This window comes from Roseateles subflavus (assembly GCF_030285365.1).
Taxonomy (GTDB): domain Bacteria; phylum Pseudomonadota; class Gammaproteobacteria; order Burkholderiales; family Burkholderiaceae_C; genus Roseateles_B; species Roseateles_B subflavus.
This window is the reverse complement of record NZ_JASVDS010000001.1, coordinates 832,682-889,188: the sequence shown is the minus strand read 5'-3', so window position 1 is coordinate 889,188 and position 56,507 is coordinate 832,682. Positions and strand designations below refer to the sequence as shown.

At 72.1% G+C, this 56,507-nt stretch carries 48 protein-coding genes (2 of these 48 running past the window's edge); 27 read left to right on the top strand and 21 right to left on the bottom strand.

Features of this window, described 5'->3' with window-relative positions:
- Nucleotides 1-183: the 3' end of a M14 family metallopeptidase gene (locus QRD43_RS04035; RefSeq protein WP_285981188.1), read on the top strand. 1,533 nt of this gene lie to the left of the window's left edge; the window shows 183 of its 1,716 coding nt (coding positions 1,534-1,716); the start codon falls outside the window, past its left edge; its stop codon occupies nt 181-183.
- A gap of 216 nt (nt 184-399) precedes the next feature.
- Entirely contained in the window at nt 400-1,278 is an 879-nt protein-coding gene (locus tag QRD43_RS04030) for a hypothetical protein (protein ID WP_285981187.1), read from the top strand.
- Nucleotides 1,279-1,294: 16 nt separating this feature from the next.
- Here the strand turns inward: QRD43_RS04030 and QRD43_RS04025 are convergent, their stop codons facing one another.
- The 4 genes from QRD43_RS04025 to QRD43_RS04010 form a co-directional block, all read right to left on the bottom strand.
- Nucleotides 1,295-2,053 carry a type 2 periplasmic-binding domain-containing protein gene (locus QRD43_RS04025; protein WP_285981186.1) on the bottom strand — a complete coding sequence of 253 codons (759 nt, stop codon included), beginning with the start codon at nt 2,051-2,053 and terminating at the stop codon, nt 1,295-1,297.
- Nucleotides 2,050-2,775: an esterase gene (gene ypfH / locus QRD43_RS04020; RefSeq protein WP_285981185.1), complete on the bottom strand. Its 726-nt coding sequence runs from the start codon at nt 2,773-2,775 to the stop codon at nt 2,050-2,052. The genes QRD43_RS04025 and ypfH overlap by 4 nt, the downstream gene beginning before the upstream one ends.
- Nucleotides 2,776-2,858: 83 nt before the next feature.
- A complete protein-coding gene (locus QRD43_RS04015; RefSeq protein WP_285981184.1) occupies nt 2,859-4,982 on the bottom strand; it encodes a sensor histidine kinase in 2,124 nt (707 codons plus the stop codon).
- Between the two features lie 7 nt (nt 4,983-4,989).
- The gene (locus QRD43_RS04010; protein ID WP_285981183.1) at nt 4,990-5,685 is read right to left on the bottom strand and encodes a response regulator transcription factor; all 696 of its coding nucleotides are present in this window, start codon (nt 5,683-5,685) and stop codon (nt 4,990-4,992) included.
- Nucleotides 5,686-5,851: 166 nt separating this feature from the next.
- Here QRD43_RS04010 and QRD43_RS04005 point away from each other — a divergent pair, with 166 nt between their 5' ends.
- Both QRD43_RS04005 and QRD43_RS04000 read left to right on the top strand, forming a co-directional pair.
- Nucleotides 5,852-7,135 (top strand): SPFH domain-containing protein, encoded by a 1,284-nt coding sequence (locus QRD43_RS04005; protein ID WP_285981182.1) that lies wholly within the window; start codon nt 5,852-5,854, stop codon nt 7,133-7,135.
- Nucleotides 7,136-7,179: 44 nt separating this feature from the next.
- Nucleotides 7,180-8,709, top strand: coding sequence for a hypothetical protein (locus QRD43_RS04000; protein ID WP_285981181.1), 1,530 nt, complete (start codon nt 7,180-7,182; stop codon nt 8,707-8,709).
- A 3-nt stretch (nt 8,710-8,712) separates the two neighbouring features.
- Here the strand turns inward: QRD43_RS04000 and QRD43_RS03995 are convergent, their stop codons facing one another.
- The 3 genes from QRD43_RS03995 to pyrF all read right to left on the bottom strand — a co-directional run bounded on the left by QRD43_RS03995 (nt 8,713) and on the right by pyrF (nt 13,528).
- Complete coding sequence (locus QRD43_RS03995) at nt 8,713-9,135, bottom strand: hypothetical protein (protein WP_285981180.1); 423 nt, start codon at nt 9,133-9,135, stop codon at nt 8,713-8,715.
- Nucleotides 9,136-9,225: 90 nt separating this feature from the next.
- Nucleotides 9,226-12,513 carry a PAS domain-containing hybrid sensor histidine kinase/response regulator gene (locus QRD43_RS03990; RefSeq protein WP_285981179.1) on the bottom strand — a complete coding sequence of 1,096 codons (3,288 nt, stop codon included), beginning with the start codon at nt 12,511-12,513 and terminating at the stop codon, nt 9,226-9,228.
- A 175-nt stretch (nt 12,514-12,688) separates the two neighbouring features.
- Nucleotides 12,689-13,528 (bottom strand): orotidine-5'-phosphate decarboxylase, encoded by an 840-nt coding sequence (gene pyrF / locus QRD43_RS03985; protein WP_285981178.1) that lies wholly within the window; start codon nt 13,526-13,528, stop codon nt 12,689-12,691.
- 105 nt (nt 13,529-13,633) lie between these two features.
- Between pyrF and QRD43_RS03980 the strand changes: the two genes are divergently transcribed.
- Complete coding sequence (locus QRD43_RS03980; RefSeq protein ID WP_285981177.1) at nt 13,634-14,560, top strand: GNAT family N-acetyltransferase; 927 nt, start codon at nt 13,634-13,636, stop codon at nt 14,558-14,560.
- A 10-nt stretch (nt 14,561-14,570) separates the two neighbouring features.
- On the opposite strand, the gene QRD43_RS03975 is transcribed toward QRD43_RS03980, so the two are convergent.
- Nucleotides 14,571-18,146: an AfsR/SARP family transcriptional regulator gene (locus tag QRD43_RS03975; protein WP_285981176.1), complete on the bottom strand. Its 3,576-nt coding sequence runs from the start codon at nt 18,144-18,146 to the stop codon at nt 14,571-14,573.
- Between the two features lie 169 nt (nt 18,147-18,315).
- Between QRD43_RS03975 and QRD43_RS03970 the strand changes: the two genes are divergently transcribed.
- The 12 genes from QRD43_RS03970 (at nt 18,316) to QRD43_RS03915 (ending at nt 30,229) form a co-directional block, all read left to right on the top strand.
- Nucleotides 18,316-18,987 carry a PEP-CTERM sorting domain-containing protein gene (locus QRD43_RS03970; RefSeq protein ID WP_285981175.1) on the top strand — a complete coding sequence of 224 codons (672 nt, stop codon included), beginning with the start codon at nt 18,316-18,318 and terminating at the stop codon, nt 18,985-18,987.
- Between the two features lie 90 nt (nt 18,988-19,077).
- A complete protein-coding gene (locus QRD43_RS03965) occupies nt 19,078-19,488 on the top strand; it encodes a hypothetical protein (protein ID WP_285981174.1) in 411 nt (136 codons plus the stop codon).
- Between the two features lie 236 nt (nt 19,489-19,724).
- Nucleotides 19,725-20,663, top strand: a complete 939-nt coding sequence (locus QRD43_RS03960; RefSeq protein ID WP_285981173.1) for a transporter substrate-binding domain-containing protein — start codon at nt 19,725-19,727, stop codon at nt 20,661-20,663.
- 38 nt (nt 20,664-20,701) lie between these two features.
- Nucleotides 20,702-21,616 carry an amino acid ABC transporter substrate-binding protein gene (locus tag QRD43_RS03955; protein ID WP_285981172.1) on the top strand — a complete coding sequence of 305 codons (915 nt, stop codon included), beginning with the start codon at nt 20,702-20,704 and terminating at the stop codon, nt 21,614-21,616.
- 49 nt (nt 21,617-21,665) lie between these two features.
- Nucleotides 21,666-22,412, top strand: coding sequence for an amino acid ABC transporter permease (locus tag QRD43_RS03950; protein ID WP_285981171.1), 747 nt, complete (start codon nt 21,666-21,668; stop codon nt 22,410-22,412).
- Nucleotides 22,409-23,071, top strand: coding sequence for an amino acid ABC transporter permease (locus tag QRD43_RS03945; RefSeq protein ID WP_285981170.1), 663 nt, complete (start codon nt 22,409-22,411; stop codon nt 23,069-23,071). Before QRD43_RS03950 ends, QRD43_RS03945 begins: the two co-directional genes overlap by 4 nt.
- A gap of 9 nt (nt 23,072-23,080) precedes the next feature.
- Nucleotides 23,081-23,815 (top strand): amino acid ABC transporter ATP-binding protein, encoded by a 735-nt coding sequence (locus QRD43_RS03940; RefSeq protein ID WP_285981169.1) that lies wholly within the window; start codon nt 23,081-23,083, stop codon nt 23,813-23,815.
- A gap of 165 nt (nt 23,816-23,980) precedes the next feature.
- Entirely contained in the window at nt 23,981-25,822 is a 1,842-nt protein-coding gene (locus QRD43_RS03935; protein WP_285981168.1) for a sensor histidine kinase, read from the top strand.
- Nucleotides 25,823-25,832: 10 nt separating this feature from the next.
- Nucleotides 25,833-27,209 (top strand): sigma-54-dependent transcriptional regulator, encoded by a 1,377-nt coding sequence (locus tag QRD43_RS03930; RefSeq protein WP_285981167.1) that lies wholly within the window; start codon nt 25,833-25,835, stop codon nt 27,207-27,209.
- Nucleotides 27,210-27,296: 87 nt separating this feature from the next.
- Nucleotides 27,297-28,001: a winged helix-turn-helix domain-containing protein gene (locus QRD43_RS03925; protein WP_285981166.1), complete on the top strand. Its 705-nt coding sequence runs from the start codon at nt 27,297-27,299 to the stop codon at nt 27,999-28,001.
- A gap of 133 nt (nt 28,002-28,134) precedes the next feature.
- On the top strand, nt 28,135-29,478 hold the full coding sequence (locus tag QRD43_RS03920) for an ATP-binding protein (RefSeq protein WP_285981165.1): 1,344 nt from the start codon (nt 28,135-28,137) through the stop codon (nt 29,476-29,478).
- 43 nt (nt 29,479-29,521) lie between these two features.
- A complete protein-coding gene (locus QRD43_RS03915; protein WP_285981164.1) occupies nt 29,522-30,229 on the top strand; it encodes a YciI family protein in 708 nt (235 codons plus the stop codon).
- Between the two features lie 4 nt (nt 30,230-30,233).
- Here the strand turns inward: QRD43_RS03915 and QRD43_RS03910 are convergent, their stop codons facing one another.
- Complete coding sequence (locus tag QRD43_RS03910; protein WP_285981163.1) at nt 30,234-31,433, bottom strand: MFS transporter; 1,200 nt, start codon at nt 31,431-31,433, stop codon at nt 30,234-30,236.
- Between the two features lie 31 nt (nt 31,434-31,464).
- Nucleotides 31,465-32,832: an adenylosuccinate lyase gene (gene purB, locus QRD43_RS03905; RefSeq protein ID WP_285981162.1), complete on the bottom strand. Its 1,368-nt coding sequence runs from the start codon at nt 32,830-32,832 to the stop codon at nt 31,465-31,467.
- Nucleotides 32,833-33,014: 182 nt separating this feature from the next.
- Between purB and QRD43_RS03900 the strand changes: the two genes are divergently transcribed.
- Nucleotides 33,015-35,738, top strand: coding sequence for a polysaccharide deacetylase family protein (locus QRD43_RS03900; protein ID WP_285981161.1), 2,724 nt, complete (start codon nt 33,015-33,017; stop codon nt 35,736-35,738).
- Between the two features lie 25 nt (nt 35,739-35,763).
- Here QRD43_RS03900 and QRD43_RS03895 read toward each other — a convergent pair whose 3' ends face one another.
- Nucleotides 35,764-37,683, bottom strand: a complete 1,920-nt coding sequence (locus QRD43_RS03895; RefSeq protein WP_285981160.1) for a serine hydrolase domain-containing protein — start codon at nt 37,681-37,683, stop codon at nt 35,764-35,766.
- 236 nt (nt 37,684-37,919) lie between these two features.
- On the opposite strand from QRD43_RS03895, the gene QRD43_RS03890 reads away from it, so the two are divergent.
- On the top strand, nt 37,920-38,429 hold the full coding sequence (locus QRD43_RS03890) for a hypothetical protein (RefSeq protein WP_285981159.1): 510 nt from the start codon (nt 37,920-37,922) through the stop codon (nt 38,427-38,429).
- A 28-nt stretch (nt 38,430-38,457) separates the two neighbouring features.
- Here the strand turns inward: QRD43_RS03890 and QRD43_RS03885 are convergent, their stop codons facing one another.
- From QRD43_RS03885 to QRD43_RS03870, 4 genes are all read right to left on the bottom strand, one after another.
- Nucleotides 38,458-39,348: an alpha/beta hydrolase gene (locus QRD43_RS03885; RefSeq protein ID WP_285981158.1), complete on the bottom strand. Its 891-nt coding sequence runs from the start codon at nt 39,346-39,348 to the stop codon at nt 38,458-38,460.
- 89 nt (nt 39,349-39,437) lie between these two features.
- Entirely contained in the window at nt 39,438-41,351 is a 1,914-nt protein-coding gene (locus tag QRD43_RS03880) for a M56 family metallopeptidase (protein ID WP_285981157.1), read from the bottom strand.
- 5 nt (nt 41,352-41,356) lie between these two features.
- Nucleotides 41,357-41,755 (bottom strand): BlaI/MecI/CopY family transcriptional regulator, encoded by a 399-nt coding sequence (locus QRD43_RS03875; protein WP_285981156.1) that lies wholly within the window; start codon nt 41,753-41,755, stop codon nt 41,357-41,359.
- Between the two features lie 99 nt (nt 41,756-41,854).
- Entirely contained in the window at nt 41,855-42,418 is a 564-nt protein-coding gene (locus QRD43_RS03870; protein WP_285981155.1) for a GNAT family N-acetyltransferase, read from the bottom strand.
- A gap of 242 nt (nt 42,419-42,660) precedes the next feature.
- Between QRD43_RS03870 and QRD43_RS03865 the strand changes: the two genes are divergently transcribed.
- The gene (locus tag QRD43_RS03865; protein ID WP_285981154.1) at nt 42,661-43,290 is read left to right on the top strand and encodes a glutathione S-transferase family protein; all 630 of its coding nucleotides are present in this window, start codon (nt 42,661-42,663) and stop codon (nt 43,288-43,290) included.
- A gap of 32 nt (nt 43,291-43,322) precedes the next feature.
- Here QRD43_RS03865 and QRD43_RS03860 read toward each other — a convergent pair whose 3' ends face one another.
- A complete protein-coding gene (locus QRD43_RS03860) occupies nt 43,323-44,012 on the bottom strand; it encodes a response regulator (protein WP_285981153.1) in 690 nt (229 codons plus the stop codon).
- A gap of 139 nt (nt 44,013-44,151) precedes the next feature.
- A complete protein-coding gene (locus QRD43_RS03855) occupies nt 44,152-45,804 on the bottom strand; it encodes an FMN-binding glutamate synthase family protein (RefSeq protein WP_285981152.1) in 1,653 nt (550 codons plus the stop codon).
- Between the two features lie 206 nt (nt 45,805-46,010).
- On the opposite strand from QRD43_RS03855, the gene sppA reads away from it, so the two are divergent.
- From sppA to metW, 5 genes are all read left to right on the top strand, one after another.
- Nucleotides 46,011-47,867 (top strand): signal peptide peptidase SppA, encoded by a 1,857-nt coding sequence (sppA, locus tag QRD43_RS03850; protein ID WP_285981151.1) that lies wholly within the window; start codon nt 46,011-46,013, stop codon nt 47,865-47,867.
- Nucleotides 47,868-47,885: 18 nt separating this feature from the next.
- Nucleotides 47,886-48,251, top strand: a complete 366-nt coding sequence (locus QRD43_RS03845; RefSeq protein WP_285981150.1) for a hypothetical protein — start codon at nt 47,886-47,888, stop codon at nt 48,249-48,251.
- Nucleotides 48,252-48,444: 193 nt separating this feature from the next.
- A complete protein-coding gene (locus QRD43_RS03840; RefSeq protein WP_285981149.1) occupies nt 48,445-49,248 on the top strand; it encodes a substrate-binding periplasmic protein in 804 nt (267 codons plus the stop codon).
- A 125-nt stretch (nt 49,249-49,373) separates the two neighbouring features.
- Nucleotides 49,374-50,510: a homoserine O-succinyltransferase MetX gene (gene metX / locus QRD43_RS03835; RefSeq protein WP_285981148.1), complete on the top strand. Its 1,137-nt coding sequence runs from the start codon at nt 49,374-49,376 to the stop codon at nt 50,508-50,510.
- Nucleotides 50,510-51,091, top strand: coding sequence for a methionine biosynthesis protein MetW (gene metW / locus QRD43_RS03830; protein WP_285981147.1), 582 nt, complete (start codon nt 50,510-50,512; stop codon nt 51,089-51,091). The genes metX and metW overlap by 1 nt, the downstream gene beginning before the upstream one ends.
- A gap of 69 nt (nt 51,092-51,160) precedes the next feature.
- On the opposite strand, the gene QRD43_RS03825 is transcribed toward metW, so the two are convergent.
- The 3 genes from QRD43_RS03825 to ppk2 form a co-directional block, all read right to left on the bottom strand.
- Nucleotides 51,161-52,207 carry a polysaccharide deacetylase family protein gene (locus QRD43_RS03825; protein ID WP_285981146.1) on the bottom strand — a complete coding sequence of 349 codons (1,047 nt, stop codon included), beginning with the start codon at nt 52,205-52,207 and terminating at the stop codon, nt 51,161-51,163.
- 46 nt (nt 52,208-52,253) lie between these two features.
- Nucleotides 52,254-53,189, bottom strand: coding sequence for a hypothetical protein (locus tag QRD43_RS03820; RefSeq protein WP_285981145.1), 936 nt, complete (start codon nt 53,187-53,189; stop codon nt 52,254-52,256).
- Between the two features lie 312 nt (nt 53,190-53,501).
- Entirely contained in the window at nt 53,502-54,698 is a 1,197-nt protein-coding gene (ppk2, locus tag QRD43_RS03815; RefSeq protein WP_285981144.1) for a polyphosphate kinase 2, read from the bottom strand.
- 152 nt (nt 54,699-54,850) lie between these two features.
- Here ppk2 and QRD43_RS03810 point away from each other — a divergent pair, with 152 nt between their 5' ends.
- Entirely contained in the window at nt 54,851-55,219 is a 369-nt protein-coding gene (locus tag QRD43_RS03810; protein WP_285981143.1) for a VOC family protein, read from the top strand.
- 21 nt (nt 55,220-55,240) lie between these two features.
- Here QRD43_RS03810 and QRD43_RS03805 read toward each other — a convergent pair whose 3' ends face one another.
- The gene (locus QRD43_RS03805) at nt 55,241-56,020 is read right to left on the bottom strand and encodes a DUF4184 family protein (RefSeq protein WP_285981142.1); all 780 of its coding nucleotides are present in this window, start codon (nt 56,018-56,020) and stop codon (nt 55,241-55,243) included.
- Nucleotides 56,021-56,161: 141 nt separating this feature from the next.
- Here QRD43_RS03805 and QRD43_RS03800 point away from each other — a divergent pair, with 141 nt between their 5' ends.
- Nucleotides 56,162-56,507: the 5' portion of a tetratricopeptide repeat protein gene (locus QRD43_RS03800; RefSeq protein ID WP_285981141.1), read on the top strand. 407 nt of this gene lie beyond the right edge of the window; 346 of the gene's 753 nt are visible here — the first part of the coding sequence; its start codon is at nt 56,162-56,164; its stop codon lies off the right edge, out of view.

Here is a 56,507-nt window from a genome sequence, read left to right as displayed (position 1 = left end):
GGCCCGCACCTGGCCGGCCACGCCCCGCAGGCGACGCAGCTGAGCTTCCTGCCGACCGACGAGATCACCGGCGACCGCGCCGTCGCGGAATGGATCGTCCGCGCGCCGCATGGCACGCGGCTCTCGCTGTCGGCCCGCACGGAGCGCGCGGGCGTGGTGCGGACCGAGGTGACGCTGGACTGAGCGGGCCTGGGGCGGGCTGCCATCCGGCCGGGCGGCCCGGCCGGCGCCGCACAGCGCACAAGACCTGTCAGAAGTGCCAGGCCAACCGGCTGAACGCAGGCGAAGCACCCTCCTAGAATCCGCGGCCTCCGTGATCCAGCGCCATGGAGAGATCACCGCGACATGGCTGCGCTCGGCCCTGTCGGTCCCTGCAATGTCCACCACCCAGGCCGGCTCATGGAACGCGTTCGACACGCCCTTGTCCGACATTCGCGACGCCTGACCGGCGTCCTGGGCATCGCGGGCCTGGTGCTGCTCGTCGGCATCGCCGGTCCGCGCCTTCTCGACCGCACACCGGCCCCGATCGCGCCCATGCCTCAGGCGCCAGAAGCCCCCGCGAAGCCGCCTGCCGTCCCAGCCCCTGCCCCTGTCCCGCAGGTCGAGCGCCGCGACGCGACACCGATGGCACCGCCAGCGGCCTCCTCGACGCCCGAGATCGGCGCCGAGGGCTATGCCCCGCGGATCCAGCACGCGCTGGACCAAGGCAGCGCCACCGACGCGTTCCAGGCCGCGCAGGACATCTCGCGCTGCCGGGACATCGATCGCCACGTGAAGGGCGTGTTCGCCGCCCGCGACGCCGACCAGGACCCCCGACGCGCGGCAGGCTGGCTCAAGACCATCGACTGGGTGCAGACGGAGCAGCGCCGCTGCCAGACAGTGACCCCCGCCGTCAGCGCGCTGAAGCGCCCCTTGCTCCTGAAGGCGGCGCAGAACGGCGCCCTGGGCGCGGCCGCCAGCTATGCCGCCGACCTGACGCTGCAGGAGCCGGTGCCCGCGGTGATCGTGGAGGCCCTGAAGCGCGATGCCGAGGCCGGCGACGCGCTGGCCCTGATGTCCTTGGCCGCGACGCCCGCACGCTGGGGCCTGGGTGAGGAGGACGCCGCCCTCTACCGCGAAGCCTGGCGGCAGACCGCCGCGAAGGACCCGCAGCGCCAGCAGGGCTTCGGGCAGATGCTGCAGGGCTTGCTCGGTTCGGAGCCTCCGATGAGCGCATCGCCGCGCGTGCAGGCCCTCGTGGAAGCGCAGCTGCGCCGCAAGCAGCAGGCCCCGCACTGAGCCCGGTCGGCCGCGCTCAGCGCAGCGCCGCGTTCAGCCGCTCGAGCCAGGCCGCCGGCACGGCCTTGTTGCAGTAGAGGTGCCGGGCCTGCGGCGGCGGGGCGTCGCTGAAGTGCAGCAGGTGCAGGGTCTGTGCCCGCTGGCCGTCCCGCTGCAGCTGGACCTGCACCTCCTCGGGGGAAGCCGGCATCCAGTCGGCATGGCCGGCCTGCAGCATGCGCAGGAGCTGGGTGACCTCGCCGGTGCCACGGGCCAGCTCGCCGGTGCGCATGGCGATCAGCGCGTCGAGCTCCGGGCCATAGGAATAGCCCTGCTTCACCAGCAGGCGGGCCGGGGATTCCATGGCCTCGCGCAGGCTCATGCCCTCGCGCAGGGGCGCATCGCGGCGAGCGAGCATGGCCAGGGGCTGACCGCGGTAGAGCGGCGCACTGAACTGGCCCTTGGCCTCACGCGCCGGGTTGCGGAACCAGCCGACGGCGCAGGCCAGATGCTGGCCGCTCTCCACCATCAGCAACTGGCGCACGGCGGGCGTCAGCACCCAGCGGTGCGGCACCCGGCTGTGCTCCAGCCCGCGCCGCAGCGGCTCGATCACCAGCCCCTCCGGCGGCTGCTTGCCGGGCTGGGGGGCGTAGTAGGGCGGGCGGTCCTGGAAGAGCACGTCGACGGGCGGCAGCGCGTCGCCGCTCGCGGCGGCGGACGCCGCGGGCTGGGCGGCACTCAGGCCCGCGCCGGCCAGCAGCGCGGCCGCCAGGACCAGGCGCCGCGCGACGCTCATTGCGGGGGCGCCTGGAGCCCCTGCTCCTCGGCGGCCTGCAGGGCGGCCCGCCAGATGCGCGCCGGCACGAAGGTGCGCAGCTGCTGCAGGGCTCGCTCAATGAGCTCGGGATGCAGCTCGTGGCCGATCTCGGGCAGCACGTCAGCCGTCACGTCGGCTCCGAGCGCCACCAGGCGCTTGGCGGCCTGGACCTGGTCCTGGTAGGGCAGCACGCCGTCCTGCTGGCCGTGCAGCAGGTGCACGGTGACCTCCTGCGGCGCATGCTCGGGCAGCGTGGCGTAGGCGCCGCCGAAGGCCATCACGCGGCCCGCCAGCTGCAGCTCGGCCTGCACCGCCTCCAGCGCCATCACGGCCCCTTGCGAGAAGCCGCCGAGCGCCACCTGCTGCCAGGGCAGCTCGAAGTGCTCGGTCCAGGCCCGCACCAGGGCGATGAAGTCCGGCAGGGCCTCGGCCACGCGGCGGGCGTGGTTCTCGTCATCGGCCCCTTCCAGCGAGTACCACTGCAGCCCGCTGCCACCGCCCGGCACGAGGTCATAGGGCTGCGGACCGGTCAGGGCCAGCACGGCCGCCTGCGGGTACTGGCCGCGCAGCGCGTGGGCCAGCGGCCGCATCTGCGTGGCGTCCGCCCCGGCGCCGTGGAAGAGCAGGAACAGCAGATTGGGCACGCCCTTGTCAGGCAGCAGGGCCAGGGCGTGGGAACGGTGGGGGGCGGTATCACTCATGCCCCGCATTGTGCGCGGCGGGGCCTGGGCCGCAAGTCCCCCGAATGAATCGCCCCATGACAGGCGCGACCTGAGACCCTGCCTCAGGCCCGGCGCAGGCGCAGCCAGAAGCGCACGCCGCCGTCCTCGTTGCGGGCCTCGATCTGGCCGTCCATCTTGGCCAGGTAGCTGCGGGCCACGAACAGGCCCTGGCCCCGGCGTTCGGGACCGGCATCGGGCGGCAGGTCGGAGACGCCGTACTCGAAGATGCGCGTGAGCCTGTCCGGCGCGATGGCCGGCCCGCGGTTGTGGATGCCCAGCCGCGCGAAGCCGTCCTCGGTCGCCAGCGTGAGCGTGATGGGCGTGCCCGCCTCGCGGTAGCGCTGGGCATTGCGCAGCACGTGCGTCACCACGTCCTCCAGCGCGTAGGCCTCGCCGCGCACCGGCAGCGGTGCCTCGGCCTCGCCCGCCAGCACGACCCCGTCGATGCCCGCATGCGGCGCGTTGGCCACCACCTCGCGGCAGAACTGCGCGAGGTCCAGCGTCTCCAGCTGCAGGTCCGCGGCCTCCAGCGCCTCGCTGGGGGACGCCGTGCCGTAGAGCACCCGCACGGCCTGCTGCATGCGCTGCACGTAGCGGTGGCTGGGGTCGTCCGCGCCGCCATGCAACACCATCAGGGACTGCAGCGGCGACATGATCTCGTGCCCCACCGCATGCCACATCTCGCGCTCGCGCTCGGCCCGCAGCTGCTCGCGGCGCAGGCCGTCCTTCACGCGCTCCAGCAGCGCCTGCAGCGTGCCGGCCAGGATGCCCAGCTCGTCGCGCCCCTTGAGGTCCGCCACGTCCAGCTCGCCGATGCGCTGCTCCGCCCGCGGGTCCTGCATGTTGTAGGACACCGCCGCCGCGCGCCGGGTGAGCACGGTGATGCGCCGGATCAGGCCCAGCTCCACCAGCAGCCACGCGAAGGCGATGGCCGCGAGCATGGCCGCCACCAGCCACAGCAGGCTGCGCGCCTCGCGGGCGAGCTGGCGGTCGAGGCTGCGCAGGTCGCCCTGCAGCGTGAGGCGGTAGCGCCCGGCGGCGGTGATCACCTCGTCCTGGGCCTGCAGGCGCAGGCGCGCGTCGCCCACCGGCACGTCGACGGGCAGGCGCCGGATGAGGCGGCTCAGCCAGGGCAGCGGCGCATCGCCGATCTCGGCCCCGCGCCGCTCGGCGATGACCTGCGCGCGCTCGCCCAGGCGCTCGATCTGCAGCGTCTCCCCGGCCTGCAGGCCCGCCCCCAGGCGGTCGAGGGACAGCGCCACGGCGGCGCCGGCCCGGGTGCTGTCGAAGAGCCGCGGCGTGGCGCCGGCCTCGTCGGCCGGGCCGAGCAATTGCACGCGCAGCCGCAGCTGCTCGAGGTCATGGGGCGGCCAGGCCTGGGCGCCGCGCTCGAACAGCGCCGTCTTGAAGGCCTCCACCGGCAGGCGGACGGAGAACACCGTGCGCCGCGCGCAGGGCCCCTCGGCGTCGCCCTCCTTCGCGCAGGGCCCCTCGCGCCACAGCCAGCCGCGGAACTCCCGCTGCGGGCGGGCCTGGCGCTCGAGCGAGTCGGTGTCGGCCAGGAAGCCGGTGAGGCGGCCCCGCTGCTGGGCCGGGCCCTCGTCGGCGCGCGCCGCCTCGTAGGGCGCCGTCCAGACCGTGTGCTGGCCGCGGTAGTCCAGGCTCACCCGCAGGCGGTGCACGCCGGCGAGCGCCCCCTGGCCGATCTGGCGGGACTGCAGCGGCCCGGCATCCAGGCTGCCCACGAGATAGACGAAGCCGCCCGCGTAGGCATTGCTGCCCACCGCCGCGCACAGGCTCGCGCCGCCGGGCCAGCGCAGGCCGCAGCCGGCCATTTCCACCGCGCGCAGGGCCTTGTACTGGTCGTCGAAGTCGATGGCCGAGAAGGGCAGCAGCACGGGGGCCAGGCCTTGCCCGTCGCCCGGCCCGAGGCCCGGGTTGAGCAGTGCCAGCTGGCCCGCCGGATGGCGCAGCTGCAGCGTGATCTCGGCCAGCGACTGCCGGAAGCCCTGCTCGTAGCGCTGGTAGCTGCGCTGCTTCTGGTCCTGCAGCACCGTGAGCGCGAGGCCCAGCGTGGCGGCCACCAGCAGCGCGAAGGCCAGGTGCACCACCAGGCGGCGGCGGAAGGCCGCGAGGCCCAGGCGCGGCACGGGCAGGGCCGGGAGTTCGACCGGGCCGAGCTTCATCGGCCGCTCACCGCGGGCCCGCCCAGCGGAAGCCGCGCATGGGCACGTTCTCGATCGCGTCGAAGGCCGGGTCGACCTCGCGCAGCGCCTCGCGCAGCGTGGAGACGTGCTTGCGGACGTTGTCCCGCGTGCGGCCGCTCTTCACCACATCGAACAGATCCTCGTAGCTCACGACCTCCGGCGCACGCTGGTGCAGCGTGGCCAGGATGCGCTGCGCGGTGAGCGGCAGGTTGATGCGCTGCCCCTTCCAGAGCGGGCTGCGCTGCCACAGCGGGTCCAGCTGCAGAGCCGTGGCGGTGTCCGGCACGGGGCTCGGCGCGCGGGCGCGGGCGGCGCGCAGGATGTCGAGGAAGGTCTCGGTGAACTCGGCCTCGTCGAAGCTCGTCTTCTGCAGGTAGTCCCAGGCATCGAGCGCCTTCATGATGCCGCGGTAGATGGCCGCCGGCATGGCCGAGACCACCAGCACCGGCGTGCCCTGGTGCAGCTTGTTGATCGCGTTGATGAGGGCGACGCCGGCATGGCGCTCGCGGCCCAGCTCGATGTCCAGCACCACCATGGCGTAGGACTCGCGGGCCAGCGCGGCCTCGGCGCTGTCGCGGTCGAACCACTGGTCCACCTGCAGCTCGGGGCGGGCGGCGCGGATCCAGCCGGCCAGCTGCTCGCTGGTCGGGCGGTCGTCCTCGATGACGGCGACTTTGTTCATGCGCCCGATTATCGGCAGGGCCCGGCGGCGCCCCCTGTGAAGCTTTCTTCCGCGCCGTGAGCACACTGCCCCGCCGCCGCCCTGGCGCCCTCCGCCCCCGTCGCCGAACACTGCAGACATCGATCCACACAGGGCCCCGACCCTGATCCGCACCAGGAGCTGCACCATGAACGAGCACACCCCCGGCACCGACCACCGCGCCGACGACGACGCGCTGAACACCCGTTTCGTCGAGGACTACGAGGCCGCCGCCGCCCATGAAGGCGCGAAGCCCGCCCTGGGCGCCCGCCTGCTGCGCCATGCCCCGCTGCTGCTGGCCCTGGGCGTGAGCATCGCCGCCGTGACGGCCCTGGCGCTGCACCCGCCCTTCTATCCCGTGCCTCGCGGCGAGGTCGCGCTGCGCACCAACACGCTCACCGGCGGCGTGACCCAGGCCCGCGACGGCAGCCTGTTTCGCCTGCCCGGCCTCCACGAGATCCGCACCCTGCCCCAGCAGGACCGCAGCTACCAGCCCACCGCCTTCGCCCGCGCCGACGGCCCGGCACCGCTGCAGTCGGTGGAAGGCCTCTCCCTCGGAATGGCGCTGACCCTGCGCTGGGGCGTCGACCAGACCCGCCTGCCGCAGCTGGCCCGCAGCCTGCCCGACCACATCGAGCGCGAGCTGATCGACCCCGTGCTGCAGGGCGTGATCTACCGCCAGATCGCCAGCCACACGGTGCGCGAGATCTTCTCCAGCCAGCGCGCCGAGATCCAGCAGGCTCTGGAAACCGAGCTGCGCAAGAAGCTGGCCGCCGACGGCATCGTGCTGCACAGCGTGCAGATCGGCAATGTGGACCTGCCGCAGGAATACCGTGCCGGCCTGGAGAACCTGCTGGCCGAAGGCCTGGCCACCGAGAAGATGCGCTACACGCTCGAGCAGCAGGAGAAGAAGGTCAAGCAGACCGAGCTGGAGGCCGCCGCCGACAAGATCCGCCGCGAGACCGCCGCCGAGGCCGCCGGCCGCGAGCAGGTCATCGCCGCCAAGGCCCAGGAGGAGGCGATGAAGCACGTGCTGCCCTTCAAGCAGCGCCAGGTCGAGCAGCGGCAGCTGGAGGCCGAGGCCGAGCGCGTGGCCCGCGTGCGCATGGCCGAGGGCTCGGCGCAGGCGCGCGGCATCGAGGCCGAAGGGGAAGCCAAGGCCCGCGAGAAGCTGGCCGACGCCGAGGCCTACCGCCAGGGCCGCCTGGGCAAGGTGAGCCTGGAGCAGATGTCCGCCGAGGGCGCGCTCCTGAGCCAGCACCCGCTGCTGATCCAGAAGGCCATGGCCGACAAGCTCTCGGACAAGGTGCAGGTCATCATCGCCCCGCCCCCGGCCGATGGCGGCTTCATCGGCAAGACCCTGCTCGGCGGCAAGGCCGAGACGCGGGCCCGCGTGAAGCGCGAGGACGCTCAGACCGAAGGCGGCGAATGAGCCGGCCCAGCGACTGAACACCCCCCACACAGGAACGATCGATCATGCGAACGACGCTCACCACCGCCGCCCTGGCCGCCGCCGCCGCCCTGCTGCAGCCCCCGCACGCCCACGCCGCCACGGCCCTGGTGCTGCAGGACCAGGCCGCCCTGCGCGCCGCCGCCCGCGACGCCGCCCCCTCGCAGGCCGCCCTGTGGCGCGGCGAGGCGGTGGAGATCCGCGGCGAGCGGCTCGACTACTACCAAGTCTACGACTACCGCCGCGAGCGCGGTGGCTTCGTCCGCAAGGGTCAGGTCTTGCCCCTGGACGGCCCGGCCGCCGAGCCCGCCGCGCTGCTGGCCGCCCTGCGCCTGGTGCGCCTGCAGCCGGGGGCGGAGTCCCTGGGCCTGGGCCTCGCCGCGGCCTATGTGCAGCAGGCCCGCGCCGAGCAGATGGCGGGCCCCGGTGGCGTCGAGGCGCTCGACGCGCTGGGCACGCTGGCCGAACGGCTGGCCGACCGCGCCTCGCGCAGCAATGCCGCCCGGCTCGACACCCCGCAAACCTCGACGGACACGCAGCTCGCCGCGCAGCTGGACGTGGCGGCGCGCTACGGCCTGAAGTTCCAGAGCTTCGAGCGGGAGGCCGGCAGCCTGCAGATCTGCTACGAGGGCGAGGTCTTCCGCCGCGTGCTGGCCCTGCCCGCCAGCACGCCCGAGCAGCAGGTGCGCGCCGCCCTGGCCCTGACGCGGGGCGACTGTCAGAACCCCGCCGCCACGCCTGCGCAGAAGCTGCAGCGGGACCTGTGGCGGGCCGACATCCTGGGGCGCGTGCAGGCCCCCGGCCTGGCGCCGATCTGGCGCAACCGCCTGGCGATGCGGCAGGCCGGCGTCTGGAGCAGCCTCGCCTACGCGCTGGCCCGCCAGCCCGATGCGGCGGCCGCCACGCCCTCACAGGCCGCGAGTGCGCGCGCCCTGCAGGCCCTCGCGCGCCTGCAAGCCGCCGAACTGGCCGATGAGGACCAGCCGCTGGCCAACGACGCCGCCATGCGCGTGAACGCCGTGCGCTGGCAGGCCCTGCCCGCCGGCAACGCGCCGATGAGCTGGCGCCGGGGCAACGACGAGTTGCAGTTGCGCGTGGTGCCTGGGGCCGACGGCGACCAGTGCCTGCTGCTGCAGTCCGCCAAGGCGAAGGAGGCCCTGCTGCGCCACTGCAGCTACGGCCTGATCCAGACGGCCTCCTTCAGCGTCAACCGCGAGGGCAACGCCGCCGTGCTGGCAGTGCAGCCGACCGAGTCCTGGCGCGAGCTGTGGGTGCTGCGCGCCACGCCGCAGGGCTGGCGCCTGGACGTCCTGCCCCCGGCCGCCGCCAATCCGGGCCTGGGCTATGCCGAGTTCGCCGGCTGGGTGCCCGGCGGCCAGCAGCTGCTGATGGTGCGCGAGTCCCGCGCCGAGGGCCGCTACAGCGCCCGCAGCTTCGAGGTCGTGGACCTGCCGACGCTCGCGGTGCAGCGCCGCAGCGGCGAGGCCCAGCAGCTGGGCCCCTTCCAACGCTGGGCGGACGCCGGGTGGAAGACGGGGAGCCTGAGCCTGCGCTGAGGGTCAGGGCAAGACCTGCCCCTCGCCCACCAGGCGCCCGCCCTGGAACATCTGGAACTGCCGGCGGTCGTCGCGCAGCTTCAGGGCGTCCAGGCAGCTGACGGAGGCCTCGGCGGTCTCGCCGGGCTTGAGCTCGCCGCCGACGCCGGGCGGGATGCTCAGCGCGCAGGTCGTGCCCGCGGGATGGTCGGGGAAGCGCAGCTGGGGCCGGTAGCCGGTGTAGACCGGCGTGTCGCGTCCCTGGCTGAACCCCATCGGCAGCAGGCGCACCTGCACGCGCAGCGGCGCCTGGGCCTCGACGTGGATCCAGGGGAGCGCGGCGGCGCTGGCGCCGTCGGCTGGCGCGGAGGCGGCGGGGGAGGCGTGGGCCAGGGACGGCGCGGCCATCGACAGGCCGCAGAGGCCGAGGAACAGGGACTTCAGCATGAGGTAGGCACACAGGGGAGGCGGGACACCGGCGCCCCGCAAGGCCGGGGCTGCCGCGCCGGGATTGTGGCAGCGCCCCGGGTCGGCCCCTCAGCGCCGCTGCCGGTCGTTCGGCTTGTGCCCGATCAGCTTCACCAGCACCTGGCGCAGGCGGTTGGCGTCGATGGGCTTGGTGAGGAACTCGTTCATGCCGGCCTCCAGCGCCTCGTCCCGCTCGGAGACGAGCGCCGCGGCGGTCAGGGCCACGATGGGCAGCTGGTCCGCGGGGAAGCGGCGACGGATCTCCCGGGTGGCCTCGTGGCCGCTCATCACGGGCATCTGCACATCCATCAGCACGACGTCGAAGGGCTTGCCCATGCTGGCCGCCGCGTGAATGGCCTCGATGGCCTGCTGGCCGTCGCTCGCCTGCGAGACCTCCAGGCCCCACTGCTCCAGCAGCGCCACGGCGATCATCATGTTGACGGGGTTGTCCTCGACCATCAGCACGCGCAGGCCGTCGAGGTCGGCGTTGTCACGGGCCTCGCGCGGCTGGGACGACAGCGTGCTCGCCGCCGCCACCAGCGGCAGCTCGGCCCAGAAGGTGGAGCCACGCCCGGTCTCGGACTGCACGCCGACCTCGCCGCCCATCAGGTGGGCCAGCTCGCGGCAGATGGACAGGCCGAGGCCGGTGCCGCCGTAGCGCCGCGTGGTGGACTCGTCCGCCTGCGTGAAGGGCTGGAAGAGGCGGGCCTGCACCTCGGGCGTGATGCCGGGGCCGGTGTCGGTGACCTCGATGCGCAGGCGCTCGTCGTCGACCTTCGCCACGCGGACCGAGACCGAGCCGCTCTCGGTGAACTTCAGCGCGTTGGTCAGGTAATTGGAGAGAATCTGGCGCGTGCGCACCGGGTCCCCCACCACCCAGCCCGGCACGTCCTCCTCGACGTCGATACGGAAGGCGAGGCCGCGGACCTGGGCCAGCGTGATGTAGGCCATGCGCATGGTGGCGAGCATGTCGCGCAGCGCGAAGGGCTGGGACTCCAGCGTGAGGCGGCCGGCCTCGATCTTGGAGAGGTCCAGGATGTCGGCGATCAGGCCGGAGAGGCTCTCGGCACTGTCCAGCATCTGGTCGAGGTAGTGGCGGCGGGTCTCGTCATCGAGGTCCGGCTGCTGCAGCAGGCGCGCGAGGCCCACCACGCCGTTGAGCGGCGTGCGGATCTCGTGGCTGGTGTTGGCGAGGAAGGCGCTCTTGGCGCGGCTCGCGGCCTGGGCCTCGTCCTTGGCCTGGGCCAGCGCGGCCTCGACGCGGCGCTTCTCGGTGACGTCCTCCAGGATCCAGATGGTGCCGCCGCGGCTCGGGTGGTCCGGGTCCACGGCGCGGGCCAGGAGGCGGCACAGGAAGGTGCTGCCGTCCTTGCGGGCCATCATGCGTTCCGTCTCGACCTGCTCGCCCGCGGCCAGGCGCGGGCCCATCTCGCGGCCGGCGCTGCGGTAGTCCTCGTCGGTGGCCCACACCACGCGGCCGGGCTGCCCGATGAGGCTGCCGTCGGGCCAGCCGAACATCTCCTCCACCGCGCGATTGACCTGCACGAAATGCTGGTCGCGCGTGAGCGTGATGCCGATGGAGGCGTTCTCGAGGATGGCCGCGTGGATGAGCCGCGTGCGCTCGGACTCCGACACGTCGCGCGCGTTGATCACGAGGTAGGCCTGCCCGTCCATCTGGAAGGGCGCGGCCGACATCACCATCGAGATCAGCTCGCCGCTCTTGCTCTTGAAGGCCGCCGGCATGTCGTTCACGCGGCCGTGCTGCTGCACGCCGTCGACCAGGCGCTGGCGGTCCTCGGGGTGGTGCCAGACCCCCAGCTCGTCGGCCGTGCGCCCGAGCACCTCCTCGGCCTTGTAGCCGGAGAGCTCCTCGAAGGTCTTGTTGACCATGGCATAGCGCCCGGTGGCGATCTCGGTCAGCGTGATCACGTCCGGGCTCGTGGCCACCAGGTGGGACAGCAGCCCCTCGGAGCGGCGCAGCGCCTCCTGCGCGCGCGAGGCCTCGGTCTGGTCGATGAAGAAGGACAGCGTGGCCGGGCCGCTGGCGGCGTCCACCCGCACGCTCGTGACCTGCACGAGGCGGCGGCGGCGCGAGAGCGTGCGCAGCTTGAATTCGGCCATGGGCAGGATGGCGCCCACGGGCATGGACTCGATCTTGGCGGCGCGCTCGCGGGCGCGCTCGTCCTCGCCGGATTCGTAGTGGGTGAAGAGGTCCTGGCCGATCATGCTCGAGCGCTGCGTGTAGCCGAACATGGCCATGGCCGCGGGGTTGGCGTCGAGCACGCGGCCCCAGCGGTGCAGCACCAGCGGCGAGGGCGAGCGGCGGAAGAGCTCGCGGTAGCGCGCCTCGGTGGCCACGATGGCCTGCTCGGCCTGGACCTCGTCGGTCACGTCGCGGCCCACGCCCCAGTAGCCGCGGAAGTTGCCCGCCGCATCGAAGCGCGGCTCGCCGCTGACCGAGACGTAGCGCAGCAGCCCGTCCTCGCCGCGGCGGCGCGCCACCATGCCGCGGAAGGGGCGGTGGGCTTCCAGATCGGCGCGGTGGGCGTCCATGTCCTCGTCGCCCAGCCCCTGGGCCTGGTCGACCTCCCAGGGCGTCTTGCCGATGCGCTGGTTCAGGTCCAGGCCCGACTGGCCGGGGATGTTCTCGGCCATGTGGGTGAAGCGGAAGTCGCGATCCATCTCCCAGTACCAGTCGGCCGCCATGGACAGCAGATGGCGGAAGCGGGCGTTGCGCTCGCTGGCCTCGCGCATGGAGCGGCGCACCAGGCGCAGCGTGCCCATGCCCACGACGAGACCGGTGCTCAGCAGCACGAGCTGCGTGATGAGCTGGGCCGAGACGCTGGAGCCCAGCGACACGGCGGGCAGCCGGCCGTTCGCCTCCAGCCAGGCCATGGCCAGCAGGCACAGGGTCCCGACACCAAAGAGCCAGAGCCCGGCGGTCAGGCCCGTCACCGCGGTGCCGAGCGCGACCATGAGCGCCAGCACGCCCAGGCCGGGGGAGCCCAGGCCCGCGCCGCGCGACCACGCGAGCGCCAGGCCCATGGTCATCACCAGGCTCATCAGCAGCATGACGCCCGGCTTGGCCTTCTCCCGCGGCAGGCGCAGGTAGAAGCCCGTGCCGACCAGGCACACGAGGCCGGCCAGCAGCGGCGGCAGCAGGCCGGCGCAGGGCTCGCCCTCGCGGACGGTGGCGGCCAGCAGCAGCGTGACGAGTCCGCCGATCAGTGCGGAGGCGCCCAGCAGCATGCGCACCGAGCGCCAGCGCAGGCCCCGCTCCAGGGCCAGGCGGCGCTCGTCCAGCGACATTTCCTGGCCGACCAGGCTGCTGAGATCGTCGAGGGCGTCCTTGCTCACTTTGACTAGACCGGCGTGCTCCAGGGGCGCCGGCCCCACCGCGGGGTCACGCCAGGGGGTGAGTCTCGGTCACGGCGAGCCGGCTGACCAGCGGATCGGGCCGGCAAATGCGGCCCGTGCCTCACGCGCGCCGGGGGAGCGAGAAGGAATGCGCAGGCGCAGGCCTGCGGCGGGCTCAGCCGCGGGCGGCGTTGAGCTGCTCGCGTGTCGCCAGCGCCACGCGGCGGGCGGCGGCGGCGAAGTCCTCGCCGCTGCTGGCATACAGCACGGCGCGGGAGGAGTTCACGATGATCGGCGCCGTGCTGCCCTCGGCCGTGCCGCGCCAGCCCGCGCGCACCGTGGCCACGGCGTCGCCGCCCTGGGCGCCCACGCCGGGAATCAGCAGCGGCAGCGTCGGGGCGATCTCGCGCACCCGGGCGATCTCCTCGGGGAAGGTCGCGCCCACCACGAGGCCCAGCTGGCCGGTCTTGTTCCACTCGGTCTGCGCCAGGTGGGCGAGGTGCTCGTACAGGCGCGGCTGGCCGGGGATGTCGGCCAGGCGCTGGTTCTGCCAGTCGCTGCCGCCGGGATTGGAGGTGCGGCACAGCACGATCACGCCCTTGTCGGCATAGCGCAGGAAGGGCTCGATCGTGTCGAAGCCCATGAAGGGCGACAGCGTCACGGCATCCGCCTGGTAGCGCACGAAGGCCTCGCGGGCGTACTGCTCGGCGGTGGAGCCGATGTCCCCGCGCTTGGCGTCCAGGATCACCGGCACCTGCGGCGCCACGCGCTTGATGTGGGCCATCAGGCGCTCCAGCTGGTCCTCGGCACGGTGGGCGGCGAAGTAGGCGATCTGGGGCTTGAAGGCGCTCACCAGGTCCTTGGTGGCGTCGACGATGGCGCTGCAGAAGTCGAAGATGCGACCGGCGTCGCCCTTCCAGGCGCCCGGGAACTTGGCCGGTTCCGGATCCAGCCCCACGCAGAGCATCGACTGGTTGAGGCGTTCGGCGGCGTGGAGTTGCTGGAGGAAGGTCATGGATCGCACCCCTGAGCGGGCTGGGCTGGTGAAGGTGCCGTATTGTCTCGCTTCTGGGCGGACATCCGCCGCCCTCGCCCGCTTGCCCACCCCGGAGCCCCGACGATGCAGATTCTGGAGACCGAACGCCTGCGCCTGCGCTGGTTCGACGACCGCGACGTGCCCTTCATCCTGGGCCTGATCAATGAGCCCTCGTGGAAGGCCAACATCGCCGACCCGGGCGTCAGCACGCCCGAGCAGGCCCGCCAGTGGATGCGGGACCGTCTGCTGAGCCGCTACTGGACGCAGGGGCACGGCTTCTGGTGCGTGGAGCGCAAGTCCGACGGCGAAGCGCTCGGCCTGTGCGGCCTGATCCATCGCGACGGGCTGCCGGAGCCGGACCTCGGCTACGGCCTCGCCGAACGCCACTGGGGCCGGGGCTACGCCCGCGAGGCCGCCGCCGCGTCCCTGCGCTATGCCCACGAGGTACTCGGCCTTCGCCACCTGCTGGCCACCACCGCGCCGCACAACGACAGCTCCGGCCGCGTGCTGATGGACATCGGCTTCCAGGACCTGGGCCTGCAGCAGACGGAGGCGCACGAGGGGCTCTCCCGCGTCTACGAATGGAAGGCTCCGGGCGAGGCCGGCACCGACGTGCAGCAGATCGAGGCCCTGGTGCGGCGCTTCCTCGGCGCCTTCGACAACCGCGCCGGGCGCATCCCCACCGTCGCGGCGCTGCCGCACTGGCTCCTACCGGACGCCCGCGTCGTGCTGCGCAGCGGCGACACCCTCACGAGCATGGACCCGCGCCAGTTCATCGAGCCGCGCGCCCAGTGGCTGGCCGACGGCACGCTGCGGGAGTTCCACGAAGAGGCCGAGGCCCTGCACATCGAGCAGGAAGGCGGGCTGGCGCAGGTCCGGCTGCACTACGCCAAGGCCGGCCTCCGCGAGGGCCAGGCCTTCGAGGGGCGCGGCCGCAAGCTGCTGTCCTGCGTGAAGACGGCCCGGGGCTGGAAGATCGCGGCCGTGCTGTGGGAGGACGCGCCCGCCTGAGCGCCGCCCTTCAGGCCGGGCTCGCCCGCCGCTCGCGGGCCAGCTCCTGCGCCAGGGCCGGCGCATGCCGCGTGAGCCACCCCACCGCGCCCTGCTCGCGCGCCAGCGCACAGGCCTCCGAGGCCAGCGCCTGCGCCCGGCTCCAGTCGCCCGCGCGGCGCTCGCAGTCGGACAGCAGCATCAGCAGGCCGGGGCGGCAGTAGTGGTCCTCGTCCTCGAGGGCATCGGGCAAGGCCTGGTGGAGCAGCTTGAGCGCCAGCTCGTGCTGCTTGAGCAGCTCCAGCGTGCTGGCCAGGATCCAGCGGGCCGTGCTGCGGCCGGCCTTGTAGGCCCGGTCGGCCTGCTCGGCGGCCTGGAGCACCTGGGCGGCCACCTCCGCATGGCCGGTGCGCACACGGGCCCAGGCCAGGAAGAGCCCGTTCATGCCCTGCCACAGCGGGTAGCCCAGGCGCGTGGCCAGCGCCAGCGCCTCGCCGGCATGGCGCAGCACCGGGTGCGGCCGGCCGCGCGTCCAGTTCATGGCCGCCGCGAAGGTCAGCATGAAGCACAGCCCGTGGTTGCGACCTTCCTGGCGGGCCAGCGCCAGGCCCTGCTCCACGGCGGCGTCGGCCCCGGCGCCATCGCCGCAGAACCACAGGGTCCAGCAGTGAAAGGCCAGCAGCAGCACGCCGGCGTCATCGCCCAGGTGCTGGCGGCGCGCCTCGGCGTCGAGGCCGGGCAGCAGTGCCAGGCCCTGCAGCTGGCAGTGGCGGGCCTCCTCGAAGCGGCCGCGCCAGAAGAGCGAATTGCCCAGCGCGAAGCAGGCGGTGAGGCGCTCGGCATCGGTCAGCGCCTCCTGCTCCAGCTGGCGCGCGACGCGCAGGCCGCCGCTCTCGCCCTGGGAGCCGGCACCCATGTAGAGCCGGCTCAGGGCCACGAAGCGCAGGCGCGCCGGTGCGGACTCGGCGGCGTCCTCGTCGGGTGCCGCGGCCAGCAGCTGCCGGCACAGGCGGTGCGCCTCGGCGGAGCCGTAGCCCTCATGCATCTGCAGGGCGCGGACGCGGTCCAGATCCAGGCGCCAGCGCGCGCGGGCATCGCCGCCCGGGTCGGCCACCGCGAGGCGCGACGCCTCCTCCAGCGAGGCCTGCGCATCGGCGGCGAACTCCTGTAGCAGGGCCTGCTGCCCGGCCTCCCACCACGCCTGGCAGGCCGCCTGCAGGTGCCCGGCTCCCGCCAGATGGCGGGCCAGCAGCCCCGGGGCATCGCCCCGCCGGGCGCGCAGCTCGGCCAGGCGTGCGTGCCAGGGCCGGGTCTGGGCCGGCAGGGCGCCCTGGGCCGCCGCCTCGTGCAGCAGGGCGTGGCGGAAGCGGTAGACCCCGTCCCCCAGGGCCCGGGACTCGTCCTCCTGCACCACCAGCCGGCACTCCGCCGCCCGCTGCAGCGCCTGCGCCACCGCCGCGGCGGGCAGGGTCTCGGCCAGCAGTTCCGCCAGCAGCGCCGCGTCGAAGCGCGGGCCGATCAGGGCGGCGGCCTGCAGCACCGGCTTGTTGATGCCGAGACGGTCCAGCTCCGCCTGCATGAGGGCGACGATGCCGCCCCCCGCGGACGGCCGGCCTTCCAGCTCGCCCTGCACCATCGCCTCGATCAGCAGCGGAATGCCGGCCGCCGCCTCCAGGATGGACGCGCGCCGGGCGCTGCTGAGGCGCCCCTGCGCATCGAGCGCCTGCAGCAGCTGCTGCGCGGCCGGTGCCGTCAGGGGCTGGACGTCCATGCACACGGGATCGGCACCCGCGGACTCGAGCACCACCTCCGGCCGGCTGCTGACGAGGATGAGCAGGCGCTGCCGGTCCATCCAGGCGGCGTAGCGGGCCAGCAGCTCGCGCGTGGCCAGGTCGGCCCAGTGCAGGTCGTCGACCCACAGCAGCACGGGCTGGCGGGCGGAGAGGCGGTCGAGCCAGGCGAAGCAGGCATCGAACAGCGCCGGGCCGGGCACGACCTGACCCTGCAGCAGCTGCTGCAGGCGGGCCGGCAGCAGGGCTTGCGCCGTCGCCGGCAGGCGCTGCAGGCATTCGCGCAGTGGCGCCAGCGGCTGGTGCTGCCATTCGAGGCGACAGGACCAGGACAGGCGCAGGGCCGAGCTGCCCTCCAGTGAGCGCGCAAAGCTCGCGGCCAGGGTGGTCTTGCCGATGCCCGCCTCGCCCCGCAGGATGACCCAGGCCGGCTGCCCGCGGCAGGCGGCGAGCCAGTGCAGGCGCAGGTCCTGCAGCGGCAGCTCGCGGCCCAGGCAGGTGCGCGAGGGCAGCGCGGCCGGGTCCAGCCCGCGCAGCCCCAGCCAGCGCCGGGCGCCGGGATGGCCGTCGATCGCCGACGCGTCGCAGCGCACGCGGTCCGCCAGGCGCTCCACCGCGCCGGCGCCGAGCAGCAGCTCGCCAGGCCCTGCCCGCCCGGCCAGCGTGCGCAGGACCTCGGGTTGGCGGCTCATCAGCTGCCAGTGGCTCGCCTGGAAGCGCAGGCGCTCCGCCCCGCAGTCCAGCGCCAGCCCCGGCACCCCTGCGACCGGCGCGCCCGGGTCCGCCGGCCAGTGGCCCAGCAGGTCCTGCGCGGCCAGCAGCGCACGCCACTCGGGGGCCTCGCCCTCCGCCCGCAGCCCGAAGACCGCCAGCAGGCCGGCATCCGCACCGCTCAGGCAGCGGGCGCCCCAGCGCTGCATCTGCGCGCGGACGGCGTCCAGCTGCGCCGCCAGCGCGTGCCAGGCTTCGTCGGTGTCGGGCCCCGGCGGGGGATGGATCCACAGCAGCGCGAGGTGGCGGCGCTCCCAGCGGCTGGCCACCGCGGAGGCCGGCGCCGTCCCGGCGGGCGCGGGGCGCTCCGTGTCCACAAGGCGGCGCAGCTCCGGGCTGGCGCGATGCCCCAGCTCGCGCACCAGCAGCTGGTCCGTCTGCGCGAGCACCTGCTCGGCGCCGCGGCGGTCCCCCAGCTGCAGCAGCAGCTGGATGAGGCGGGCGGCGCTCGCCTCATCCAGCGGGTCCAGCGCCAGGGCCTGCCGTGCCGACCCCACGGCCGCCTCCAGCTGCCCGGCCGCGCGCTGCGCGTCGTGCAGCTGGCGCAGCAGGCCGCGGTGGCGGTCCCGCAGGCTCGCCGCGGCCTCGGCGCGCCAGGTCTCGAAGTCGGGGCATTCGGGCAGGCACAGGTCGGCCAGGAAGGGCTGGCCGGCCTGCGGCAGGCGGGCCAGGAGCTGCTGCCGGACCGCCTCGTCGGTGAGGTCCGGCACCGGCGCTGTCAGCAGGCAGGCATCGATGACGAGGCCCGGGTGCGCCTGCAGCATCAGCCGGTCCCGCTCCGCCCGCAGGCCCAGCGCCCCGCCGTCCTGCCCGAGCACCCGCTGCAGCGGCGACAGCACCTGGCGCAGGTTCGTCAGCGCGCGGGACTCCTCCAGCGCGGGCCACAGCATCGCCGCCAGCGTGCGCCGAGCGACCCACTGGTCCCGGTGCAGCGCCAGGAAGGCCAGCAGGGCGCGCCCCTTGGCGTAGCGCAGGGCGCCTGCTCCCTCCGGCAGGTCCAGGCGCATGGGGCCGTACAGGGTCAGCATCACGGGGGCGGCGTTCATCAGCGCGGCACTCTATCAGCGCCGATGGGCCTGCGGGCCCCGGCCGGTGCGCTCAGCGCGCCGCCCCCACGATCGGGCGGGCCCGCGCTGATACCGACCCGCTCACGTCCGGCTTACGGGCCCTCGATACGCTGCGCGCCATCCATCACAACCACTCGAGGGAATCTCCATGACGCCACGCTTCCTGATCCCCGCCGTGCTGAGCCTTGCCGCCAGCCTGCCCGGCCTCGCGCACGCCGATGTGCTGCTGAGCTTCAACCACCACAATGGCTGCCAGATGAACAAGGCCTGCCAGCAGGACGCCAGCATCGCGTCCTCCACGATCGGCGGCAATCTGCCGGCCTGGGCCTGGGCCTATGACTTCATCCCGAACAATCCGTGGTCCAAGGGCTACTACGAGGGCAACCGCACCAACCCGGTCTTCACGCTGGGCCTGAAGGCCGCGCAGGGCCTGCAGCTGACGGACTTCCGCTTCAGCATCAAGAACAATGACTGCCAGTACGGCGCCCCGGCGTCCTGCCGCGGTGCCAACTGGAAGCTGGTGAAGGTCGTCAACGGCATCGAGTTCACCGAGCCGCTGCTGGCCTTCAACTCCGGCCCGAAGTTTGCCGATCTGGACTTCGACGTGAAGATCGACCAGTGGCTGAACGCCGGCGATGTCTTCGACCTGAAGATGATCTACACCGGCGGCTTCAAGGACCGCACGGGCCAGTACTTCTTCCACGACCTGGCCCTCGACGGCAAGGCCCAGGTGGACGAGCCCCAGACCCTGGCGCTGCTGGCCCTGGGCGCCGTGGGCGTGGGTGTGGCGCGCCGCCGTCGCGCCTCGACCGCCGCCTGAGCGATCGCGGCCTGCCCCCCCGGATTCGAGGGGGCGGGCCACGCGGGGCCCGGCGCCCCATCTCGTGCATCCAGCCCGAAAGGAACCGCCATGGCCTCGTCCCTCTCAACGCACGCCGCGGCCCGCCCGCAGGCCCGAGGCGCCGCCCATGCCAGCCCCCACAGCCGGGCGGCCACGGCCTCGGGGGCAATGCCGCGCTCCGGCGTCATGGACTCCGCACGCATGGTCGCCCAGCGCCAGCGCCTGGCCGATGTGTCCGGCGCAGGCAGCGCCGTGGGCGGCGGGACGATCCAGCGCATGACCCACCCGTCGGCAGGCGGGCAGACGCCGGGGCATCCGACGCCGCCGGCCTCGACCCAAGGCTCGACCCACGGCTCGTCGTCCACGGACGAAGACACCGGGCGGCGCACGGGCGTCATTCACTACACGGGGGCCGCCGCGATGCCCAGGCCGCAGAGCCGGGATCCCGGCGCTTTCCTGAGCCGCGATCCCGAGGACTGAGCGAGCGCGTGGCGGCCAGGCTCCGCAAGACCTGACCCCACCCGGCGGCGCCCCGGACGGAAATCCGTCCATCGCACCGCCTGGCCGACGGATATCCGTCCGGAAGACCGCCCCGCCTGGCCGGCCGCGCCCGGTGTTGCGCGACAAATCAAGCACTTGGCGCATCCCGCGACGCCCATCTGACGATGGACTCAGGGTTTTCACCAGATGGCACGACCCCTGCATGACAGGCGCTCATGCCTTGCCGCCTCGTCTCCCTGCTGATCCTTGCGCTGCCGCTGCTGGCCCTCCAGCCCGGCAGGGCGCAGGCCGCCGGCAGCCCGGAGCGCGCGGCCAGCCCGCTGCTCGATCAGAGCGAGACCCTGCGCCGCATCGCCGCCACCGGCACCATCAACCTGGGCCACCGCGAGTCCTCGGTGCCCTTCTCCTACTACGACGCACGCCGCCAGGTCGTGGGCTACTCCCAGGACCTGATGCTCAAGGTGGTCGACGGCATCCGCCAGGAGCTGAAGCTGCCAGCGATCACGCAGCGCCTGGTGCCCGTCACCTCGCAGAACCGCATGTCCCTGGTGCAGAACGGCACCGTCGATCTGGAATGCGGCTCCACGTCCAACACACTGGCGCGCCAGAAGCACGTCGCCTTCTCGGTCTCGATCTTCATCGTCAGCACGCGCATGCTGGTGCGCCGCGACGCGCCGCTGCAGGAGTTCGCCGACCTCGCCGGCCGCCGCGCGGTGGTCACGGCGGGCACCACCTCCGAGCGCCTGCTGCGCGCCTGGAACGAGACCCACGGCGGCCGCATCCAGCTGCTCTCGGCGCGGGACCACGGCGAGGCCTTCCAGTCCCTGGAGACGGGCAAGGTCGACGCGCTGATGCTTGACGATGCCCTGCTGCTGGGCGAGCGCGCCAAGGCCGCACAGCCCGAGGACTGGCGCCTCACGGGCACGCCGATGAGCTCGGAGGTCTACGGCTGCATGCTGCGGCGCGACGACCCCGGCTTCAAGGCGCTGGTGGACCGCGAGCTGAGCCGCCTCATGCACAGCGGCGAGGCGCTCAAGATCTACCAGCGCTGGTTCCAGCGCCCCATCCCGCCCAAGGGACTGAACCTCAACTGGCCGCCCACCGAGGCCCTGCTGCAGCTCTACCGCCAGCCCTCGGACCGCGCCCTGCAATGAATCCCACGCCTTCCAAATCCCAAGAGACAGGACGCCCCATGAAGACCCGCATCCGCACCACGACCCTGGCCGCGCTGGCCGCACTGGCCACGCTGGCCGCCACCCCGGCCCGCGCCGAGGACACGCTCAAGAAGATCAAGGACAGCGCCAGCGTCACGCTGGGCGTGCGCGAGTCCAGCGGCGCGCTCTCCTACACCCTGGGCGACGGCAAGTACGTGGGCTACCACGTCGAGATCTGCCAGCGCATCGTCGGCGCCCTGCAGAAGCAGCTGGGCCTGGCCAAGCTGGACGTGAAGTACCAGCCGGTGACCTCGCAGAACCGCATTCCCCTGGTGCAGAACGGCACGGTGGACCTCGAGTGCGGCTCCACCACCAACAACCTGACCCGCCAGAAGGACGTGGCCTTCGCCGTGACGACCTTCGTCGAGGAAGTGCGCATCGCGGTCAAGGCGAACGCGGGCATCCACGCCATCGACCAGCTCGCCAACCGGACCGTGGCCACGACCACCGGCACGACCTCCGTGCAGACGCTGCGCAAGCACGAGCGCGCCACGGGCGTGGACTTCAAGGAAGTCTTCGGCAAGGACCACGCCGACAGCTTCCTGCTGCTGGAAAGCGGCCGCGCCGACGCCTTCGTGATGGACGGCTCGCTGCTGGCCGGCCTCATCGCCAAGTCCAAGAACCCGGCGGACTACAAGATCGTCGGCGAGGTGCTGTCCGTCGAGCCCATCGCCATCATGTTCCGCAAGGACGACCCTGCCTTCAAGAAGGCCGTGGACGACACCCTCGTGGCGATGATGAAATCCGGCGACGTCGCCAAGCTCTACGACAAGTGGCTGATGCAGCCCATCCCCCCGACCAACAGCCGCGTGGGCCTGCCGATGAGCGAGAACCTCAAGGCCGCGCTGGCCGCGCCCAATGACAAGCCCATGGAAGCCTACGCCAAGAAGTAAGCCCCGCGGCGCGGGGTGCAGCAAGACCTGGCCCCGCTGAAAGGACACCATGACATTCGAATGGCAGGAACTCTGGTGCAAGGACACCGTCGAAGGGACGGTCGTCCAGGGCTGCTTCGGCGAGCCCGGCACGCAGACCTATCTGGACTGGCTGCTCTCGGCCTGGGGCTGGACCCTGGCCGTCTCGGCCATCGGCCTCGTGATCGCGCTCGTGCTGGGCTCGCTCATGGGGGTGCTGCGCACCGGCCCCGGCCGCAAGCTCGCCTTCCTGGGCGAGGCCTGGACCGAGCTGTTCCGCAACATCCCGCTGATCGTGCAGCTCTTCCTGTGGTTCTTCGTGATCCCGGAGTTCATCCCGGTGCTCAAGAGCCTGCCGAGCTTCCTGATCGCGGCACTGGGCCTGGGCTTCTTCACCTCGGCCCGGATCTCCGAGCAGGTGCGCGCCGGCATCCAGAGCCTGCCGCGCGGGCAGCGGGCCGCCGGCCTGGCGCTGGGCCTGACGCTGCCCCAGACCTACCGCTTCGTGCTGCTGCCCGTGGCCTTCCGCATCATCGTGCCGCCGCTCACCAGCGAGGCCATGAGCATCGTCAAGAACAGCTCGGTGGCCTTCGCGCTGTCGGTGCTGGAGCTGACGCAGTTCGCGCGCCAGGTCGGTGAGGAGACCTCCCGCCCCACCGAGGTCTACGCCATGGTGACGCTGCTCTACTTCGTGTCCGCCTTCGCGGTCTACCTGCTCGCCGCCCTGATCGAACGCTGGGTGCGGGTGCCGGGTCTTGCCGGAGCAGGCCACAAATGAATCTCGACTTCTCCTTCCTGACCTTCGAGTTCCTGCGCGCCTTCATCGCGAAGGGCTTCATCTTCTCGATCCAGCTGACCCTGGTGGCCATGGTGGGCGGCATCCTGCTGGGCACCGTGCTGGCGCTGATGCGGCTGTCCAGCAAGCGCTGGCTCTCGGCCCCGGCCGCGGCCTACGTGAACCTGCTGCGCTCCATCCCGCTGGTGATGGTGATCCTGTGGTTCTTCCTGCTGGTGCCCCTGCTCACGGGGCCCATCAGCGCGGAGCTCTCGGCCTTCATCACCTTCACGCTGTTCGAGGCGGCCTACTACGCCGAGATCATGCGCGCCGGGGTGCAGAGCGTGCCCAAGGGCCAGACCTACGCGGCCTACGCCCTGGGCATGAACTACCGCCAGGCCATGGCCCTCGTGGTGCTGCCGCAGGCCTTCCGCAACATGCTGCCGGTGCTGCTCACGCAGACCATCATCCTCTTCCAGGACACCTCGCTCGTCTACGCCATCGGCGCCTACGACCTGCTCAAGGGCTTCGAGGTGGCCGGCCGCAACTTCAACCGCCCGGTGGAAACCTATCTGCTGGCCGCGGGCCTCTACTTCGTGATCTGCTTCAGCCTCTCCATGCTCGTGCGCCGGCTGCAGCGACGTATCCAAATCATCCGCTGAGGTCGACCCATGATCCAGATCCAGAACGTTTCCAAGTGGTACGGCAGCTTCCAGGTGCTGACCGACTGCACGACCAGCATCCAGAAGGGCGAGGTCGTGGTGGTGTGCGGCCCCTCGGGCTCGGGCAAGTCCACCCTGATCAAGACCGTCAACGCGCTGGAGCCCTTCCAGCAGGGCGACATCGTGGTGGACGGCATCTCGCTGGCCGACCCGAAGACCGACCTGCCCAAGCTGCGCTCGCGCGTGGGCATGGTGTTCCAGCACTTCGAGCTGTTCCCGCACCTCTCGGTCACCGAGAACCTGACGCTCGCGCAGATCAAGGTGCTGGGCCGCAACGCCGATGACGCCAAGGTGCGCGGCCTGAAGATGCTGGACCGCGTGGGCCTCTCCGCCCACAAGGACAAGTTCCCCGGCCAGCTCTCCGGCGGCCAGCAGCAGCGCGTGGCCATCGCCCGGGCGCTGTCCATGGACCCCATCGTGATGCTCTTCGACGAGCCCACCTCCGCGCTGGACCCGGAGATGGTCGGCGAGGTGCTGGACGTGATGGTGCAGCTCGCCAACGAGGGCATGACCATGATGTGCGTCACGCACGAGATGGGCTTTGCCAAGAAGGTCAGCCACCGGGTGATCTTCATGGACGCCGGCAAGGTCGTCGAGGACTGCCGCAAGGAGGACTTCTTCGGCAAGCCGGAGGAGCGCTCGCCGCGTGCTCGGGATTTCCTGTCCAAAATCCTCAACCATTGACCCCCCCTACTCGCTTCGCGAGCCCCCCGAGGGGGCGCATGCGACGGCCCGGCAGAGCCGGATCCGCGCACGCCGTGCCTGAGGGACTCGACCGCTTCGCTGGCCTCGTCCCGCCTGCATCGGCGTCGGCGCAGGCCGGCTGCGCATGGCTGCACTAAGTCCAACATGACCCGAGGTCTGCGCATCCTGCTCGGCTCGCTGGCCGCGGCGCTGCTCGTCGGCGGCGCCGGCTGGCTGGCCTACACCGCCAGCCTGCGCCAGGGCACGGAGGCGCTGCGGCGCGAATCCAACCACCAGCTGGAGCTCTTCGCCACGGCGGCGGAGGGCGTGATCAAGCGGCAGGAATCCATCCCCGCCACGCTGCAGCTGAGCCCCGAGGTGCTGGCGCTGCTGCGCGAGCCGCAGTCGGCGGCCCGCGCCGAGGCCGCCAGCCTCTACCTGCGCCGCCTCAATGCCCACCTGGGCAGCCTGGAGCTCTTCGTCCAGAACCAGCAGGGGCTGGTGCTCGCCGCGAGCGACGCCTCGCTGACCGGCGAGGACTTCTCCTTCCGCCCCTACTTCCTCGAGGCCCTGGCCGGGCGCGTGGGGCGGCATTTCGCCATCGGCACGCGGGACGGGCGGCCGGGCTACTACGTCTCCCACCCCATCCACGACGGTGCCCGCGTGGTGGGCGTTGCGGCCATCAAGATCCGGCTCGACCCCATCGACGAGGCCTGGGCCACGCTGGAGTCGCCGGCCCTGCTGGCGGACTCCAACCAGGTGGTCATCCTCTCCTCCGAGCCCGCCTGGCGCTACACCAGCCTCACGGAGCTGAGCGTGGACCAGCGCGTGGATCTGCAGCTCTCGCGCCTCTATGCCGCGCAGCCGCTGCCGCGCTTCCCGCTGAAGGTGGACCTGCGGGTGGATGAGGACAGCCAGGTCGTGGAAGGCGTGCTGCCGCATGGCCTGGGGGAGGCCGCCCCCACGCCCCGGCTCGCCAGCCGCGCCATGCTGGTCCTGGGCCGGCCGCTCAACGGCATGGACTGGCGGCTGATGATGTTCAGCGATCTGCGCCCCGTGCGGCAGCAGGCCAGCACCCACGGCCTGCTGGCGGCGCTGGTGCTGGGCGTGGTGCTGCTGAGTGCCCTGATCCTGCTGCAGCGTCGCCGCATCCTGCGCCAGAAGCTGGAGGCGCACGCCGCGCTCGAGGACCAGGTCGCGCGGCGCACGCAGGCCCTGTCGGAGGCCAATGCGCAGCTTGCGCAGGAAGTGACCGAGCGCCAGCAGGCCGAGGCCACGCTGCGCCAGGCGCAGGACGAGCTCGTGCACGCCGGCAAGATGGCGGCGCTCGGGCAGCTGGCCACGGGCATCACGCACGAGCTGGCACAGCCGCTCGGCGCCATCCGCACGCTGGCCGGCAACGCGCTCGAGTTCATGCGGCGCGAGGACCTGCGCTCGGTGCAGGGCAATCTCGAGATCCTGACCCGCCTGGCGGACCAGATGGGCCAGATCATCCAGCCGCTCAAGGGCTTCGCGCGCAAGAGCCAGGCGCGGCCGCAGCGCTGCGATGTCGGGCTGGCCCTGGGCAATGCGCTCTTCCTGCACGACCAGCGCCTGCGCCAGCTGCAGGTGGCGCTGCACCGCGGCATCGAGCCCGGCCAGGTCTTCGCCTTCTTCGACCCCAACCGCCTCGAGCAGGTGCTGCTGAACCTCGTCGGCAACGCGCTGGACGCCGTGCAGGACCAGCCCTCGCGCCAGCTCTGGCTCCAGGCCTCGCACCGGGAGGGTCAGGTCTTGATCCATGTGCGGGACAGCGGGCCCGGTCTGGGAGACGAGGCGCTGGCCCGCCTGTTCGAGCCCTTCTTCACCACCAAGGCGCAGGGCGTGGGGCTGGGACTGGGGCTGGCCATCTCCCGCGACATCGCCCGCGAGGGCGGCGGCGAGCTGGAGGCCCGCAACCACGCCGAGGGCGGCGCGGAGTTCATCCTCACGCTGCCGGGCGTCGACGCCGGCCGGGCCCAGGCCTGACAATGCCGCCATGACCCTGCCCCCGAATCCCGAGCTGTCCGTCCTCCTCGTCGAGGACGACCTGCACATGCAGCTGGGCTGCGTCCAGGCCCTGCAGCTGGCGGGCCTGCCGGCACGCGCCGTGCTGTCCGTCGAGGAGGCCCGGCCGCTGCTGCACGCCGGCTTCGCGGGCGTCGTGATCACCGACATGCGCCTGCCCGGCGCCGACGGCCTGAGCCTCGTGCGCCACTGCCAGGAGCTGGACGCCGCGCTGCCCGTCATCATGATCACCGGCCATGGCGACGTGAGCCTGGCGGTGGAGGCCATGCGGGCCGGCGCCTACGACTTCATCCCCAAGCCCTTCTCGCCCGAGCACCTCGTCGAGGTGGTGCGCCGCGCGCTGGACAAGCGCCGCCTGACGCTGGAGGTCGCGCAGCTGCGCGAGGCCCTGGCCCGGCGTGACGGCGTGGCGGGGCAGCTGGTGGGGCGCTCGCCGCAGATCGAGGCCGTGCGCCAGCTGGTGGCGCGCGTGGCGGAATCGCGGGTGGATGTGCTGATCCGCGGCGAGACCGGCACCGGCAAGGAGCTGGTCGCGCAGGCCCTGCACGAGCTCTCGGCGCGCCGCGGCGGCCCCTTTGTGGCCCTGAACTGCGGCGGCCTGCCGGAGACGCTGCTGGACAGCGAGCTCTTCGGCCACGAGCCCGGCGCCTTCACCGGCGCGCAGAAGCGCCGCATCGGCAAGATCGAGCACGCCAGCGGCGGCACGCTGTTCCTGGACGAGGTCGAGAGCATGCCCATGGCCGCGCAGATCAAGCTGCTGCGCGTGCTGCAGGAGCGCCAGATCGAGCGCCTGGGCTCCAACCAGCCGCTGCCCGTGGACTGCCGCGTGGTGGCCGCCAGCAAGGACGATCTGCTGGAGAAGTCCCGCCAGGGCAGCTTCCGCAGCGATCTCTACTACCGTCTCAACGTGGTGACCATCGACCTCCCGCCGCTGCGCGAGCGGCGCGAGGACATCCCGCTGCTGATGGAGCACTTCCTGCTGCTGGCTGCGAGCCGCTACAGCCTCGCCGTGCCGACGGTCAGCGCCGCGCAGCTGCGCACGCTCACGGCCCACCACTGGCCGGGCAATGTGCGCGAGCTGCGCAATGTGGCGGACTGCCTCGTCCTGGGCGTGCGCAGCGACGTGCTGGGCGACGTGCAGGGCGACCCCGCCGCGCCGGCGCCCGCCCCGCAGGCGCTGTCGCTGGCCGAGACGGTCGAGGACTTCGAGAAGAGCCTCATCCGCGAGGCCCTGCAGCGCCACGGCGGCAACATCGCCCGCAGCGCCCTGGCCCTGCGCACACCGAAGACGACGCTGGCGGACAAGATCCGCAAGTACGGCCTGAACGCCGGGGACGCCCCGGGCTGAGGGCCCCGCCTCGCAGCCGCCGCGACGTGCCTTTCGACCCCGGGCAGCCGGCTTGCATACACTGCGCGTGGAATGAGCAACCCACCCATGGACCCCGCACGCATCCTCCTCGTTGAAGACGACGACCGCCTCGCCGCCCTGGTGGCCGAGGCGCTGCGCAAGGCCGGCTACGACGTCGAGGTCTGCGGCGATGGCGCCGAGGGCGAGGCCCGCCTGCGCGCCGAGGCCTTCGACGTCGTGCTGCTGGACGGCCATCTGCCGGGCAAGGACGGTTTCGATGTGCTGCGCGACGTGCGCCGCGACTTCAAGGGCCGCATCGTCATGCTGACCGCCCGCGACGACGACATCGACCAGGTGCTCGGTCTCGAGGGCGGCGCGGACGACTACATCACCAAGCCCGTCGCCCCCCGCGTGCTGCTGGCGCGGCTGAAGGCCCTGCTGCGCCGGGATGCGCCCCCGGCCGCCGCCGAGGCCGCGACGGCGGAACCAGCGGAGGCGATGGACTTCGGCCCGGTGCAGATCCGCCCCGCCGCCCGCGAGCTGCGCGTCCACGGCGAGCCCGTGGAGCTGACGACGGCCGAGTACGAGCTGCTGCTCTTCCTGGCGTGCCGCGCCGGGCAGGTGGTCTCGCGCGAGGACATCATGCAGGGCCTGCGCGGCCTGGAGTTCGACGGCCTGGACCGTGCCATCGACGCCCGCGTCTCACGCCTGCGCAAGAAGCTGGGCGACGACGCCCAGTCGCCCGAACGCATCAAGACCGTGCGCGGCAAGGGCTACCTCTTCGTACCATGACCTGGCGCCATCCACCTCCCCCGACCGGCTTCGCCAGCCCCTTTCACGGGGCGCCCCCGCAGGACCGGCAAAGCCGGATCCTCGGGCGCCGCTGAGCCGGAGGGGGCCTGGCCGGCCCATCCCATTGCGACCCATGCTTCGCCTGCCACGACTCCGCTTCAAGCCCTCGCCGCTCGCGCGCATCGCGCTGGGGCTCGGGCTGGCGGTGCTCACGCTGCTGCTGCTGGCGCAGGGGCTGGTGGCCGTCGCGGTCGACCAGTTCACGGCGGACTACGTCAAGCGCTTCATGCGCGGCACGGTGGACGTGCTGGTCAACGAGCTGCGGCCGCTGGACCCCAAGGCCCGCGAGGCGCGCATCCGGCAGCTGGACCAGACCTTCGCCTATCCGGTGAGCCTCGTGCGCATGCAGGATCTCAGCGGCTCGCGCCAGGAGCAACTGCTGCGCGGCGAGCTGGTGGTGGCCGGGCTGAACCGGCGCGTCTATGCCCGGCTCGATGCCCAGGGCGATGCCGTGCTGCAGCTGGGTCCGCTCAACGCGGACTGGCAGCCGGGCCAGTCCTGGCAGCTGCCGCGCGAGCTGTGGCTGCAGCTGCTCACCGGGCTGGCGCTGGCCTTCGCGGTGATGGGGCTTGCATGGTGGCTGCTGCGGCCGGCCTGGCGGGACCTGCGTGAGCTGCAGGCGGCGGCCGACCAGATCAGCGCCGGCCACTTCGACACCCCGCTGCCGCGACCGCGCAGCCGCCTCTTCTCGCCGCTGGCCCACGCCATCCGCTCCACGCTGCAACGCCTGGCCTCCGCCCTGGCCAGCCAGCGCGAGCTCACCGGCGCGGTCTCGCACGAGCTGCGCACCCCGCTGGCGCGCCTGCGCTTCGCCATCGACGCCCTGATCGACGAGGACGACGCCGCCCGGCGCGAGGCCCAGGTCCAGGCCTGCGAGCGCGACATCGAGGAGCTGGAGGGCCTGATCGACGCCAGCCTGATGCTCGCCCGCCTGGACACCGGCGCGCTGAGCGCCAAGCCTGAGCTGGGCGATCTGGCGGAGCTGCTGCACCGCGAATCCGAGAGCCTGCGACCGCTGCTGGACGACAAGGACCTGAGCCTGGCCGTGAGGCTGCCGGACACGCCCCTGCCCTTCGATGCGCAGATCCTGCCCTATGCCCTGCGCAACGGCCTGCGCAATGCCGCCCGCCACGCGCGCCGCCGCATCTGCCTGAGCGCCTGGCTGGAGCACGAGCAGATCTGGCTGGCCATCGACGACGACGGCGAGGGCGTGCCGGAGGCGCTGCGCGAGCTGGTCTTCACGCCCTTCAAGCGCCTCGAGCGCCACCGCCGCTCGCGCGGCTTCGGCCTGGGCCTGGCCATCGTGCGGCATGTGGCGGAGAGCCATGGCGGCCACGCGCTGATGCAGCGGGCGCCGGAGCTGGGCGGCGCGCGGCTGCTGATCCACTGGCCGCAGCAAACGCCGCCCGGGCGCTGACGCCCCCGCTATGCTTCCGGCATTGCGCCTTCAGGAGTTCGCCATGCAACGACGTGCCGTGCTGCACGGGGCCACGGCCCTGGCTTCCCTCGCCGCCCTGGCGGCCCTGCCCCCGGCCTGGGCGGACGAGGCGCCCGCGCCCGCGCCTGCCCCCGCGCCGGGCCGGGACTGGTTCGTGTTCCTGGAGCGCGGCATCCCCACGCCGCCGGACAAGGCGCGCGTGACGGCCATGCAGAAGGGCCACATCGACAACTTCGGGCGGCTCTTCGCGGCGGGCAAGCTCTTCGCGGCCGGCCCCATGCGCGACCCGACGCAGCTGAAGCGCGGCATCGTGGTCGTGCGGGCGCCGGACCTCGACACCCTGCGCCACTACTTCGACGAGGACGAGTACGTGGCCCTGGGCCACATGACGCTCAACGCCCAGCCCTGCATCGTCAGAAAGGCCTTGAACACCACTGGCCTGAACCTCCAGAAGATCGTCGAGAACCGCATCGTGATGCTCAGCGGTGCGGCGGCGCTGCGCCCCGAGGAGCGGCAGCAGCTCGAGGCCGCGCTGCAGGCGCTGGTCGACGACGGCACGCTGGGCGCCTGGTACGCGATGCAGGCCGGGCCCATCGACCACGTGCTGTTCCGCGCCGGCAATGACGAGGCCCCGCTGCAGGCCGCTCTGGCAGGCCTGCCCGGGCGCACGGACGAGCGCTTGCAGGCCGCCGTCTGGGGGCAGTGGTTCGCGGAAGGCGTGGTGCGCTGACGCGTCAGCCGCGCGGCCGCAGCCGCAGCGCCGCCAGCGCCAGCAGACTGCACAGGCCGCCCATCGCGAAAGTGCTGCCGGGGCCGAGGGCGTCCCACAGCCCGCCGGCCAGCCCGCCCGACACCAGCATGGCGAGGCCGCAGAAGAGGTTGAAGAAGCCGTAGGCCGTGCCGCGCAGCGAGGCCGGTGCCACCTCGGCCACCAGCGCCGCCAGCAGCCCCTGGCTCATACCCAGGTGCACGCCCCACAGAGCCACGCCGGCCAGCACCCACGGCCAGCCCTGGGCCCAGCCCAGCAGGGCCTGCGAGACCATCAGCACCAGCAGGCTGCCCGCCAGCAGGCGCGTCGCGGGCAGTCGGTCGGCCAGCTTGCCGAAGGGATAGGCACCGAGGGCATAGACCACGTTCATGGCCACCATCACCAGGGGTACCAGGGCCAGGGGGATGCCCTGCTGCTGCGCGCGCAGCACCAGGAAGGCCTCGCTGAAGCGGGCGAGCGTGAAGAGCGCGCCGAGGCAGGCCACCCACCAGAAGGCCGGGCCCAGCTGGCGCAGCTGCTTACGGCTGAGAGGATTGGGGCGCTGGTCCGCCGGCGCGGCCGCGGGCTCGCGCACCCCCACGGCCAGCAAGGCCACGCAGGCGACGGCCGGCACGCAGGCCACCCAGAACACGGCACGGAAATCCCCCGCCCACAGCACCATCAGCACCGTGGCCAGCAGCGGGCCGAGGAAGGCGCCCACCGTGTCCAGCGACTGCCGCAGGCCGAAGGCCGCGCCGCGCAGGGCGGGCGGTGCGATGTCCGCCACGAGGGCGTCGCGCGGGGCCCCGCGCAGGCCCTTGCCGATGCGGTCGCTGAGCCGCGCGGCGACCAGCAGACCCGCGCCCGGCGCCAGCGCGAACAGCGGCTTGCTGAGCGCGCCGAGGCCATAGCCCAGCAGCGCCAGCGGCTTGCGGCGGCCCCAGTGGTCGCTGAGCATGCCGGAGAAGATCTTGACGATGAGCGCCGTCGCCTCGGCCGCGCCCTCGATCAGGCCCACGGCCGTGGCGCTCATCCCCAGGCTGCCGACCATGAAGAGCGGCAGCAGGCTGTGGATCATCTCCGAGGAGATGTCCATCAGCAGGCTCACGAAGCCCAGCACCCAGATGGCGCCGGGGATGCGGCGCAGGGTGGCGAAGCGGGCGTTCTCGGCGGCGGGGCGGCTCATGAAGCGGACTTCAGCGCAGCCCCGTCCAGACTCAGAGGCGGCGGGCCAGGGACTCGGCCGTGCCGGTGTAGCCGCCCGGCGTCAGCGCGAGCAGGCGGGCCTTCTCGGGCTCGGGCAGTTCCAGGCCGCGGATGAAGTCCTGGATGGACTCGCGGGTGATGGCCTTGCCGCGGGTCAGCTCCTTCAGGCGCTCGTAGGGGTTGGGCAGGGCGTAGCGGCGCATCACGGTCTGGATGGGCTCGGCCAGCACTTCCCAGGCGGCGTCGAGGTCGGCGGCCAGCGCGGCCTCGTTGATCTCCAGCTTGTCCAGGCCCTTGAGCAGGGAGTCGTAGCCCAGCAGCGCGTAGCCCAGGCCCACGCCCATGTTGCGCAGCACCGTCGAGTCCGTCAGGTCCCGCTGCCAGCGGCTGATGGGCAGCTTCTGGCTCAGGTGGGTCAGCACGGCGTTGGCCAGGCCAAAATTGCCCTCGGCGTTCTCGAAGTCGATGGGGTTGACCTTGTGCGGCATCGTCGACGAGCCGATCTCGCCGGCCTTGGTGCGCTGCTTGAAGTAGCCGAGGCTCACATAGCCCCACACGTCACGCGACCAGTCGATCAGGATGGTGTTGGCGCGGGTCACGGCATCGAACAGCTCGGCCATGTAGTCGTGCGGCTCGATCTGGATGGTGTAGGGGTTGAAGGTCAGGCCCAGCTGCTGCTCGATCACGCGCTGGCTGAAGGCTTCCCAGTCGAAGTCGGGCCAGGCGCTGAGGTGGGCGTTGTAGTTGCCCACGGCGCCGTTCATCTTGGCCAGCAGCTTGACGTCGGCGATGCGGGTGCGGGCATTGCGCAGGCGGGCCACGACGTTGGCGATCTCCTTGCCCACGGTGGTGGGGCTGGCGGTCTGGCCGTGCGTGCGCGAGAGCATGGGCACGGCGGCCAGGGTGTGGGCCATGCCGGTGAGCTTGTCGATGATGCGGTCCAGCGTCGGCAGGATCACGTCCTGGCGGGCGGCCTTGAGCATCAGGCCGTGGCTGGTGTTGTTGATGTCCTCGCTGGTGCAGGCGAAGTGCACGAACTCGCCGGCGGCCTTCAGCTCGGCGTGGCTCTCGAAGCGGGACTTGATCCAGTACTCCACGGCCTTGACGTCGTGGTTGGTGGTCTTCTCGATGTCCTTGATGGCCTGGGCATCGGCCTCGCCGAAGTTCGTCACCAGGGCGCGCAGCAGCTCGCGGGCGCCGGCGGACAGGGGCTTGAACTCGTCAAAGCCGGCATCTGACAGGGCGATGAACCACTCGACCTCGACCTGCACGCGGCGGTGCATCAGGCCGAACTCGGACAGCAGCGGGCGCAGGCTGCCCATGCGCGAGGCATAGCGGCCGTCCAGGGGAGACAGGGCGGTGAGGGCGGAGAGGTTCATGGCGGGAGCCGGCCGCGAAGCCGGAAAAGAGCGAGGGCAAACCCGCGGATTTTAGCGTTGCGCCCAGCCGGACGTCCGTGCCATCCGTCGCACCTGGGCAGGCCCGTCTTCGCGCCGGGTCACAATCCGGGCCGCGCCCGGCATCGCTTCGGGCCGCCTGCATCATGACGAGGGAGTCCGATTTGTCATCTGTCACCACCCCCTGGCGCCGGCGCCTGCTCGCCGGCCTGCTGCTGACCGCGGGCCTCACGCTGAGCGCCTGCCAGCGCCCCGGCGCCCCGAACGCCGGCCCGGCGCTGTCAGCGTCCGCTGCGGCCTCCGCCGCGCAGACCTCGCCCAGCCTGACCGCGAAGGCGGACGCCCTGCTCGCCCTGCATCGCCAGATGGTCGTGCTGATGGACGGCGAGGCCGCGCTCAAGCCCGCCGAGCGCGAGGCCGTCAGCAGCGTCGGCCTGATGCTCTTCCACGACCTGCAGAAGGGCCAGAGAGCCCTGGTGGAGCAGGCCTTCGCCAAGGACGCCTCGCTGGACGCGCTGGCGCAGCTGCTGGACCGCATCGAGAGCGAGCCCAGCTGGTTCGACGCCGACCGCCTGGCCTTCAAGGACCTGCTGCTGCAGCTGCAGCAGCGCCTGGGCGCGAGCCAGAGCATCGCCGGATTGAAGCTGGCCAAGCGCGCGCAGGAGGACCTGGCCGTGCTGTCCGAGGTCGAGCAGGCCTACGAGCGCGAGCTGCGCGACACCTTCGGCCGCTTCGCCCAGCGCGGGATCGAGCTCAAGCGCGAGAAGTGGACGGACTACGTCGCCAAGCTCAAGACGATCTACCACCGCGAGCAGATCCTCAAGGACTACGCCACCATCCTGCCTTCGGTGCAGGCCAAGCCGAGCGCGGGCAAGAGCGAGCGCGAGCTCTTCGGCCAGCAGCTGCCCGAGAAGACGGTGCTGCTGAGCTTCGACGACGGCCCGCACGGGCGCTACACCGACGAGATCCTGGAGATCCTGCAGCGCTACCAGGCCCCGGCGATCTTCTTCGAGCTGGGGCAGAACCTCGGCAGCGTCGACGCCCAGGGCCAGGTGAAGCCGGGCCCCGGCAGCGACGTCGCCCGGCGCGTGCTGGCCGCCGGCCACCAGCTCGCCAACCACAGCTTCACCCATGGGCTGATGTCCAAGTTCGCGCAGGAGCAGGTGCGGGACGAGGCCGCGCACACCGAGGCCCTGCTCGACAAGGCCGGCCGCAGCGGCCAGGCGCTCTTCCGCTTTCCCTACGGCGCGCGCAACGACGAGGCCCTGAGCACCATCGAGTCCCTCAAGCTGCGCTCGATGATGTGGAACATCGACTCGCTGGACTGGTCCGACCCCATCCCCAAGTCCATCGCCGCCCGCGTGATCGGCGAGGTGCAGAAGCAGCAGCGCGGCATCGTGCTCTTCCATGACATCCATGCCCGCACCGTCCAGGCCCTGCCCCTGGTGCTGGACCAGCTCGTGGCCGAGGGCTACAAGTTCGCGAGCTGGAAGGACGGCCAGTTCCTGAGCGCCGACCGCAAGCCCCTCGACACGGGCGACACGCAGCTGGCCGGTGCCGCGCTCTACCGCGACAGCCACGCGCTGATCATCGGCATCGACCAGTACCAGCGCTGGCCCCGCCTGCAGCATGCCGGACGCGACGCGAAGGCCATGCAGGAGACGCTGCAGACGCGCTTCGGCTTTCGCCCCGAGAACGTCAAGCTGCTGCTGGACGGCGACGCCACGCGGTCCAACATCCTGCGCGCGCTCAACAAGCTCTCGGGCAAGGAGCTCAAGCGCGATGACCGCGTCTTCGTCTTCTTCGCCGGCCACGGCAGCACGCGCAAGCTGCCGAGCGGGCGCGAGGTGGGCTATGTGATCCCGGTGGACGCCGGCCTGGACGACCTGCAGACCGACGCCATCGCCATGCCGCAGCTGCAGGAGCTGGGCGAGGCGCTGCCGGCCAAGCATGCGCTGTTCGTGATCGATGCCTGCTACTCGGGCCTGGGTCTCACGCGCGGCGGCGGGGCCTCGAACAACAACAACTTCATCCGCGACAACGCCCGCCGCCTGGGCCGCCAGATGATGACGGCCGGCGGCACCGACCAGCAGGTGGCGGACGACGGCCCCGGCGGCCACTCGGTCTTCACCTGGACGCTGCTGCAGGCGCTGGCCGGCAAGGCGGACCTGAATGGCGACGGGCTCATCACCGCGACGGAGCTGGCCGCGTATGTGGCGCCGGCCGTCTCCGCCGTCGCGCACCAGACGCCGGCCTTCGGCAGCCTGCCGGGCTCGGAGGGTGGCGAATTCGTGTTCGAGCTGGCGGCCGCGCAGGAGCAGGCGCTGAGCAGCGACAGCGGCCAGCTCGACGCCCAGGCCTCCGCCCTGGCCAAGCGCCTGGACGAGGCCAAGACCGCCGCGCAGGCCCCCACGGCCAAGGCCGTGCAGGTGAAGCTGCAGGGGCTGGACGGCAAGGAGGTGGCCATCGCCGCGCCCACCGCCAAGGTGGATCCGGGCGCCCGCGTGGCGGCTCAGCGCGCCAATGACCGCGGACTGCAGCTCTACAAGGAACGCCGCTACGAGGAGGCCGAAGCCGCCTTCACCGAGGCGCTCAAGCTGCAGCCCCGCTTCGCGCTGGCCGCGAACAACCTCGGCTTCATCTACTACAAGCGCGGCAAGCCCGTGGAGGCGGCGCGCTGGTACCAGAAGGCCCTGGAGATGGACGGCAGCCGCTCGATGGCCTGGCTCAACCTGGGCGATGCGCAGCTGCAGGCCGGTGACGACATCGCCGCGCTGGTGGCCTACAAGAGCTTCGTGGAGCTGGCCCCCCAGCACCCGCGCACCGCCGAGCTGCGCGCGTGGATCGCCCAGCCCGACGCGGCCCACCGGCCCAAGCTGCCGGGCTGACCGCGCGTCGGGGCCGGGCCGCCGATCACAGGCGGCCGTTCCACAGCGGCAGCTGCATCTGCCACATCGCCAGCCCCTGGGCGACGAGGGCCAGCAGCAGCACGGCCAGGTGCACGCGGCGCGTCCAGGGCGCGTCACGCCAGGTCCGCAGCACCCAGAGGGCCAGCACCGGCACGCACGCCATCTGCACCCAGGCCCAGACCTGGGCCCAGCGCAGCGTGGCCAGCCCCGGTCCGCCCATCAGCGTCGCGAAGGTGCCGCCGCCGGCGATGGCCAGCCAGGCCAGTCCCGCGGCGGGCAACAGCAGCACGAGGGCGACCCCGCGCAGCGACCACCGGCCCGGCCAGTGCCGCAGCCGCTGCGGCCCCTGCAGGTGGCGTCGGGCCAGGCTGGCGATCGGCCAGGCCAGCAGGGCCAGGGCGGCCGCTGCCACGCTGAACCCACCCAGCCCCACCAGCCAGTAGGGCCGCTGCGTCCACCGCGCCGGCTGCCAGACCGAGACTCCGACCTGCGTGCCGACCGTCGTGGTGCCATCAGCGGCCTGCTGGACGTAGAGATGCCGGCGCGGCTCCTCCTCGGCCTGCCACACGCCCTCGCCCACGCGGACGAAATGCAGCGGGCGGCCGTCCCGTCCCTCGAAGTGGTTGCCGAGCAGCCGCCCCTGGGCATCCGCCTGCAGGTGCAACGCGGAGGCCAGCGCGGCGCCGTAGAAGGGATGGGACTCGCCACGGCGGCTGTCGATGTACCAGCCTGCCAGGCGCTCGGCGGCGCCGGCCTGCGGCTGCGCGGTCTGGAGCGCCGTGGTGCCCACATAGCGGGCCATGAGCCGGGCGATCAGGTCCGAGCGCAGGGTCTGCTCGCTCAGGCTGTTCTGCGCGATGAACACGCCCAGCCCGCGTGAGGGCATCAGGTACAGCCCGGCATGGAACCACTGCGTGTCCCCGCCGTGGCCGAGCACCTGCACCGGCCAGCCGCCTTCCTCGTAGAAGCCCAGGCCGACGAAGGGCGCCTCCGGCCGCAGGCGCGTCTGCGGGGAGAGCATCTGCCGCAGAGAGGCCGGCTGCAATACGGGTGCGCCGCCGGCCAGCATCGACTGCATGAAGCGCGCCATGTCGGTCGCCGTGGCCGAGAGCGATCCCGCCGGTGCAAGGTTGATGGTCTCGAAGGCCTGCGCCTTGCCGCTCGCGTTCTCGAAGCCCGCGGACATCTGCGGCGCCAGCGCGGGCGGCAGCGGCTGGGCGAAGCTGCTGTGCGCCATGCCCAGGGGCTGGAGCACGCGCTGCTGCACATAGGCGTCGAAGGACAGGCCGCTGACGCGCTGGACGATGTAGCCGGCCAGCGTCACGCCATAGTTGGAATAGGCCGGCGTCGTGCCCGCCGGATAGAGCCGGGCCGGCACGTTGCGCACCAGGTGCTCGCGCAGGGGCGCGGGCTGTGGCGACGAGGCCCAGGCGTCGCGGTAGCCGTCCTCGAAGCCGGCCGTGTGCGAGGCCAGGTGGCGCAGGGTGATGGCGGGCGTCCGACCGTCGGCCGTCGGCGGCGCCGGCGGCAGCGGGAAGTCCAGGTAGCGCTGCACGTCGGCGTCGAGGTCGAGCTGGCCCTGCTCCACGAGCTGCATCACGGCCACCCAGGTGAACAGTTTGGAGATGGAGCCCACGCGGAACAGCGTCCGGTCCGCCTGCACGGGCTGGCGGCGCTCCGCATCGGTGAAGCCGTAGCCGCGCGCCGTGAGCAGCTGCCCGTCCTTCACCACGGCCACCACGGCCCCCTGGATGCCGGCGCGCTGCAACTCGCGGGGCACATAGCCGTCGAGGAAGGCGTCGAGGTCGGCCGCCGTCAGGGCCTGCACAGGCGCGGCGGGCGGCGGCTCGGCCGCCTGCGCGGGGCCCCATGACCAGGCCATTGCCAGCACCAGGCCGCACAGGGCCCCTCTCATTCGTCGCATGGCCACGTCTTCTCCTTGCCAGCCTCCCCGGCCGGTTGGAGCGGCATGCTAGTGAGCAGCCGCCGCGGCGCCAGCGGCTTGCGACCAAGTGGCAGATTCGCCGACCAGACCGCCCGGATTCGCCGCCGGGCCGTCTGGGCGGCAGGGGCAAGGGAGGCGGCACACCGGGGCCCTGACTTCACGGCAAGGGCCGCCCGGCGCGGCAGAATCCGGCCTCCCCGATCCATCGCCTGGCCATGTCAGCTCCTTCCGACCCCTCCGCCCCCCGCCGCGGCGCCCGCTGGGCCACCATCCATGCGATCCGCACCCGGACCATGGTGGTGTCGATCTGCGCGCTCGCCGCCACGCTGTGGCAGGGCTATGCCCTCCAGAAGCACAACCGGCTGATGGTGCAGCCCATCCTGGATCACGAGATCAACACCGAGCTCGACGGCGGCTGGATGATCCTGGTCCAGAACAGCGGCCTCGGCCCGGCGCGCGTCACCGAGGCCGACATCCGGGTGGACGGCCGGCCCGTGCACAGCACGGTGGAGGCGGTCCAGGCCCTCGGGCTCGACGGCCGCTGCATGGGCACCGGCAGCCTGGTGCACTTCTACCGTGTCAACCAGCGCCAGCAGGTCCTGTCCTCCGCAGGCGAGGCCTGCAAGATGAACAGCACGCAGCTGCAGGCCCTGCTCAAGCGCCTGTCGATCACGCTGCGCTACGAGTCGCTCTACGGCGACACGGCCACGCACCGGGTGCTCTGAGCCCGCCAGGGCGGCACCCGCGGCAGGATCAGCGACCCGGAAACGCCCATCGCATCCCGCGCACCATCGCGCTGGGGAAGACGGAGAGGTGGTCCTCGTCCGGCACGATCTGCCGCTGCACCTGGAGACCCGGCAGCTGTCGCAGCGCGCGCTCGAAGCGGCGGGTGTTGCCGACGATGTCGCCGTCCGCCTCCACGCCCGGGCGCGGCCGGCGGCCCGGCGCGGACTGCTCCCGCTCGCCCGCCAGCAGCAGCACCTGCGCCTTCAGCGGCTGGCGGCGGGCCGCCCGCGCGTCGGCCTCGCGCAGCAGCCGCTCCTGGTCGAACCACAGCGAGGGGCTGCTGAGGATGTAGCGCTGGAAGAGATCCGTGTGATGCAGCAGCACATGCGCCCCGAAGAGGCCGCCGTAGGAGTGACCGGCGAAGTAGCGGCGCGCGGGATCGGCCTGCGGCACATGGGCGGCAAGGTAGGGCAGCACCTCCTCGCGCAGGAAACGCACATAGGCCTCGGCCTCGCCGTAGCGCACGCTGCTGTCCTCGGCGGCGGAGGCGCGCTGGCTGGGTGTGTAGTCCCGGTTGCGGCTCACCGTGGGGCTGTCGCCCACGGCATAGGACAGGCCGACCAGCACCATCTGCTGCGCCTGCAGGCCCTCATGCGAGAGGCGCCGCGCCATCGCATGGATCACCGGAAAGCCCACTGGCGCGTCGGTCACGAAGAGCAGGGGATGGCGAGCGCCGGCCGGCGTTGCGGGCGGCAGGCCGATGTAGAGCTCGTAGTCCCGCTGCAGCACGCGCGAGTGCAGGCGGTGGACCTCGGTGCGCTCGAGCGCATAGGGGGCGGGCTGGGCGCCGACGGGCGGCGTGCCCCACAGCGGCAGCAGGCAGATCAGGCCGAGGACCAGGTTCAGGAGACGGTGCATGGCGGAGCGAGGACAGGTGGGTCGGGCATGCGGCAGCCCGGGCCGGGCATGCCGGCCCGTCTGCACGGGCGGGGTGGGAAGGCGCCGGCTCAGCGGCCCAGGGAGCGGCGAATGGCGGCGGCGTCCTTGAGGCGCTGTGCCGAGCCGTCGGCGTCCAGCAGCACGACGGTGACGGCCTTGCCGGCCTCCTTCATGCGCATGGTCAGGCAGCGGCCCGCCTCCTCGGTGTAGCCGGTCTTGGACAGGAGGATGTCCCAGCCCTTGCGGCCCACGAGGCGGTTGGTGTTGTGGAACTCGCGCGCCTGGCCGTTGACCGGCAGCTTGGCGCGGGCGCTGCTGGTGATGGCGTTGATCTCCTGGTAGCGGCTCGCGGCCGCGGCAATGCGCGCCATCTCGCTGGCCGTCGAGACGTTCTCCGGCGAGAGTCCGGTGGGCTCCTGGATCACGGTGTGCTGCAGGCCCAGGCTCTGGAGCTTGCGCCGCACGGCCTGCCGGAAGCCCTCGAGCCCGCCCGGGTAGGCCCGCGCCAGCGCGGAGGCGGCGCGGTTCTCGGAGGACATCAGCGCCAGCTTGAGCGCCACCTCGCGCGGCAGCCGGGCGCCCACCTTGAGATAGGACGCGCTGTGCTTGAGGCGGTCGACATCCGCGTCCTCGATGCGCAGCTGCTCCTGCGGGTCCTGGCGGGCGTCCAGCACGACCATGGCCGTCACCAGCTTGGTCAGCGAGGCGATGGGCACGGTCTCGTCGGCGTTCTTGGCCATCAGCACGCGGCCGCTGCCCTCCTCGATCACCATGGCATGGCGCGCGTTGACGGGCAGGCGCCAGCCGGTGTTGACGCTGGCGGGCGGGGCCGCCAGTACGGCGGTGGCGGCGGTGGCGGCGGTGGCGTCGGGCAGCGGCAGGGAGGCCGGCGCGGAGACCGGCGCGGCGGGTGCCGAGGGCGCCGGCTGGGGCAGAGCGGCCACCACGGCCGGCTCGGCCTCGACCCGGGCGTTGACCTTGGCCTGTGCCTGGGCCAGCAGGCCGCCCAGCGCCACGAGCAGCGTCGGCAGGGCCAGCTTCCAGGCCGGCAGGCGCTCGCGCGGCTGCAGCAGGCCGCGCACCCGGCGCAGCAGCAGGCCGCCGCGGCTGCCCTGGGCCGCCTGGACCAGGGGCATGGACGGCAGCGGGTGCTGCAGCCAGGCCTCGTCATCCGGCCGGGCCGCCTGCAGCTGCCAGTCGTTCAACTGCTGGAGCGCGCGGGCCAGGTCGCGGGGCTGGGGCAGGGCCTGGGCCGCGAGAGCGTCGGCCACCTGCTCGCGCTCGATCCGCATGCGTTCGGACAGCCACCACACGACCGGGTGGAAGAACAGCAGCGCCTCCGCCAGGCTTTGCAGCAGGTTGATGCCGTAGTCCCAGCGGCGCACATGGGCCAGCTCGTGGGCCAGCAGCGCCTCCACGAGCGGCGGTGGCAGGTGGCTCAGCAGGCTGCACGGCAGGATCACCAGCGGCCGCCACAGGCCCAGAGCCACCGGGCCAGTGACGCGGTCCGAGAGCAGCAGCCGCACGGGACGGCGCAGGCCCAGGCGGCGGGCCAGCTGCTCCAGGCGGACCTGCCACGCGGCCGGCGCCGGGCAGGCCTCGCGGCGCAGCCCCCGCACCCACCACAGGCCACCTGCCAGGCGCAGGCTCATCAGCAGCACGCCCACGCCCCAGGCCAGCACCACCTGCGGCATGAGCTCGGTCATGGCCTGCATCCACAGCAGCTCACTGCTGAATTCGAGCGCCTGCTCCAGCTCGCCCGGCGCGGCCGCCCAGGCCTGCCAGCAGGCGCTCAGCGGCAGTGCCAGGCACCACAGCAGGCCCAGCCCGCAGACCAGGTAGCGGTGGCGTGCCGGCGCCTGGGCCAGCAGGCGCAGGGCCCCGGCGATCAGCAGGCCGATCAGCGCGCCCTGCCAGACGAAGTTCAGCAGCGCCCAGCCCAGCGCGGGCAGCCAGGGCAGGGAATCGAGAAGTTCCAGCATCGCGCTCACGCCTCGTCCCCCTGCAGCAGGCGACGGATCTCGTCACGCTCCTTGCGGCTGACATGGCCCTTGAGCGCGGCCATCACCAGCGCCTTGCCCGAGCCGGCGAAGGCCTTGGCGATGAGGTCCTTGAGCAGATGGGTCTGCAGCGTCTGCTGGGCCTGGGCGGCCGCGTACTGGTGCGGCCGGCAGGCTTCGTCGCGCTCGACGAGGCCCTTGGCATGCATCAGCTGCAGCTGGCGCAGCACGGTGGCGTAGCTGGCCTCGGGGCGCTCGGCGAGCAGGGCCTCGTGGACCTGCCGGGCATCGGCCGCACCGATGCGCCAGAGCACGCGCAGGAGATCCAGCTCGGCAGGCGTCGGCTTGGGAGCCGGCGCCGCGGAAAGGGGGGACGCTGTCTTCATGGCGGGCAGCATAGCCGCATCTAGAACAACCTGTCTAGAACTTTTCTTCTGAAACCGGATGCTTCAGGCCTCAAGCATCGGGCCGCCGGACTCGGGGCGTCAGTTGGCGCCCTGCCCGGCCAGGCGCCAGTCGTCCCGGGTCATGCCGTAGAACTCTCCGTCGAGGTACTCGCCGGCGCAGAACACCACGCCACGCATCAGGCCCTCGCAATGGAAGCCCGCCTTCTGCGCCACGCGGGCGGAGGCCAGGTTGTCGGGCGAGAGGCTGCAGCACAGGCGGTGGATGGGCAGGCTGCGGAAGAGATAGTCCACCAGCGCGCGGGCGCCGGCCGCGCCGTAGCCCTGGTTGCGGTCGGCGGGGTCGAACACCGTCCAGCCGATCTCCCGGGCCGTGGAGTAGCGGTGGGCCGGGAAGTGCACGACGTCGCCCACGACGCGCCCCTCGGCGTTGACGATCATCAGGCGCTCCATGTCCTCGCTGGAGAAGCCGTTCTCGCGGAAGCGCTGCCACAGCGTGGCGGGCGACGTGATCCGGCTGGGCAGGAAGGCGCCGCGCCAGGCGGGATCCGTCACGGCGCGGATCAGCAGCGGCATGTCGGACTCCGTGACATGCCGCAGGGTGACGGCAGGCGGGACGGCGGGGGCGGGGGATGTGGAGCTCATGAGGGCGTGCCGATCCGGCAGGAGGGGGTCAGGCGGCGCACCGCACCGAAATGAGGCGCGGGCGCGGGGCTTGCATTGCGGGCAGGAGTGTCGCCACGCGCCCCTGCGCTGACAAGCCGTGCTTTCCTGCCCTTCTTCAATCCCCCATGCGGGGCCCGGATTGGCCACACTCTGTCAGCGAGTGCCGGGGGCTCTGCCCCTAGAATCGCGCCGAAACGAGGACAGCAGTCCCCTGCCCACACATGAAACTCATCGGTTCCCTTACCAGTCCCTACGTCCGCAAGGTCCGCATCGTGATGGCGGAGAAGAAGCTCGACTACCAGTTCGTGCTGGAAGACGTCTGGGCGTCCGATGCCATCATGAAGATGAACCCGCTGGGCAAGGTGCCCTGCCTGGTCATGGAAGGGCAGGACTCCATCAGCGGTGCGGTCTTCGACTCGCGCGTGATCGTGGAGTATGTGGACACGCTGTCGCCCGTGGGCAAGCTCATTCCCGAGCGTGGCCGCGAGCGCACCGAGGTCCGCACCTGGGAGGCCCTGGCCGACGGCCTGCTGGACGCCGCCATCCTCGCCCGCATGGAACAGACCTGGTCCGGCCGCACCGAGGCCCAGCGCAGCGCCGCCTGGATCGATCGCCAGCTGGAAAAGATGGAAGCCGCCCTCAAGGCCATGAGCCTCGGCCTGGGCGAGAAGCCCTGGTGCTCGGGCAACCACTTCAGCCTCGCGGACATCGCCACCGGCTGCGCCCTGGCCTACCTGGACTTCCGCTTCCCCGCCATCACGTGGCGTGAGGACCACCCGAACCTGGCGCGTCACCTCGCCAAGCTGGGCACGCGCCAGAGCTTCATCGACACGGCACCGCCCAGCGCCTGAGCGCCGTGGGCGCGTGACGCGTCAGATCGGGGTCAGGCCGGGAGCAGGCAGCGGTCGCCGCCCGCCATCACATGGGCCGGCGGGCACAGCGCATGCAACTTGCGATAGAGGCGGGCGATGCGGCGCTCCACCTCCTCACGCAGCACGTACCACGCGTCGGCGATCTCCTCGACCAGCAGGCCGTGGGACAGCAGGCTCAGCAGGGCCTGCTCCGCGCGGCTGATGAGGCTCAGCATCGCCAGGGGCTGACGGTCCAGCCCGGCCTCGAGGCGGCGAGCCTCGCTCACGGGCCGGCGCGGGGCGCCGAAGCTGTGCAGCGCCTCCCGCGCGATCGCCGGGGACATGCGCGCCCGCCCCTGCTCCAGCGCCTGCAGGCTGTCCTGCAGGCTGGGGCCGCGGGGCTGGTCCAGGTGATAGGCATGGCCGCCGCTGCTGAGCGTGGGGAAGAGCGTCAGCTCATCGACCGCGTCGCTGATCAGCAGCACGCGCGGGCGCACGACGCCGGGTGGCAGGGCGCTCAGCTGCTGGAGCAGGCAGCTGGCATGGCCGTCGCTCAGGTGCAGATCGCTGACCAGATAGGCCGGCATGGCATGCCGCAGGCTGGCGGCCGCCTCCTGCCAGTGCTGGCTGGTGCCGAGGCACTGCCAGCCGGTGTCCGCCAAGTCCAGCGCCGCGCGCTGCAGGGAGCGCTGGCTGTGGCGAAGCAGGAAGACCGAGGACATGGGCGCGGACGGGAACGGCGACAGGGAAGGACGGGCCGGCACGACGGGCGTGCAATTCGTTACAAGCCGCGGATTCTCCCCAATCGGAGGGCCTTGACCACCCCGCAGGCGCGGGGCTCGGCACGGATGCTGATCCGCGTCAAAGCCCGTGGAAGCCGCGGCGCAACGGGCGCGCCGGCTCGAAGCTGGCCGCGCTGGCCATGGGCCAGTAGGTCTTGAACACGGCACCCGGCAGCTCGCCCTCCAGCAGGGCGCCGGGCCGCACGAAGGGCAGCAGCGTGGTCAGCAGCCGCACCTCGTGCGGGCTGATGCGGTGGACGATGTGGTTCGCGCTGATCTCGCCCGGATGCAGGAGCCCCGCCGCCTGCACCAGCTCCTGCAGCGCGTGCAGCGTGTTGCGGTGGAAGCGGTAGACACGCTCGGCCTTGTCCGGCACGACGAGCGCCTGCTGGCGCAGCGGGTCCTGCGTGGTGACCCCCGTGGGGCAGCTGCCGGTATGGCAGGCCTGCGCCTGGATGCAGCCCAGCGCAAACATGAAGCCCCGCGCCGAGTTGCACCAGTCGGCGCCGAGCGCCATCGCGCGGGCGATGTCGAAGGCACTGACGACCTTGCCCGCGCAGCCGATGCGCACCCGCTCGCGCAGCCCGAGGCCCTCCAGCGTGTTGTGCACCAGCAGCAGCCCTTCCTGCAGCGGCGCGCCGACGTGGTCCGTGAACTCCAGGGGCGCGGCGCCCGTGCCGCCCTCGGCGCCGTCCACCACGATGAAGTCCGGCACGATGCCGGTCTCCTGCATGGCCTTGGCCAGGGCGAACCACTCCCAGGGGTGGCCGATGCACAGCTTGAAGCCCACCGGCTTGTCGCCCGAGAGCCGGCGCAGCTCGGCGATGAAGTGCATCAGCTCCATCGGCGTCGAGAAGGCCGTGTGGGCAGCCGGCGAGTTGCAGTCCTCGCCCACGGGCACGCCGCGCGTGGCGGCGATCTCCGGCGTCACCTTCGCGCCGGGCAGCACCCCGCCGTGGCCCGGCTTCGCGCCCTGGCTGAGCTTGATCTCGATGAGCTTGACCTGCGGGTCGTTCGCGTTGGCCGCGAACTTCTCCGGGTCGAAGCGCCCCTCCGGCGTGCGGCAGCCGAAGTAGCCGGAGCCGATCTCCCAGATCAGGTCTCCGCCGTGCTGGCGGTGGTAGGGGCTGATGGAGCCCTCGCCCGTGTCATGCGCGAAGCCGCCCTGCCTCGCCCCGGCGTTGAGCGCGAGGATGGCGTTGGCCGACAGCGCGCCGAAGCTCATCGCGGAGATGTTGAACACGCTGGCCGAGTAGGGCTGCGCGCGTTCCTCGCCGATGGTGATGCGGAAGTCGTGGCCCGGCAGCACGGTGGGCTGCATGGAGTGGTTGATCCATTCGTAGCCCGCGGCGCCGACGTCCTTCTGCGTGCCGAAGGGGCGCTTGTCGGGCTCGCCCTTGGCGCGCTGGTAGACGAGCGATCGCTGCTGGCGGGAGAAGGGCGTGGCCTCGTTGTCGGCCTCGATGAAGTACTGCCGCATCTCCGGCCGGATGTACTCCAGCAGGAAGCGCAGGTGCCCGATCACTGGGTAGTTGCGCAGGACCGCCCGCTTGGTCTGGCGCACGTCGCGGAAGCCCAGCAGGCTCAGGCCCATGAAGAGGATGAACCATGGCCAGGCCGGCCAGAAGTACCAGGTGCCCACGGCGCTGAGCACCGCACCCAGGCCGCACAGCCACCAGCTGAGGTAACGCAGGGGGAAGAAGTCGTCGACGGTTCTGAGCCAGGGCAGCATGCGGGAGGTCTCCTCGGGCGCGGGGCGCCGTGGGGCCGCAAGACCCGACCCCACGGCGCCCGGCAAGCCTGCAGTGCAGCACCAAAGCGCGTCGCTGTCACGCTGCATCGCAATGGCTTTGCTCACACGCCACAGCCGGCGGCTTGCTGCACAATCGGCGCGCATCAAGAACTGCGCCGAGCGCGCGCCCAACCTGGAGGAATCGCATGGGCATCAAGACCCTCGTCTCACCTGTCTGGTGGCTGCTGAAGAAGATCTGGTGGGTGGTGGACGGCATGCGCCGTGCGCTGTTCAACCTCATCCTGCTGCTGTTGCTGATCGCCCTGATCTGGGGCCTCGTCAGCGGCGGCCCCAAGCCCCTGACCGACAAGAGCACCCTGGTGCTGGGCTTCGAGGGCCCGCTGGTGGAGCAGTTCTCCGGCTCGGCCCGCGACCAGGCGATGAACCAGCTGCAGGGCATCGAGCCCAAGCAGGTGCGCCTGCGCGACGTGCTGACCGCCCTGGATGCCGCCGGCAAGGACGCCCGGATCGGCCAGGTCCTGCTGGACCTCGACGGCTTCAGCGGCGCCGGCCTCGCCGGCCTGCACGAGGTCGCGGCGGCCCTGCAGCGCTTCAAGGCCAGCGGCAAGAAGGTGCTGGCCTACGGGGACAACTACAGCCAGCGCGCCTACTACCTGGCCGCCCAGGCCGACGAGATCTTCATCCACCCGATGGGCGGCGTGATGATGGAAGGCTTCGGCCGCCAGCGCCTGTACTACAAGGACGCCCTGGAGCGCGTGGGCGTCACGCCCAACCTGCTGCGCGTGGGCACCTACAAGAGCGCGGGCGAACCCTATATCGCCAACGCACCGTCCCCGGCGTCGTTGGAAGCGGAAAGCTACCTCTACAACGAGCTCTGGAACGGTTTCCTGGCCGATATCGAGAAGGCCCGCAAGCTGGAGGCCGGCAGCCTGGCCCGCAGCATCGAGCAGGCCGACAAGGACCTGGCCGCCGTGCGCGGTGACCTCGCCAAGCTGGCCCTGCAGCAGAAGCTGGTGGACGGCATCAAGACGCGCGACGAAGTCCGCGCCCTGCTGATGCAGCGCGGCGCCAAGGACGAGAAGGGCCACAGCTTCGCCCGCGTCAGCCTGGGTGACTACCTTGCCCGCCAGAAGCCCGCGCTGCCCGTCGGCCCCGCCGTGGGCGTGGTCGTGGCCCAGGGCGAGATCAAGGACGGCAGCGCCGCCCCCGGCACCATCGGCGGCGACTCCACCGCCGAGCTGATCCGCCAGGCCCGCGAGGACGAGCAGGTCAAGGCCGTCGTGCTGCGCGTGAACTCGCCCGGCGGCAGCGCCTTCGCCTCGGAGATCATCCGCCGCGAGCTGGAGCTGACCCAGAAGGCCGGCAAGCCCGTGGTCATCTCGATGGGTGACGTCGCGGCCTCGGGTGGCTACTGGATCTCCATGTCCTCCGACGAAGTGATCGCCGACGCCGGCACCATCACCGGCTCCATCGGCGTCTTCGCGCTGCTGCCCACGGGCGAGAAGCTCATGGACAAGCTCTCCCTGCACACCGGCGGCTACACCACGACCTGGCTGGGCAAGGGCTACGACTTCCGCACCGGCCTCGACGCACGCATGGCCTCGGCCGTCCAGAGCAGCATCCAGCACATCTACGACGAGTTCACCGGCAAGGCCGCACAGGCCCGCAAGAAGAAGGTCGAGGAGATCGATGCCGTGGCCCAGGGCCGCGTCTGGACCGGCAAGCAGGCGCTGGAGCGCGGTCTCGTCGACCGCCTGGGCAGCCTCGACGACGCCATCCAGGCCGCCGCCAAGCGCGCCAAGCTCGACGCCAAGCCGCGTGTGAGCTACATCGAGAAGGAACCCGGCAAGCTCGAGAAGCTGCTCGAGAGCCTGGGCAGCGCCCTGGCCCCGAACATTGCCGCCTCCGTGCGCGCGCAGCTGGGCTTCCAGGTGCCGGCCGGCGTGATGCAGTCGCAGCAGGAGCTGGCCATGGTCAGCGAGCTGCTGGAGGGCCGCAAGCCCTTCTCGACCACCGTGCACTGCCTGTGCACGGCCCCCTGATCCTCGGAGGAGCCTGACATGATGCGCATCGCCGCCGCCTTCCTGCTGCTGCTGGGCCTGTTCAGCGGGGCCGCCCTGCTGGCCGAGCCGCTGCACGTGGCCCCGATCACCGCGGGCATGGCCCTGTGGGTCTTCTTCCCGCTCTTCAGCCTGCTGGGCTATGTGCTCTTCGCCATGGCCGCCCGCAAGGACCAGAGCCTGCTGGTCACCCGCGCCGCCGGGGCCACCCTGCTGCTGCTGGCCGGCAGCGCGGCGGCCCTGCTGGTGCTGTCCAGCGCCGGCGTGCTGAAGCTCGAGGCCACGGCCTCGATCTGGTACGTGCTGATCGTCGCCGGCCTGCTGGGCCTCACGGCCGCCCTGCCCGGATCCAAGCAGGAAGACTGAGCGCCGGGGCGGCGCCCTGCCCTGCCCTGCCCTGCCCGGCCGCTGCCCCTGCCCCTGACCCACCCCTGCCCCGGTGGCGCCGCCCGGCGCCACCCCCCAAGGTGCCCCCCTTTGCGCTTGCCGGAGCGCTTGCCGGAGCGGGCGTCCCTGGGTTCCAATGCCCGGATCGCGGACTCGCACTGCAGATGCCGGCATGCCTTCCTCGCCTCCCCTTCCCCGCCCGCCCTGGTGTCGCGCCCGACCGGGGCACGGGCTGGCCCGCCGCCTGGCCGCGGGCTGCGCGCTCGCCTGGACGATGACGGCGGTGCCGGCCGGCGCCATGGAGCTCGTCACCGCGGACTTCCCGGCCGTGATCAGCCCGCAGGGCCGCGATGCCCCCGGACCGCTGGGCGACTTCCTCGTGCTGCTGTGCGAGCGCGCCGGATGGGACCTGCAGCCGCACTTCTATCCCTTCGCCCGCGCCACGCTGATGGCCCGCACCGGCCACCAGGTGCTCATGGCGCCGCTGGCCCGCACGCCCGAACGCGAGCTGCTCTACCGCTGGCTCGTGCCGCTGTACACCCACCGCTACGCCCTCATCGGCCCTCGCAGCCGCTGGCCCCAGGGCATCGACGAGGCCCGTGCGCGCAGCACCAAGGTGCTCACGCTGCGCGGGGCCCTCAGCAGCGACAGCCTGCACAAGCGGGGCTTCCGCCACGTCTCGCAGGAGGCCGGCTACGAGCACATCCTGCGCCGCATGGAGGAGGGCAGCGCCGGCCTGATCTACGGCGCCGTGCCCGTGGTGATGGCCGCACTGCAGGCGGCCGGCCAGGCGCCCCAGGACTGGGTGGTGGGCCCCAGCTACGACCAGAGCGAGATCTGGCTGGTGGGCAGCCCGGACCTCACCGACCGCGAGATCCAGCCGCTGCTCGAGGCCTTCGAGAAGCTCCGCCGCGACGGCGAGCACCAGCGCCTGCTGCAGCGCATGGGCGTGCTGCAGGGGTCCGGCGGCCTATAATCCGCCGCACAGCGCCGATTTGTTCCGAATTGCGGGCGCTCAATAAATTCCGCTAAAGAGGGGCGCTCCTGCAAACCGGCGTCCGCACCTTTCGCGGAGCCGGTTTTTGTTTTTGGAGAGTCCAGATGGCCACAGCATCGGTGGGCGATGTCCAGCCCCAGCGCATGCGCTTCGAGGCGCCCCTGCCCCTGCGCAGCGGCGCCCGGATCCGCGACTACGAGCTGGTCTACGAGACCTACGGCCAGCTCAACGCCGACAAGTCCAACGCCGTGCTCGTCTGCCACGCGCTGAACGCCAGCCACCACGTGGCGGGCACCTATGCCGGGCAGGAGAAGAGCGAGGGCTGGTGGGACAACCTCGTCGGCCCCGGCAAGCCGCTGGACACCGACCACTTCTTCGTCATCGGCATCAACAACCTCGGCTCCTGCTTCGGCTCCACGGGCCCGATGCACACGAACCCCGACACCGGCCGCATCTATGGTGCCGACTTCCCCGTGGTCACGGTGCACGACTGGGTGGACGCCCAGGCGCGCGTGCTCGACGCCCTCGGGATCACGCAGCTGGCCGCCGTGCTGGGCGGCTCTCTGGGCGGCATGCAGGCGCTTGACTGGTCCCTGCGCTACCCGGACCGCATGCGGCACTGCATCGCCATCGCCACGGCGCCCAGCCTCTCGGCCCAGAACATCGCCTTCAACGAGGTGGCGCGCCGCGCCATCGTCACCGACCCGGACTTCCATGGCGGCTTCTTCTACGAGCACGGCGCCATCCCCAAGCGCGGGCTGCGCGTAGCCCGCATGATCGGGCACATCACCTACCTCAGCGACGACGTGATGGAGCAGAAGTTCGGCCGGGAGCTCCGCGCCGCCGAGCTGGGCTACAGCACGCAGGACATCGAGTTCCAGATCGAGAGCTACCTGCGCCACCAGGGCGACAAGTTCAGCGAGTACTTCGACGCCAACACCTACCTGCTCATCACCCGCGCCCTGGACTACTTCGACCCGGCCCGCGAGCACGGCGGGGACCTCTCCCGCACCTTCGCCAGCAGCCGCTGCAAGTACCTGCTGGCCAGCTTCACGACCGACTGGCGTTTCTCGCCGGCCCGTTCGCGCGAGATCGTCAAGGCCCTCGTGGACAACCGGCGCGACGTCTCCTACGCCGAGATCGACGCCCCGCACGGCCACGACGCCTTCCTGCTGGAGGATCCCCGCTACCACGGCGTGCTGCGCGCCTACTTCGAGCGCATCGCCAAGGAGTTCCGCTGATGAGCACCCCCCTGATCGAGACCATCGCCGCCCTGGTGCCCGAAGGCTCCCGCGTGCTGGACCTGGGCTGCGGCACGGGCGAGCTGCTGGCCTGGCTGCAGGAAAAGCGCGGCTGCACGGGCTACGGCGTGGAGCTGTCCGATGCGAATGTGCTGGCCTGCGCACGCCGCGGCGTCAACGTGATCCAGCTGAACCTGGAGGAGGGCCTGTCCGTCTTCGAGGACCAGAGCTTCGACGTCGTGCTGCAGCTCGAGACCCTGCAGCACCTGCGCAATGCCGAGGCCATGCTGCGCGAGACGGCGCGCGTGGGCCGCGTGGGCATCGTGAGCTTTCCCAACTTCGCGCACTGGCCCAACCGCCTGCAGGTGCTGGCCGGCCGCATGCCGGTCACGCGGACCCTGCCCTACGAGTGGTATGACACGCCCAACATCCGCGTGGGCACCTACGCCGACTTCGAGATCCTGGCGCGCAAGAACCGGCTGCGTCTCCTCGACAGCTTCGGCGTGCAGGACGGCCAGGTCGTGCGGCGCTGGCCGAACCTGATGGCCAGCATGGCCGTCTTCAAGTTCGACCGCGGCTGAGTCTCGACCGCGCCGGGCGGGGCGGGCGGGCGCTCAGGTGTCGGCTCAGGTGTCGGCTCAGGTGTCGGCTCAGCCGCGCCGGCCCAGGCGGGCCAGCCAGCGCACGCCGTCGGCGAAGCCGCTCATCTCCGCCTCGAAGACCAGCGGCGGGATGTTCGCGCCGTCCAGGAAGCGCGGCAGGTAGTGCAGCGCACGGGCATCACCCTCGGGGCACAGGCCGGGCAGGCAGGTGGTGGCGGTCTCCACGCCATGCTGCGTCATGAGCTCGTGCGCCGCGGCGTCGTGATTGCCGCTGGGGTAGCAGTAGTGCCGCCCGGGGGGCAGCGACTGCGAGGCGAAGACCGCCTGGCAGCGCTGCAGGTCCTGCGCCAGCGCGGCCGGGTCGCCGGCGGGATAGCGGTGCTCATGGCCATGCAGCTCGATGGACCAGCCCTGGGCCCGCAGGGCCTGGAGCTCGTGGCCGTCCAGATAGCTGAAGCGGCGGCTGGCCAGGTCGAGCGACCTGGGACTCTGGCCCAGCGCGCCGGCCAGCAGGTCCAGCCGCGCGCTGACATCGCCCGCGCCCGCCTCGCGGACCCAGCGGATGGCGCGGGCGAGGAAGTCCTTGCGCGACGGCGGATCGGCCAGGTCGTAGCGGCCATCCAGCGCCGGATCGACGCCGTCCAGGTGCACGACACGCGCGCCGGCCTGCCAGACCAGGTAGGCCATGCTGACGTCGGGAACGGGCTCGCCGCGCTGGAAGTGGCTCGTGCACAGGTAGAGCACAGCCGGCACCTGATGGCGCGCCACCACGGGGCCGAGGACCTGGGCGGTGGAATACCAGCCATCGTCGAAGGTCAGCACCACCGGCAGGCGCGGGCGTGCAGCGGCGCCCTTGAGCATGTCCGTGGCCGAGTCCAGGCTCACCCAGCTGAAGCCGTGGGCGTCCATCCAGGCCAGGCGGCGGGCCAGGTGCTCGCCCGTGCAGAACAGCAGGGGGTTGAACCGGTGCTCGTCACCGAGGCTGCCGCCGTGGAAGCAGAGGATGCGCACCCGGTGCCGCGTGAGATGGCGTGCGAGCGCAAACAGCCCGAGCGCGCGGGCGGCACCATAGACAAGGCGCTTGGCAGGATTCATGGGCGTGACGGGAGATGGATGTCGGGCCGGCAGGGGCCGCAGGCCCTCAAGGCGCCGCCGGTGCGGCAGCAGCGTCGAGGCGCGCCCACTCGATGAGAGCCTCGCGCCCCCACACCATCATGTAGGACTTGGGAACGTAGCGGCCTTCCTCGTACAGCTTGCGCCGGCTCGGTGACGTGGCCGTGGCATTGCCGATGGAATCGCCGCCGGTGGCGAAATACCAGAGGTGCGCGCCCCCCTGGCGCGGGACGGACTGGAGATAGGACAGGCGCGGGCTGATCTCCATGACCACGGGGTCGTAGAACCAGCTGCTGCCGAACATGCCCCGCAGCTCGGGATGCGCCGTGCACAGCTCGGCGCAGCAGCGGTAGCACTCCGCCCAGCCGTCCTCGTTGAATTCATCGAGGTAGGACTTGTGCGTGTGGATCTGCATGTAGGGCTTGAAGCCGCCGAGCTGCACAAAGGTGAGCAGGCCCCTCGCGGCGGTGCCCCAGTCCTGGCGCGTCAGCAGCGAGCGGGGCACACCGCAGCGCATGTCGATCAGCTGGGCGGCGGCGGCCATCAGCCGCAGGGTCGCCAGGCCCATGTCCTTGCGGAACACGTCCTGGTCGGTGTTGAGCGCAGGGCCGTCGGGCACCAGCTCCCGGAGGATGCGCTGGAACTGCCGGAGCTGGTGGCCACGGACTCTCGGCGGCAGCGCTGCCACGGCGCCGCTGTCGAGGCTGCGCGCGATGGCCCCGGCGAGCGCCGCCTGCAGGAAGGGCGTGACGGCCGGTTCACCGCCGGTCTGGCGCACTGCCGCGAGCGTGGCCTCGGCCGCCGCCGGGACGTGGCCGTAGTGGTCCAGCGGGCCGACCACGGCGAACTGCTCGATGAATGCGGCCACCTGCGCCGTCCAGTCGCCCGGGCCGAGACTGCCGAGCACGCGTTCGCGGACGCGAAGCGCATCGGCGCGGACCTCTTGCGGCAAGACGGTTTCCATGGTGCAGGGCAACGGGAGTGGGGGCGTCTGATCATACCCGTCGACATACCCATGCACCGGAGCGGGCGATCCACCATTCCCCTCCGACGGGCTTCGCCAGCCCGCCACCGGCGGGGCAGGCGTGATGGGCCGGCGCGGCCGGATCCGCACGCTCCGCGGGGGCGCGGGGGCCCCGCGCGTGGGGCCCTCCTGCGGGGCGGATGGGGCGTCTCACGAGGCGCTGGCGGGGTGCGCCGGCCTCTCGTCAGAAGGCGCCCTCACACGCCGCGCAGTGGCGCAGCGTGTTGACACTAACGTTACGACTGATTTCCTTCAGGCCTTGTCCGGGCCGGGGGCGGACTGGTTCTCGCCACGCTCGTAGACCACGTTCGCACGGCCGACCAGCAGCGGGTCGAGCTGGCCAATCTTCTCGAGGTCCTTGTTGGCATAGGGCAGCTGGTGCAGGACGTGGCGCATGGCGTTGAGGCGCGCGCGCTTCTTGCAGTCGGACTTCACGACGGTCCAGGGTGCCTCGGCGATATCGGTGTGGAAGAACATCGCCTCCTTCGCCCGCGTGTAGTCGTCCCACTTGTCGAGCGAGGCGAGGTCGATGGGCGAGAGCTTCCACTGCTTGAGCGGATGGGCCCGGCGCTCCTTGAAACGGCGGCGCTGTTCCTCGCGACTGACGGAGAACCAGAACTTGATCACGTGCATGCCGGAGCGGGCCAGGTTGCGCTCGAACTCGGGCGCCTGACGCATGAATTCCTGGTACTCGGCATCGGAGCAGAAGCCCATCACGCGCTCGACGCCGGCGCGGTTGTACCAGCTGCGGTCGAAGAGGACGATCTCGCCGGCCGTCGGCAGGTGCTGCACGTAGCGCTGGAAGTACCACTGGCCGCGTTCGACCTCGCTTGGCTTCTCCAGCGCCACGACGCGGGCGCCGCGAGGATTCAGGTGCTCCATGAAGCGCTTGATCGTGCCGCCCTTGCCTGCCGCATCCCGCCCTTCGAACAGGATCACCACCTTCGCGCCCGTGGCCTTCACCCACGCCTGCAACTTCAGCAGTTCGACCTGCAGGCGGTACTTCTGCTTCTCGTAGGCCTTGCGGGACATCAGGTTCTTGTACGGATAGCCGCCGCGGCGCCAGGTGGGCGAGAGCTCATCGTCGGGATGGCGTCCCGTGCCGGGCAGCTCCTGCAGCTCGGCCAGCAGCGCCTGGCGCAGCGCCAGGGCGTCATCCGGCGAGGCCCCCGCCAGCAGGCTCTTCACCGAGCTGGCCAGACCGCCGGTCGCCCCCGTCTGCGCGATGTCCTTGAGCGCCTCCAGCTCCCGGGCCTGCGCGGCCTCGACCCGGTCGGCAGCGACGCGGCGGGCGATGCGCTCGGGCTGGCCGCTGCCGCTGGTGTCGCCCGCACCCGCCCGGCGCGGCTGGGGCGCCTGCACGCCGTTCAGCGCAGACGTCGACGCCGGCTTCGGCGCAACCTTGCGCGCAGGGGTGGCCGTGGTGGGCGGGGTTCGGCGGGTAGGCATCCTGGACTCCGGGGGCTGTCATCAAACCCTCACGTTCGCACCGTTGGCGGCCCTCGTCCTTGATTCGGGTCAAGCCTCCTCCGCCCGGCGGCCGCAAACGTGTAGGCTTCACGGACTGCTTCTTTCCCATTCACGACGACGAGGAGCCCCCCATGATCGGCTACACCACCCTGGGCACCAATGACCTGCCGCGCGCCGCGGCCTTCTACGACGAGCTGTTCGCCGTCATCGGCGGCAAGCGCCTGATGGAGTTCGACCGCGGCTACGCCTGGGGCGTCAGTCACGACACGCCGGGCTTCGGCGTCCTGCGCCCCTTCGACGGCCAGCCCGCCACGGTGGGCAATGGGGTGATGGTGGCCCTGGTGGTCGACAGCCAGGAGAAGGTCCAGGCCCTGCATGCCAAGGCGCTCGCCCTGGGCGGCAAGGACGAAGGCGCGCCGGGGCTGCGCGGCGGCGGCTTCTATGCGGGCTACTTCCGCGATCTCGACGGCAACAAGCTCAACGCCTTCTGCATGGGCTGAGCCCCTGCGGCGGGCGGCCCCTCAGCGCGCCCGCCACCACACGGCCAGCAGGGCATAGCCCAGTGCCGCCAGCCCGGTCGCAAGGACGACGCTGCGGACCACCCAGGCATGAAGCTCCCCCTGCCAGCCGCCATCCGGCCGGGCGAGCAGCGCACCGAGGACGCCGGCGATCGCCAGCAGGCCCAGCAGGGCGGCCCGGCGCAGGCGTTCCGCCGCGGGCTCGGCGCCGTCCGCTTCCGGAGGGCCCAGGCGACGGCGCCATGCGGCCAGCATCCGCCACAGCACGGCCAGCCCCACGAGCGTGCTGAGATGCTGCAGGACGTTGAACAGCTGCCAGGGTCGCCCATCGAGCAGGCCCAGTTCCGTGCGCAGCCAGGCCAGGTGCTGCACGAAGAAGCCGGGCGCATGGGTGAAGCCGTCCCACAGCAGATGCGTGGCCGCACCGGCCGCACTGGCCGGGAGCAGCTGCGCCAGGCAGCGCAGGTCGGCGTCGCGCAGGCCAGGCAGCGCCTGCAGGCCGCCGCGCCAGGGCTGGGGCAGCGGCGCGGCGATCCACGACCGCCCCGCCAGGAACAGGCCCGCCATCAGGCCGCCCAGCGGGGTATCGACCAGCAGCCATCCACCCGGCGCATGGGCCCAGCGGCCCCAGCGCCCGGCGTCGACCGGCCCGAGCAGCCCGCCCAGGTAATACGCCAGATCCGGCACGAGGGCACCCGCGATCAGCGCCGCGAGCAGGCGGGGGTCGGGAAACTGGCGGCGCAGCGGCAGCACCGCGGCGGGATGGGCGAAGGTCCAGGGCATGGTGTCGATCCAGGCAGCTGACGCATGCTACGGGCGCGGCGTCGGCCTGCCGTTCGGGATGGCGAGGGGGCGCGGCGGCGCCTCGCTCGATATAGTGCCGGCCAAACGCCCGCTCCGAGGCCGTCCTTCCAGGGAGATCCCATGCCATTCCTCGCCCTCCTGCACGTCGCCATCGCGATCTTCTTTGCCGTGCACGCCGTGCGCACCGGCCGCAACACCGTGTGGCTCTTCGTGCTGCTGTCCTTCCCCTTCCTGGGCAGCCTGGTCTACCTCTTTGCCGAGTTCCTGCCCGAGCAGCGTCACAGCCGCCTGGGCCGGCGGGCCGGCGCCGCGCTGCGCCAGATCATCGACCCGCAGCGCGAGCTGCGCGAGGCCCGCCTGGCGCTCGAACAGACGCCCAGCATGGGCAACCGGCTGCGGCTCGCGCAGGCCCTGCTGGAGGCGGACCAGGCCGGCGAGGCGCTGCCGCACTTCCAGGCCTGCGCGC

Coding starts and splice junctions, on each gene's coding strand:
- metX (WP_285981148.1), top strand. CDS start 49,374: ATGGCCACAGCATCGGTGGGCGATGTCCAGCCCCAGCGCATGCGCTTC.
- QRD43_RS03930 (WP_285981167.1), top strand. CDS start 25,833: ATGACCCTGCCCCCGAATCCCGAGCTGTCCGTCCTCCTCGTCGAGGAC.
- QRD43_RS03855 (WP_285981152.1), bottom strand. CDS start 45,804: ATGCTGCCCTGGCTCAGAACCGTCGACGACTTCTTCCCCCTGCGTTAC.
- QRD43_RS03915 (WP_285981164.1), top strand. CDS start 29,522: ATGCAACGACGTGCCGTGCTGCACGGGGCCACGGCCCTGGCTTCCCTC.
- QRD43_RS03920 (WP_285981165.1), top strand. CDS start 28,135: ATGCTTCGCCTGCCACGACTCCGCTTCAAGCCCTCGCCGCTCGCGCGC.
- QRD43_RS03875 (WP_285981156.1), bottom strand. CDS start 41,755: ATGAAGACAGCGTCCCCCCTTTCCGCGGCGCCGGCTCCCAAGCCGACG.
- QRD43_RS03975 (WP_285981176.1), bottom strand. CDS start 18,146: ATGAACGCCGCCCCCGTGATGCTGACCCTGTACGGCCCCATGCGCCTG.
- QRD43_RS04000 (WP_285981181.1), top strand. CDS start 7,180: ATGCGAACGACGCTCACCACCGCCGCCCTGGCCGCCGCCGCCGCCCTG.
- QRD43_RS04025 (WP_285981186.1), bottom strand. CDS start 2,053: ATGAGCGTCGCGCGGCGCCTGGTCCTGGCGGCCGCGCTGCTGGCCGGC.
- QRD43_RS04010 (WP_285981183.1), bottom strand. CDS start 5,685: ATGAACAAAGTCGCCGTCATCGAGGACGACCGCCCGACCAGCGAGCAG.
- sppA (WP_285981151.1), top strand. CDS start 46,011: ATGGGCATCAAGACCCTCGTCTCACCTGTCTGGTGGCTGCTGAAGAAG.
- QRD43_RS03995 (WP_285981180.1), bottom strand. CDS start 9,135: ATGCTGAAGTCCCTGTTCCTCGGCCTCTGCGGCCTGTCGATGGCCGCG.
- QRD43_RS03970 (WP_285981175.1), top strand. CDS start 18,316: ATGACGCCACGCTTCCTGATCCCCGCCGTGCTGAGCCTTGCCGCCAGC.
- QRD43_RS03925 (WP_285981166.1), top strand. CDS start 27,297: ATGGACCCCGCACGCATCCTCCTCGTTGAAGACGACGACCGCCTCGCC.
- QRD43_RS03940 (WP_285981169.1), top strand. CDS start 23,081: ATGATCCAGATCCAGAACGTTTCCAAGTGGTACGGCAGCTTCCAGGTG.
- QRD43_RS03825 (WP_285981146.1), bottom strand. CDS start 52,207: ATGAATCCTGCCAAGCGCCTTGTCTATGGTGCCGCCCGCGCGCTCGGG.
- QRD43_RS03870 (WP_285981155.1), bottom strand. CDS start 42,418: ATGAGCTCCACATCCCCCGCCCCCGCCGTCCCGCCTGCCGTCACCCTG.
- QRD43_RS03820 (WP_285981145.1), bottom strand. CDS start 53,189: ATGGAAACCGTCTTGCCGCAAGAGGTCCGCGCCGATGCGCTTCGCGTC.
- QRD43_RS03810 (WP_285981143.1), top strand. CDS start 54,851: ATGATCGGCTACACCACCCTGGGCACCAATGACCTGCCGCGCGCCGCG.
- QRD43_RS03960 (WP_285981173.1), top strand. CDS start 19,725: ATGCCTTGCCGCCTCGTCTCCCTGCTGATCCTTGCGCTGCCGCTGCTG.
- QRD43_RS03910 (WP_285981163.1), bottom strand. CDS start 31,433: ATGAGCCGCCCCGCCGCCGAGAACGCCCGCTTCGCCACCCTGCGCCGC.
- QRD43_RS03965 (WP_285981174.1), top strand. CDS start 19,078: ATGGCCTCGTCCCTCTCAACGCACGCCGCGGCCCGCCCGCAGGCCCGA.
- QRD43_RS03885 (WP_285981158.1), bottom strand. CDS start 39,348: ATGCACCGTCTCCTGAACCTGGTCCTCGGCCTGATCTGCCTGCTGCCG.
- QRD43_RS03945 (WP_285981170.1), top strand. CDS start 22,409: ATGAATCTCGACTTCTCCTTCCTGACCTTCGAGTTCCTGCGCGCCTTC.
- pyrF (WP_285981178.1), bottom strand. CDS start 13,528: ATGACCTTCCTCCAGCAACTCCACGCCGCCGAACGCCTCAACCAGTCG.
- metW (WP_285981147.1), top strand. CDS start 50,510: ATGAGCACCCCCCTGATCGAGACCATCGCCGCCCTGGTGCCCGAAGGC.
- QRD43_RS03950 (WP_285981171.1), top strand. CDS start 21,666: ATGACATTCGAATGGCAGGAACTCTGGTGCAAGGACACCGTCGAAGGG.
- QRD43_RS03980 (WP_285981177.1), top strand. CDS start 13,634: ATGCAGATTCTGGAGACCGAACGCCTGCGCCTGCGCTGGTTCGACGAC.
- QRD43_RS04015 (WP_285981184.1), bottom strand. CDS start 4,982: ATGAAGCTCGGCCCGGTCGAACTCCCGGCCCTGCCCGTGCCGCGCCTG.
- QRD43_RS03935 (WP_285981168.1), top strand. CDS start 23,981: ATGACCCGAGGTCTGCGCATCCTGCTCGGCTCGCTGGCCGCGGCGCTG.
- QRD43_RS04030 (WP_285981187.1), top strand. CDS start 400: ATGGAACGCGTTCGACACGCCCTTGTCCGACATTCGCGACGCCTGACC.
- purB (WP_285981162.1), bottom strand. CDS start 32,832: ATGAACCTCTCCGCCCTCACCGCCCTGTCTCCCCTGGACGGCCGCTAT.
- QRD43_RS03955 (WP_285981172.1), top strand. CDS start 20,702: ATGAAGACCCGCATCCGCACCACGACCCTGGCCGCGCTGGCCGCACTG.
- QRD43_RS03865 (WP_285981154.1), top strand. CDS start 42,661: ATGAAACTCATCGGTTCCCTTACCAGTCCCTACGTCCGCAAGGTCCGC.
- QRD43_RS04005 (WP_285981182.1), top strand. CDS start 5,852: ATGAACGAGCACACCCCCGGCACCGACCACCGCGCCGACGACGACGCG.
- QRD43_RS03845 (WP_285981150.1), top strand. CDS start 47,886: ATGATGCGCATCGCCGCCGCCTTCCTGCTGCTGCTGGGCCTGTTCAGC.
- QRD43_RS03890 (WP_285981159.1), top strand. CDS start 37,920: ATGTCAGCTCCTTCCGACCCCTCCGCCCCCCGCCGCGGCGCCCGCTGG.
- QRD43_RS03840 (WP_285981149.1), top strand. CDS start 48,445: ATGCCTTCCTCGCCTCCCCTTCCCCGCCCGCCCTGGTGTCGCGCCCGA.
- ypfH (WP_285981185.1), bottom strand. CDS start 2,775: ATGAGTGATACCGCCCCCCACCGTTCCCACGCCCTGGCCCTGCTGCCT.
- QRD43_RS03895 (WP_285981160.1), bottom strand. CDS start 37,683: ATGCGACGAATGAGAGGGGCCCTGTGCGGCCTGGTGCTGGCAATGGCC.
- QRD43_RS03805 (WP_285981142.1), bottom strand. CDS start 56,020: ATGCCCTGGACCTTCGCCCATCCCGCCGCGGTGCTGCCGCTGCGCCGC.
- ppk2 (WP_285981144.1), bottom strand. CDS start 54,698: ATGCCTACCCGCCGAACCCCGCCCACCACGGCCACCCCTGCGCGCAAG.
- QRD43_RS03860 (WP_285981153.1), bottom strand. CDS start 44,012: ATGTCCTCGGTCTTCCTGCTTCGCCACAGCCAGCGCTCCCTGCAGCGC.
- QRD43_RS03880 (WP_285981157.1), bottom strand. CDS start 41,351: ATGCTGGAACTTCTCGATTCCCTGCCCTGGCTGCCCGCGCTGGGCTGG.